The organism is Methyloradius palustris, assembly GCF_019703875.1.
Taxonomy (GTDB): Bacteria; Pseudomonadota; Gammaproteobacteria; order Burkholderiales; family Methylophilaceae; genus Methyloradius; species Methyloradius palustris.
Window position 1 is genome coordinate 1147573 of sequence record NZ_AP024110.1, and the last position, 57671, is coordinate 1205243.

A 57671-nucleotide genomic window follows, 5' to 3' on the forward strand; every position below is an offset into this window, starting at 1 on the left:
ACAAAATGATGCTAATCAAGCTGAAAGCTATCCACCTTGTGAAGATGAAAGTCAGTCAGTTAAAACAGTCTCCAAGGCTGGGCAGCCTAATGGGGATATGATTCAGATGAAAGCAACAGGCATGAGACTAAGGCAAAATACAGGGACGGTGTCTGAACAGAGGGCAAGTTGCAAAGCTTCTACCAAGGTGCAATAAGCGAGGTGCAATAAATGCCAGAAAATATCCTATATTTTCGCTATTCATTTTGAGAAATATTGTTAAAATCAGGCATGGCTACGTAATATTCGGTTATGCTTGTTGGCTGTTGTAAGTAGTGTCTTTGAGTTGGATTTATTAGTTAAATAATCGGGGAATTATATGAATATTTTGAATTTGAAAAAACAATCTGGTCAAGGTATGACCGAGTACATCATTATCGTGGCACTGATTGCTGTAGCGGCGATCGGTGTATACAGCTACTTTGGCGGTACCATTCGTGCGCAAACGGCAGGTATGGCGCAAGAAATGGCTGGATCTAAAGCACAGACCTCACAAACTGCGGCTAAGACTGCTGGTCAAGCTGCTGAAGATACTGGCGTAAAGAAGAAAACCTTGGGTACATACGGTAACGAGCAATAATATTGCTTTCGTTAGTGTTTTTTTACACGGTTTAAGTTTTAAATAATGTATTAATCTATAAATCAGGCTGATAAATTGAGTGTTTTATCAGCCTGATTTTCCTAGTTTTCGTTCTATCTACTGAAGGGGAGTTCGGCAGATGAATCAGCGTTTTTCTACCGCTGAACTGGCAATGGCATATCCGCGCAAACAGCGTGGTCAGTCTATTGTGTTCATTACTGTCACCTCAGTGATTGTTCTGCTTGTAACGCTAGTTACATTCAATAGCGGACAGCTTTCATACCATCGTATCAAATTACAGAATACTGCCGATGCCGCCGCTTACAGCGCTGCAGTCGCCGAAGCTAGAGACCTCAATTTTGCCGCCTATATGAATCGCGGCATGATTGCTAATCAAGTGGCCGTTGCCCAGATTGTCAGCTTAACGGGCTGGTCTCGCAATTTTTATGACACCTACAATGGTGAATATGTATCCATTCAGGAAACTATTTCCAGTTTCTCATCATTAAAAGCCATGTGGTCAACCCCCTTTAATGTAGCCAAGGGTTTTAGTAATGGGATTAAATCTGTGCTTGATCCCGTTGCAGGCCCAGCCGTTAAAGCCATTGATTTTCTAATCGACGGGCTGTATTACGCTTCTAAAGCTTATCACTTAGCAGTTGTGGCTAGCATTCCATTGCAGGTCATCCCAAATGTGGTTGAGGCCAATGAGCCTGAAGCGAAAGTATCGGATTTTGGCAACCTGGCCTTGGCTGCTTATGCTGCTAACTACTACACGTTTACCAAGAGTTTTTCACCGTCTGGCAACACCGATGGCGATGACCGTATGGCTAAAGTGACGCAAGCCTCTACTGATGTCTTTTATAAAGACAGGTCATTACCACCGATTTGGCCACTTCCTATTTTGATTGATCCGACCAGGTTGTTTACCTACGGCGTAGGGCCATTACTGATGATGCAGTTTCACTCTGGCGGTAGTGTGCTAAAGAACAATGCCAACGTCGCAGACCAGAATATGAAAGGCTGGGATAGCCTGGATTCAACTGGTTTATTTGTCATCATGTGCCTGACTATTCCTGTGTTTGGTATTCCCGTGCCTATTCCATTTCCATTACCACCTTTACCAGCTGGCGCTGGCGCTGCTGCGGCTGGTAATTCTGCATGGATATCATCACAAGGGCTTGGCTTAAGTAATAACTTTGGGCATCGCAACCCTGCAAATACAGACGTTGATCCATTGGCTGAGATTCCTTTCGGTGGAGTCCATGTAAATCCGATGACGGCGATTCCAGCCTGGATCAAAGTAGCAGAAGGGCCAGGTACCAATCTCGATTCAAGGGCGGGTATCCGTGATTACTACGACTTGGCTGCCAATATTAAAACTAATGCGAGCCAACAAGCAAACGCGACTAACAAGACCAATTTGAACGATGTTGCGCCTTCCTGGGTGGTAGAAGTTGAAAGACCAAATAGCAGTTTGATTACCTCCAGCACAGGCGATTACACCATTGGTGGTGGTTCGGATGGAAAACTGAATTTACCCATGGGTAACCCAAGTAATAATTTACGGGCACTTTCCAAAGCCCAAGCCTATTTCTCACGTCCCAGCTCAAAATTTGTGCGTGCCCAAGGCAGCCCTGAATGGGGAATATTCAAACGTGACGATGGCAAGACCGAGTGGGGAAGCCTCTATAGCCCATACTGGCAGGCACGGTTAGTCCCTAACAATATTCTGGAACAGGGTCTTTCAATTCTCGGAACAGGTATTTTGTAGTGAGTTTGAATATACACAACTCACGCATGAGCAAGTCTCGCCAAAAGGGTCAGGCAATGACCGAGTTTGTCGTCGGTGCCATGCTATTTTTGATTCCACTCTATCTGATTATCCCTATGCTGGGTAAGTATGCCGATGTTAAGGCCGCTGCCGCACAAACCGCTAGATATACCGCTTGGGAGCGCACTGTCTGGTATGGCGGTAATAGTTCAAGCAACTCATGGCCTGGTAATTCAAAAACGTATCAGGAAATCGAAAATGAGGCGCGACAACGGGTGATCTCTTTTGGACAAAAAATCCAATCGAATGATAAGGCCGCTGGCTCTTTTACCGATTCAGGCGCGAGAAACTTATGGCGTAATCGCGATAGTTCAGTGATGCTGCAAAAATATGACGATGCTGCGGTAGGTAATATAGGGAATGGTAATAGCCCCGATACTGTGACCGGCGATGTGTTGGGGGCGATCACTGCCATTACTTCAATTACAGGTTTTAAGCTTGAGACCAACGGTCTTTACACAGGGAATGCAGCTATTACTGTGACAACATTACCGATAGGGCTAAATTTGAGTGGCTCGGACTCAGGTAAATTTGACCCAGGCGTGCTGGTTTTTAGGGATAAAAATGTCATTCTGGCGAATGGCTGGGGTGCTAATGGCGCTAGCCACGTGAAGACGCAAACAGCGGGTATCGCGCCACTTGGTTTAGTCAATGACTCTTCATTGAAGCCTGTAGTGCAAGCGCTTGGCTGTGCATTGCTGGGTGCATTCACACCAGAATTTTGTTGGTTAGAGATCGGTAAGATTGAACCAGATGTGGTGCCACCAGATAGGCTGACTAATTAAGTATGAGAAGTAAGTTTGTTGTTTGTGTTGCGTTGTTTGGATTTGCTTGTACTGCTAGCGCTGAATTTTCATGCGAAGTACCCAAAGCACCTGATGGCGCGATGATGGAGATGATAGCGCCAGATATGACGATGAATGGGATACCTACGACCATACGTGCGGTCCATTCATCAAAGTCGGTGGCTGATTTGATTACGTATTATCGAAATCTATGGGCGCCACTCGCGAATGACAAGCGCCCAGGCTCCCTAGAGCAGAGCCTGAATGAATGGAGTTTGATTTCGACCATACAGGGTGATTGCTTCACTACTGTACAAGCGCGTATGAGTGGAAAAGGGAGTTATGCAATCGTCTCAGTGATTGAGACGCAAAAGCTGAATAAAGCCAAACCCAAGGTGGAGAGCTTTCCAGCATTGCCTGGTAGTCAGGTGCAAAATGATTTTACTTATGCCGATGGTGTAAGAAATGCAAGAACGCTGGTGATAACTAATAGTTCTGATTTGGCAGCGAATGTTTCTTTTTATAAAAATGAATTTAGCTCCAGAGGATGGACGACGCAGATAGAGCGGCAACCTGAAGGCCAGTCAGTCAAGAGCCATGTGTTCTTGCTGAAAAGAGGGTTTGAAGAAGCAAATGTAGTGATTAGCCAGATTAAAGGCCAAGTGCAAATAGTCGCTAATCTTGTTGATAGGCCTTGAGTTTAGTACTTAGAAGAATGGATATGAATATGCCTGATTACCGAATGATGAGCCGCCAGCTAAGTATGAAGCTGCCCAGCAGCATGTGTGGGCAGTCTATGGTGGAATATTTTGTGGTGACCTCATTCACTGTAATTATTTTAATCACAGGCGCAGATTCATCAGTCATCCAGCAACTGATTGTTGCAATAAAAGATGCGTATGCTGGCTTTACATACGCAATGAGTTTTTCAACAAACCTGAATGTACTTTAATTACTTTCAATATTTAATAAAGGCCTGTGCATGGCGCTAAGACTAGGAAAATTAAGAATTAACCGTCTGTGGATACTGGTGATTTCAGCGCTGGTTCTAGGGCTTTTTGCAACGTGGCTATCAATCACCTACCTCAAGAATCGAGAGAAGGATATCGAGACACAGCTATCGACCAAGGCAAAGGGCGGCCCTAAAGCCTCGGTTGTTGTACCAACTGATGACTTGCCAGCCGGCACAGTGCTTAATGAGGGTTTGGTAGCTGCACGTGATATTGCTGTTGATCTGGTCTATAAAGATACGATTACCACTGATGACTTTGATGCGATCAGTGGCAAGCCATTGTTGCGTGCCGTGCAAAAGGGGCGTCCACTAATGCGTGAAGATATCATCGATGATAGACCCAAAGATTTCTCTCAAAATGTACCTAAGGGCTTACGGGCAATTACTGTAGATATTGATGAGCTCAATTCTATTTCGCAGATGTTAAAGCCAGGTGATTTCATCGATTTACATTTGATCGCTCCAGAGCCAGGTTCATCATCTACGCAGCAAGTATTTTTATTCCTGCAGCATGTGAAAGTGCTGGCCACAGGCAATACAACAAATGCAGATCATTTGAACCCATCACTGATGACAGAAGAAGAACGTCAGCAATCACTACATTACTCAACGATTACTGTTGAAGTCACACCAGAAGAAGCAGCCTATGTAGCGCTCGCACAACAGTCTGGGCGTATCCGCGCAACCTTAAGGCAGCCAGATGACAATGTGGTGGTTGATTACCCTCCCGTGACCAGCACCAGGCTGATTGGCTTTGGTAAGAAGGTGACGCAAGGAGTGGCATCTTCATCTTCAGTACCAGCCAAGGTTGAATATATTGTGGGCGGTAAAGGTGGTAATGGCGCCGCTGCTCCAATGAATATCAATATCCCTGGATTAAATATTCCTGGGGTTACGGCACCGAATGCATCATCTTCGGGTATTCCTGGCACAGTTCCACCAACAGTGAATGCTGCAATCAATCAAGCTAACCCTGCGGCTTACCCGCGATAATCAGATAAGACTGCTGACATAATGAACTCAAAGCTAAAAATTTCTCTATTATTGCAAGGCTTGGTTTTTTCAATCGCCTTATCCAACTTAACGCCCTCACTTGCTATTGCAGCTAGTACAGTCACTGAATCAGGGCCTGTCAAAACAGCAAAACCCATCACCCTGAATGAATTACCCAGTAAGAAATTCATGAGCGCTCATGGGGCTAAACCAGATGATGGTAATCCCAGCTTAGATGTGCAGGCTAATGTAGAGCTTATTTCACTCTATGTCGGTGAAGCCACAACATTGCCAGTAACAAATGTGAGCAGGGTTGCTGTTGGTAATGGCAAGTTGATTACGGCGAATGTGATTGATGGCAGGGAAATATTATTGCTGGGTGAAAGCCCCGGTGATACCAGCCTGTTTATCTGGTCAGGCAGTAAGATTTTGAAATATCGCGTTAAAGTAAACAGCCAGGATATTGGTGATTTAACCAATAATGTGCAGTCAATGATCAAGGATTTGCCTAACGTCAAGATTGACCGGGTGGGTGATCAAATTGCCTTGTCAGGTACAGCAAGTAAACAGGATTTAAAGAAGTTAGACATCATTACCCAAAGCACAAAACAGGTTATCAATCTGGTACGTGAAGAAGATGTCACGCTCAAGAAAATGGTGTACATCAAGGTTCAATTCATGGAATTCAGGCGTACTGCGTTGCAAAACCTAGGCATAGACTGGGCTACATCCATCAATGGTCCCAGTGCAGCGCTGACAGCGGATGTCATTAGTAATAATCAATTCAGATATCAAGGTAGCAGTGTAGATCCTAGCTTTACTGCGGGGCAGGGCGCCAACGCGCCGCTCAGCATATCTTCACAGCCATGGCGTTTATATCTGGGCTTGGCGACCACTTTGACCTCACGTATCAACCTTGCCATTAGTAATGGTGATGCTGGAGTACTTGCATCACCTGAGTTGGCGACACGCTCTGGTGGAGAGGCCAAGTTCTTGGCAGGTGGACAGGTACCATTGCCAGTGACTTCGCCTACCGGCCAGGTGAGTGTGAGTTTTAAAGATTATGGTATCAAGCTTAATATCTCACCAGTAGTGGATGATAACAATCTCATCCAAGCGAAACTGGATACAGAAGTATCAGCGATTGATAACTCTGTGGTGGTGCAGGGTATTCCAGGGTTTACTACACGCTCAACATCTTCTGATATCAATCTGAAAAGTGGCCAAACCATTGTGATGTCGGGCTTGGTCAACCAAAGTATTTCGAACTCAATTAATAAATTCCCTTGGCTAGGTGATGTGCCAATACTGGGTAATTTATTTAAGTCGAAAAACTTTCAATCTAATAGAAGTGACCTGGTCATGTTTGTCACGCCTGTCGTGATTGATCCTGCATCAACTGCCAACCAGCAACGTCTTGATAAAGGCAAAGAAATGCGCGAGAAGTTTGATGGAATGTTGGGCAAAAAAGGTATTGTTGATTAAGGTAAACAATTATGTTCATGCTAAGTGTTAAAAGCCCTAAGGGCGACGTCAGTGAATTTAATTGCAAAACAGATAGCGCTACCATTGGTAAAGCCGAAGACAATCTGATTCAGATTAAAGGGTGGACCATCGGTAAACGCCAAGCCACAGTCACGCAAAAAAACGGCCAGCTATTTGTTGAAGATCATGGTGGAATGAGCGTGACCGAGGTGAATGGGGTGGAGGTAGAAAATACTTATGGCCCACTGAGCGAAGATGATGTTATTCAAATTGGTAGCTATGAAATCAGTGTGCAGAATGGTACTGCAACACCACAAAAATCATCTGCTAATACCCAGTCTTTTACCAAAGATGAACAGACCCGTAATATTGAGGATTTACTTGCCGCAACCCTGACAAGGCCCATGCCAGCTTTCCAGCCACGTGCATTGTCGCCAACTGCACCATTGCCGATTAAAGACCATGAAGCAAAGCCGGCAGTTGTAGATAAGCCAAAACTTGCAGTAGATAATGTGTCATTACCAGCAAGACCGCCCATCGTTAAAGAACACCAGGCTGTTGAAGAAGTAGCACACGATTTTGATCCAAGTATGACTATGCGTACTCAAGCGAGAGTGACCGCTGATGCCCGGGTCATCAAAATGAGTGAGGCGCGCCAGGTGGTGCATGGCAAACTAATCAAGATGATGGACCTGCGTCGCGTAGATGTGTCACGCATGGTAGAAACCGAGTTGCGCAGCACAACCAGCGCACTGATCAATGAGATTATCGCTGATGCAACGGATATACCAGCTGGTGTTGATAAAACCCAGCTAGCCAAGCAGGTGCTGGATGAGGTGGTAGGGTTGGGCCCACTGGAAGACTTGCTATCTGACGACACTGTGACGGAAATTATGGTCAATCGTTATGATGAAATCTTTATCGAACGTAGTGGTAAATTGACCCAATCGGAAGTCACTTTTACGTCTGATAAAGCTGTGTTACAGGCGATTGAACGCATTGTGGCGCCACTAGGCCGCCGTATCGACGAATCATCGCCCATGGTGGATGCGCGTCTAAAAGATGGCTCACGGGTGAATGCCGTGATTCCGCCATTAGCGCTCAAGGGCTGCAATATCACCATTCGTAAGTTCTCAAAAAACAAACTGCATGACACAGATTTGGTTAAATACAATTCGGTGACTGCAGACATGATGGCCTTCCTCAAAGTAGCTGTAGAGAAGGGTACCAATATCGTCATTTCAGGCGGTACTGGTTCTGGTAAAACCACGCTGCTCAATGTACTCTCAAACTACATTCCAGATGACGAACGTATCGTCACCGTAGAAGATGCGGCAGAACTCAAGCTGTCACAACCTAACTTGGTATCTCTAGAAGCGCGGCCTGCCAACGTTGAGGGCAAAGGTGGTATTCATATTCGTGACCTCGTGAAAAACTGCTTACGTATGAGACCTGACCGTATCGTGGTCGGTGAGTGCCGCGGCGGCGAAGCACTGGACATGTTACAGGCGATGAATACTGGTCATGATGGTTCACTGACAACCGCCCACGCCAATACACCACGCGATTGTATTGCCCGTATTGAAGTCATGGTGTTGATGTCAGGCTTGGATTTACCGATACAGGCGATTCGTGAACAGATATCTTCAGCTGTGCACCTGATTGTTCAACAGAGTCGTTTCCCAGACGGTACACGTAAAGTAACCCACATTACTGAGCTCACTGGTATGGAAGCAGGCATGATCCAGATGCAGGATATTTTCCTGTTTAAGCAGCAAGGCTATGGTGCGGACGGGAAAATTCGTGGCACTTTTGTTGCCACTGGCGCAATCCCTGAGTTATACCAAAGTCTTTCAGAGCGTGGTATTCCAGTGGATCTTTCCATCTTCCAGAAAGACAGGGAGCTGTGAGTTACTCACTCCTCATTGGGGTAATCGCCCTGGCTGCTTTGACCATGATTTGGACCTTGTTCCAGATTGCGGAAAGCGGTTTAAAGAAGCAGAAGCAGACTTTGCAGAAAACGGCTGCAACCAGCTTGCAAGAAATGTTCATCTTCGTTGATGCAACACGGCTGTTCTATTTCAATATTCTTGCCTTTGTGTTCGTGCCAGCTATCGTTTATGTGATTACTGAAAACCCTGTGTTTGCTTTAGGCGCTGGGGTTGCTACCGTGATTGGCCCACGTTTTTATGTGGCACGCTTGAAAAAAATCCGTATCAAGAAATTTGAAGAACAGTTACCAGATGCCTTGCTCATGGTCTCGGGTTCATTACGCGCAGGAGCCAGCTTGAATGTGGCACTTGAGTCCATGGTTTCAGAGACCAAGCCGCCGATCAGTCAAGAGTTTGAGCTCATGCTACGTGAGCAGCGCGTTGGGGTCGATCTGGACACTGCTTTACAGAATATGGAAAAACGCATGCCGATCCAGGATTTCATCATGGTGATCTCTGGCATGCGCATTTCTCGAGAGGTTGGCGGTAATCTGGCTGACACGCTGGAAGGTATTGCCGATACCCTGAGAAAAAAGATTACCATGGAAGGCAAGATCCAAGCGCTGACTGCGCAAGGCCGCATTCAAGGTATCGTCATGACCTGCTTGCCACTATTTCTTATGATGATCCTGAAGCAGATGGAACCAGAAGCCATGGCGCCTCTATTTAATACTTGGTACGGATGGGTCACGCTTGGTGTGGTTGGCGTGATGGAGTGTGTGGGATATATTTTTATCGCAAAAATTGTGAATATCGACGTTTAATATGCCATCAAATCTTATACTTTTTCTAATAGCTATGATCTTCGGATTAGCCGTTATCCTATTAATATTCGCAGTGGGGAAACTGAAGCATGAGGTTCCGTCTGAAGACCGTGAATACCTTGATCCATTGCCACCGATATTGCGCATGATCTGGCCTTTAATCCGCTTCTTTGAATACCATGTCGGCCGCTTGATTCCTGCAGCTGCGCTAGAAAAAAGCTCGCAAAAATTACAATTGACGGGCATTAGCTTTTTGATGGGCGCTGAGCAGTTCTTTGCTTTACGCTTTTTATCAATGCTGATTGCGGTGGGTGCTGCCAGCTTTGCTCTGAATGCCCTGGATAAGCAATCGCCTATGACTTTAATTATTGCTGTTATTTTTGGCTTTTTTTATCCAGTCATTTGGCTCAATGATGTGAGAAAACGCCGGGTTATCGAAGTACAGAAAACTTTGCCGACCTATCTCGATTACATCACCATGGCGGTGGAAGCTGGTTTAAACATGACTGGTGCTATCAATCAAGCCATGGAAAAAGGCCCAGTAGGCCCGCTTAAACATGAGTTCTATTTGGTGGTGCGTGATTTGCGTTCAGGCTTGCCCCGTGCCGATGCTTTACGTCGCATGGAAGCACGCATGCAGATGTCCGAGATCACCAGTTTTGTTGGCACTTCAATCCAGGCAGAGAAAATGGGCGCTAGGTTAGGAACAGCATTAAAGGCACAAGCGGAGCAGCGGCGCACCGAGCGTTTCCAGCGTGCTGAGAAACAAGCCATGGAAGCACCTGTTAAATTGATTTTTCCATTACTTGTGTTCATTTTCCCGCTGACGTTCTTGATTCTTGGTTTCCCTATTGCGATGAAATTTATGTCATCTGGAATTATGTAGCGCGGATGATGCAGATTGGGCAGTTGTACAAAAACAATCAATTGGTCGTGAATAAGGTGTGGCTAGCTAAAAGTATTTTGCAGCGGATGCGAGGTCTGCTGTTTAGAAAGTCGCTGGAACCTGATCAAGCCATGCTGATCAGGCCTTGCTCATCTATTCATACTATTGGCATGACTTACCCGCTCGACATTGTTTTTATTGATGCTCAAGGAATCGTATTGAAAGCCTTAAAAAATGTACGTCCGCTGAGGATGGCTTTTGCAATCAATGCCTATGCAACGATAGAGTTCTACGCAGGTGAAATCGAACGTATAGGCATTCAGCGTGGCGATTACTTGGATTGGAAGGCTGCATGAAATACTGTACTTATTTATTACAACTCTTAGTCGTTTTATCAATGACGGCTTGTGCAAACATGGGCAATAATTCTGGACAGGTGCTTCCTGCTGAGAGTAGGGCAACTCCAGAGCTTGCACTATTGAGTGAAAATGCAAAATTAGCCGATGCTGGCGGTGATGCTGCAAAAGCAGAGTCGCTCTATAAATCGGTTTTAAGACAAACGCCTAATGATCCAGAAATGTGGTTCAGGCTGGGTAATTTGTATGCCAATAATAATCGCCCTGATGAGGCTGCAATTGCATATCAGCGTTGCCTGATTGCAGATAATGCATTCAGCAAGGCATGGCATAACTTAGCAATGATACGTCTTCGCCAAGCTTATGCATCAATGCTGCAAGCACAAGCTACCGTCAATGAATCAGACTCTTTAGCGCCAAGAATAGATGACACTTTGGAGCAGTTGAGTCATATCACAGTGCTTGGCGACCAAATCAAGCCATTATCAAAAAAAGCAAAACCACCTCAAGCAGATAAATCAAAAAACCTATCTCCAGAAAATGCTACTCAAGGAAGCACAGCTACACCTTGAGTGAGGTGTGTAAACGCTCCAATGGCTTACTCATGACAAATATGGCAACCTGCACGCAACAGTCAGAATCGACTAATCGCTTTTTCAAGCAATCGGGCCAGTCTATGGTGGAATATCTCATTATTCTGCCAACTTTGTTGATGCTCACGCTTGGAGCGATTCAGTTTGGTTTGCTCTATCAAATAAAAAGTCAGGTGAATTACGCTGCTTTTGCCGCAGCACGGCAAGGTGCATTAAGTAACGGCAGCGCTACCAGTATTAAAGATGCGTTTGGTGCAGCGATGACTCCACTATTTACTAACCAGCCTAATTTTAGCGGCATTATGCGTGGCAGGGCGATTGGTGCCATTGAGGCATTTAACCCACTGGTGACCAAGATTGAGCGCATTAGCCCCCCTGATACCGTTAAAAATGACTTTGGCATTCAGAACCCGAGTGATGCAAACTCCTGGATAGTCCCCAATGATAATTTGCAATACAGGCCGACTACACTTGGCAGCAGTTCATCGCTGAATATCCAGGATGCCAATATTCTAAAAATACGCGTGACTTATTGTGCAAAGCTGATTGTGCCATTGGCCAACGTAGCCATTTATTCTTTGGTGAATGGTATACAAGGTGCGAAAAATCTGACGGGTGAGTTTTTCTCTACCCCTCAAAATTTTGCAACTACCCCCAATTCTTGTTCAACCCTTCAAGATCAGTATGGGGCTACTCTGGATAAAGTTTCAGATGCAGCTGGCGTGGTTGGCCTTGATTTAGGCCCTATACAGAGTTTATTGAGCACTGTTTCAGGTGCTCTTCAAAACGCCACAGTTCCAGGATTAAATTGGGTAATTGGTGGATATCGGATTCCCGTAACATCTGAGGCGGTTGTGCGTATGCAAACGCCTATGAAGTTTCCTAAGTAGAGTTGTAATTTAATGAAACCAAACAGATGTCTGTTCGTGTTGATGATGATCGTGTTTTCACCGTCCTTATTCGCCGAAAGTGAAAAGCCTAATCTTAAAGAAGGCTCTTGGTTAATCGGCATTCAAATGGTAGTGCCTAACGCAACAGGCCCATCTACTGGGCCAGTGCAGTATCAGCGTTGCTTAAGCCCTGAAAATGCGCAAGAAACCATGCTGACATTGCCGCGAGGTACGCCTTGTGTACTAGATAATAAAAGCATGACGCGAGATAAGCTGAGCTGGCAATTTACCTGTGAACAGCGGGGGATGAAAACCAAGATCAATGGAAATATCTTTTTTCGTAACGAGACTTTAAGTGGTGAAATACTTTCAGCAACGCAAGGCGAAAATAATATCAAAATCACTACAAAACTATCTGCTCGCTATTTAGGTGAATGCGTAAAAGTAGCAAGTCCAGAGAAGCCGGTTAACAAGAAAAATCTGCCAGCATATTCTGAGTAATATGACATGGCAGAATTAGATTCAAGACTAAAGGCACCACTTCGTTGCAGAGTGATCAAGCCGCAACTTTGAGTTTTGAATTATCCAGATACTCCTGATGCACGGCGTTGATTTTTGTCCACATGCTCTCTGCAGATAAAATAATCAAGAGATTATGTTTGCCATTCTCTAAATCAACCTTTGTAATACCTTCAGCTGTAGTATTCGCACTAGAGAAGATGGTCGCGATGGATTCTATTTTCTCTGGCTCTATCGCGGGAATCTCACCCAATGCATTGACTAGTATGCCGAATTTTGAAGAGTCTTCAGTACGCTGAATCACAACGATCAGTTGTCCATCCAAGGTATCGTTACTTGTATCGCCCAGCGTTAATGCCAAGTTGATGATGGGAATGACCGCCCCTTGGTGTTGTATTACACCTGCCAATATAGAAGATGTTTCAGGTAATGATTTGATTTTTGTTGATTGTATGGCCTCAACTACTTGTGTTGCGGGTATGCCTAGCCATTGCGAGCCCACATAGAAGGTTGCATATTCTTCGGCAGTTGCTGAAGAGTTATTGGTCGTAGTTGGTTTGAACTGGTTATGCTGGAATGAGTATTCTGACTGAATAATTGCATCAATTTCTGCTGCATTGCCTAGTGGGATAAATATTAACGCCGTGACGGGGTTTTGGTATTCATCATCTGGGCCTTTAAACTCTCTGTAGCCAGACGATGCGCGTGCGCCAACGGCATAGTATTTACCTTCATAAATCGCAATATCAAACGCTGCCTGATTCGTTTCTAACTTGCATAAATGCGGTTGCAAATTAAATTGGCTGCCTACTTTGAACTTAGGCAGCGTAGATGAAATGACTTTAAGCTCGCCATCTACATATAGTGTAAAACTACCATCAATAGGGTCACCATTGGCATCACGTGGCAGTGAGTCTTCTAGCATTGCAGCAAACTGTGGCGTGCTATCAAAAACAATGCCAATACCGCCGACTATAAATTGGCCGTCTTCAGAGCGAATCGCTGCACCATAAATATAAGTGGGCTCATCTTTATAAAGCGGTGTCGGTTCAAATTTTGATACGACATAATCTTGGGATGTTTTCAGACTGCGTGTTCTGGCAACCCATTCAGCATCAATGATTGTGCCAACACAATCTTTGTAATCTGAATTGGATACGGCAATGATTTTCCCGTAGCGATCAAATACCACCAGATTCGCATACACCGTATACAGGCCATTGATATATCTAAGAACACCAGCAATTCTTTCTTGCTCTTGTGTGGTTAAGTTGGTCTTCGGCAGCAGTTTTTGGAATGTCGCTGTCAGTGCCCACCATCTGCAGTCGTTGGCACGTTCGTAGAGGTTTCTATCCATGATATCAACCGCTAATGAGGCAAAAAAGCTAGAGCTATCAAGCATCACAGACACTACGGTTTGGTAAAGATCTGATACTGTATTTTCAATCACGTTCTGCGTTTTAAAGCCCGTGTTGCTGATTTCCCAAAGCAACATTTTGGAGAAATTGGCTTGGTGGGTGAGGCCGCTGGAGATTCTTTTTTGCCAGATATTGCCGTTCCATACAGACTGATTCAATTTGCTTTGAATCATGCTTGCCTGCTTGGGGATTTCTAATAATGTTTGTGAAAACAAGAGTGGGCTGCGCATCACTTTGGTCAGCAAGTCTTTATCAATATTATCTACGTTGCCTGATACATCATGATCAAAAGCATGATCTAAGGGGATCATCGCATGGCCCATCCAGCCAGGGCCCATGTAGCCTTGGTAGCCTTTTGTTTCTCTCGTCACTGCAATATATTCGCGGCCTGCAAAACGGGTCAATATCCAGTCTTTATCTACAGCAGTCTCAAGCTTTGCGCCGAGTGGTATTTGATAGTGGTCACTACTTGAGATCACGATGCCTTTTTCATCCAGCAAGAATCCAAGCGCCCACTCGTCGCGTGTAATCAAGTCTGAGAAAACGCCTTCCATTTCGTTCTTAAAACGGAAGCACAGGCACAATACACCTAGCGCTTTTTTGCTGTTGTCCGTAGTCACTCTATATGCATAGACCAAGCCTACGTCTTGATTAGGCAGTAAGTCAGTTTTTCTAAAGACTTCAACATAGGCGTCTTCAGTATCAATCGCCTGATTGACTAATGGGTCATGAATGACCGAGATGGGGTTCTCATCGTCAAGCTGCACCAAAACATTGCCATTTAAGTCGAGTAATACGATGTTGAAATAAACAGAATATTTTTTAACATATTCTTCAAATCTTAATTTCAGCGCCAGATAGTCATTATCATCTAGTGTGTTTTCTGCATATTTTATTAAGAACCCACTCACATTATCATCGGTTGATAAGAAGCCAATGTCTGCAGTGCGTTCAAATAAGTTACGGATAACGATATCAACTGCCACTTGAGCTTTGACAGTGATTGCCGTCACGGTTTTGTTCAGCGTCTCCTCAGCTAGGCTATCCAGCACATTGTTGGTGACCTGGCTGAAGTCTTGACGGGTTTCATTCATGTCAGTGCCAGTGCCTGATAACTGGCCTAATAAAGACAAGTTATCCCACACGCTCTGCAACTGCTGCAATGAGTCACGGTATTGCTTGAGCGTGGGCATTTTGCCCACCATGTCATTGTGTTTCGGGGAATTGGTAGCTTGGCTGTTCATGATATTTCCATGAGAATTGGGCGGGTTGTATATAACATAGCAAAGAACGTGCCTTAAACCTTTGAAGTCAATGGACGATAAAAAATGCTAAAATACGTTTCATCGATAAATTATCGAAATAGTTTTTTATTTTTAAATTTTTAGGATAAAGCATGAGTCAAATTACGGTTGAACATAACCCAAGTGAAGAAAAGTTAAAGCAATTAGGCGTATCAAGCTGGTCTATCTGGGAAAAAGAAGTATCAAAATTCCCACTGAATTTCGGCGCTAAAGAAACCGCTTACATTTTAGAGGGTGAGATTGTAGTAACTCCTAAAGGTGGCGAGCCAGTGCGTATTGTTCCAGGTGACTTCGTTGTATTCCCTGAAGGCCTGAAGACCGATTGGGAAGTAGTTAAGCCATTGAAGAAGCATTACAAACACGGTTAATTGAATTAGTGGTAGAAATAAAAAAGGCATCCTTGGATGCCTTTTTTATTGTCGATTATTTAGTGCTTATTTGACACGATTCTTGTACTCGCCAGTGCGAGTATCAATTTCAATTTTGTCACCAGTAGCACAGAACAGTGGCACTGGCAGTTCAAAGCCAGTTGAGATTTTCGCAGGCTTCATGACCTTGCCTGAGGTATCGCCCTTAACAGCTGGCTCGGTATAGGTAATTTCACGTACTACTGAGTTTGGTAAATCTACAGAAATCGCTTTGCCGTTGTAGAAACGCACTTCGCATTCCATACCAACATCCAGAAAGTTGAGCGCATCTGTCATATTTTCGGCGTCAACGTCATATTGGTTGTACTCGGCATCCATAAACACATAGCTTGGATCAGCAAAGTAAGAGAAGGTGACATCTCTTTTTTCCAGAACCACGACTTCGAACTTGTCGTCTGCCTTATAAACTGATTCGCTAGGCGCATCGGTCAATAAGTTCTTGAATTTCATTTTAACCACGGCTGAGTTACGGCCTGATTTATTGTATTCGGCTTTTTGCACGACCAATGGATCGTTACCAATCATGATGACGTTGCCAACGCGAAGTTCCTGAGCTGTTTTCATATCAATTCTCTGTAGTTTTTATATTAAAGTCGTCTTGCGACTAAAAATCGCTGGCCTAAATCTAGGTAAGCCCAGCGGCTTGTAAAAAGCCCATGATTATACTGGATAAGTCGGGTTTTTGCAGAAACTTACTAGCCTTGATGCTAAGTCAGTTTGTTGGGCTAATAGATCGCTGAATTTTTTGCTCTGCTTAGCAATCGCAGGCAGGTGATCTGATATTTGTTGCCAATCATTCGTGGCCAGATGGCCGCTGGACCAGGCTTGATGAAATCTTTCTACTACCTGCTTTGATTCACCAGGCAATCCGTGCGTATATAAATCAAGGAAAGCGTTCAGTTTTGGTAAGTGCGCTTGCTCTGTTTGTTGGTAGGGTTGCCATATCATGGGTTTTGCTGCCCAGATGGCGCGTATCCAGCTATCTTCACCACGCACAAAATTCAGGTCGCAAGCCCATAACAGTTGGTCATATTCGGTTTGTGATAAAAATGGTACATGCTGCAAGGTTAGATTGCCCACAGTGATTCGGCTATTTTCCGAAACACTCCAATCAAAATACTGCTCTATGACATTGATTAGTCCATTGCCTGGCAACAAACATAGCGTGGGTCGGGATGCATTTGTAAAACTCTCCAACAAATCAGTAACGGGGGCTTCTGGATAAGCGAATAACGATACTTTTAATAACTTGTCTTTTGGCTCTATTGCATCAGGGATTTGTGGTTTTTGCCAGAATTGAGCTTGTGCTTCAGCCGAATCTTGAAAACTTTGGCGTTCTTTTATGAGTGCATTTTCTTGCAATAAGCCGCCAGTATTTTCACTAAACCCAGGAAAAAAGAAGTGTTTGGTTAATGGCAAAGTCGGGTGTTTGGATATTTGCGCATGAAAGCCATCCACCCAAGATTCTGCTGAAAGGTATTCCAGATTCAGCCAAACAGGCTGTTTTTCAGTCATTGCTTGTAGATAAGAGTCAGGCAACTCGCAGGCAAAGGCTTCAATCACAATATCTGCAGGTATAGCTGAGGGAAATTGAGCTTGCCAATGCACAATTTCAACCTGCATTACAGTCTGTCTTATTTTACTGGTATCGAGGCTAGGGATGAGATGCTTAGCAGTTGTTAGGTCATCTACAAAGAGCCGAATCGTCAGGTCATATTCCTTAGCTAATTGCTTGGCTAGCCGCCAACACACGCCTATATCGCCATAGTTATCAATGATGCGGCAGAAAATATCACAGCTTTTAGGGCTAGCTTTCACGGCTTTCACTCGTTTCATCTGGGTCGGTATAACTGACTTCGATCACTTCATAAAGCTCTTCGCCAGCAGGCGTAATCGCTTTGATTTCATCGCCCATTTGTTTGCCTAACAAGGCTTTGGCAAGTGGCGATATCCAGCTGATATAACCTTTGTTTGCGTCGATCTCGTCTTTACCGATGATGCGATAGTGATGCTCTGTTTCTCTATCAATTGAATATAGCGTGACCCACGCGCCAAAGAAAATGCGCTCAAGGTTTTGCTGGCGTGTGGCGTCCACAATTTCGGCAAGATCCATGCGCTTCATCAAATGTCGGCAACGTGAATCAATCTGGCGCAGCCGCTTTTTACCATAAATATAATCACCATTTTCGCTACGGTCACCATTACTCGCTGCCCATGAAACATCCCTGACGACTTTGGGGCGCTCTACTTTATAAAGCTGCTCAAACTCTGCTTTTAGTAAGGCATAACCTTCTGGCGTTATATAGTTTTTTTCGTCGGCCATTTTTTAAATTATTTCGTTCCTGATGCTGGAGATATAGATGATAATTGGCTAAGCTCTGAACATAAGCTTTGTTCTGTGGCTTGCTTCAATAATCAATAATCAATAATAATAGGGAGTGCATGATGTCAGAGTCAGGTCAAAAAACGCCTATCTTTTTTACAGGCAACGCTACTGAATATTTTGGTATCTGGATCGTCAACCTTTTGCTGAGCATTGTAACACTGGGGATTTATTCAGCCTGGGCAAAAGTCAGGCGCAAGAAGTACTTCTACAACAACACGCTTATAGATGGCGTTGGCTTTGATTACCATGCAAACCCAGTTTCCATCCTAAAGGGCAGGGCGATTGCCTTTGTGTTATTCGTGATTTATTCATTGAGCAAAAATATCTCACCCGCATTGAGTGGCGCTTTGATGTTGATCTTTTTTCTGGCTTTGCCCTGGATTATTGTCAGGGGCAATATATTCAATGCGCGAAATTCCAGCCATCGCGGCCTGCGCTTTAATTTTGTGGGCACCGTGCGTGAGGCGATTCGTGTTGTCATCGGCTTGCCAATGCTCATACCTTTTACGCTGGGCTTAATCTACCCATATGTGGCACATCAGCACACTAAATTCATCGTTGCCAAGCACCGCTTTGGCACTACCGATTTTGATCTTGATGTAAAGGTTGGCGACTTTTATAAAACATATCTAAAAGTGCTGCTTTTTATTCTTCTCATAGCTGGCGCCTTACTGGCATTGGCAGCTGTGAGCGCGCGCCTAAATGGTAACCATGAAAATCTTGATGGTATAAGAGGATTGTTCATGTTTGGCCTGTTTGCGGGGATATTTGGGATTCTCTTCTTTCTGAGTGCATATCTGCATGCCAGGTTGGGGAATTTGATATGGAACAACGCAAGTCTGGACAACCTCAGGTTTGAGAGTAATCAGCGCGCACGTGATTTATTCTGGATATATACCACCAACTTCATTCTGATCATTATTACCTTTGGCTTGATGACGCCATGGGCGCAAATCAGGACGCAGCGTTATCGTGTTGAGCATTTGGCTGTGGTTGGCGAAGCAGATTTTGACAAATTTGTAGGCGACAAAAAAGCCGAGGCTAAAGCACTAGGCGAAGAGATCGCCGATATGTTTGATGTCGATTTGTCTTTTGGATGATAGTGAAAGTATAGATGGAGTTTCTAGCCGATTATTTTGATGGTATCAGTGCCCGCGCCAAGCATGTAAAAGTGCGGGTGCTGGAATCTGACAGGGTAATTGTATTAGAGCCTCTGGATGATGTGGCTTTGTCTGAGGTAGCGATATTACCAAGCTTCAACGCAACCATTCCGTTTAGTGACCTCAACATACAACCCAAGCTCGGTAAAGCACGCCGTATCATTGAGTTGCCCGAAGGCGGTACGCTCGAAGCCGCAGACATTTTTGGCCTTGATGCCTTAATTTCACAAACCAAGGAAACTAGTTTCTGGCGCTATTTGCATTATCTGGAGAACCATCTGCAATGGGTGTTTTTCGCCTTAGTATTGACTGTGTTTGCAGGTTGGGCGCTGCTGAAATATGGTATTCCTCTACTCGCTGAAGAAGTTGCCAGAGCAACCCCTGTAGCGACTGAAAAAGCCTTGGGTGAACAGGTGTTGGCGGGGATGGATCATCAATACGGTTATTTCAAACCCAGCCAGATTCCACAATTGCATCAAGATGCTATTCGCAAGCAATTGGTAACCGTGTGTAGCAAGTTACCATCTGGCTGCCCTGAGTATCAGCTGGAATTCAGGACTAGCGAGGCGATAGGGGCTAACGCATTTACCTTGCCTGGTGGGTTTATTGTGGTCACTGATGCGCTGATTAAGTTATCAAAAAATGACGATGAAGTTATCGCGGTATTAGCCCACGAAATGGGTCATGCCCATTATCGACATCCATTCAGACAAACCTTGCAGGGCGCATTAGCTGGCCTGACATTGGCTGCTGTGACTGGGGATGTGAGTTCGCTTGCGTCTGGGCTGCCAGCAATACTTTTACAGCTAAGCTATTCAAGAAGCATGGAAACAGAGGCCGATCAATATGCTTTGAATGCCTTGCATACTAGTTGCATTCAGCCTCACGTATTTGCTGATATTCTCGCCAGACTTACCAAACAGGCAGGGGTGGATAGCGTCCCTGAGATTGTATCCTCGCACCCTGATACGCAAGCTCGTATTAAGCCATTCAATCAGGCCTGGCAAGATTGTCCCATTTAGCAACTCGAAACTTTGCTCTTAATCCAATAAATAGATGACCACCACACCCATCATCCTCTGCTCGACATCGCGCATGGCGCACAACATCCAGTTGGTGAATACGCGTGAGATGGTTGCGCAAGGCCAGCAGCAGTGGTCGCCATTGCAAACATACACGCTCAAGCAATGGCTGGAGTCACAAATACAAACAGCCATTTTGCTCGGCGAGATTCCCGCTGCGAATGTGCCGTCGCGTACGCTGGATGCGATGGAAGAGCGCTTGCTGTGGGAGCGAGTGATTGAAGAAAGCCTTGCGAATGATGTGATGAAAGACCTGTTTGATAGCAGCGGCTTGGCGAGCGCGGCGGCAGAGGCGAATGCGCTGATGCAGGTTTGGAATATCCCGCCAGCAAGTCTGCTTGTTGCTACACAAACAACAGAAGAAACCAAGCAATTCTTGCAGTGGCGCAGGGCGTTCCAGAAAGCTTGTAGCCAAGCTGGCTGGCTGGAATCTGTGCGTTATTTCGATTGGCAGATTGAGAGGTTAGCGAAGCTTGAGTTAGCCTTGCCATCCACTATTGATCTGGCGGGTTTTGATCGCATAGACCCGCAACAACAGCGCTTACTGGATGTGCTTATGGCGCGTGGAGTACAGGTTAATATCTGGCAAATCAAGCCTGAAATCACGCCTAATCCTGTCCAATGCAAACTAGATAACCGTGATGCTGAATACCGCGCTGCCGTGGCTTGGGCGGTCAATGCACTGCACGATAATCCGCAAGCCCGTTTGGCGATTGTGGTGCCTGAATTGGCAGTATTGCGTGAGCGCTTGGCGAGTCTGCTGGATGACTATTTGCACCCAGTCAGTATTGAAGCCAGCCATGCCGAGATGCCTCGCCTTTATGATTTTTCGCTTGGCCAGCCATTATCCAAGCAGCCCGTTATTGCGGTTGCGCTCAACTTGTTACGGTTGTGTGCTGGGCGGCATGATGTTGCGCAAGAGCAGTTCAGCCCATTACTGTTACAGCGATTTTGGTCGGCTGATATCAGCGAAGCGAATGCGCGCGCGAAATTTGATGCGTTATTGCGGCACAAGCTGCCACAAACCATCAACCTCCGTCGGATTATTCATTTCGCCGAGCAGGCGAAAATAGTGCCAGAGCTAGCGCTATGTTTACGCAGTGCGAGCACTTTTTTAGACCAGCTGCCCCTTAGAAATTTTCCTTCAGTATGGTCTAGCCTATTGTTGCAATTCCTTAAAACATTAGGCTGGCCGGGCGAGCGAGGTCTTTCCAGCCATGAATTTCAGTCGCAGCAAAAATTTCTTGAACTGGTTGAGGGATTATCCAGATTAGATGCTTTACTTGGTAAAGTCACGCTGGCCACCATAGTTCAGTGGTTGGCACAACGCTGTGTTGACGAGATATTCCAACCACGCAGCATGGGTGATCCACCATTACAAATCCTGGGCATGCTTGAGGCTGTAGGTAGTGCGCTGGATGGTCTATGGGTTATGGGGATGAATGACCACATCTGGCCGCCGCAACCACGACCTAATCCCTTATTGCCAGCCGCATTGCAGCGCAGCATCGGCACACCCAATGCTGATAGCCAGGTGCAGAGCGAGTTTGCACAGGCTATTCACCAGCGTTTATTACACAGCGCCTCGCAGATTGTATTTTCCTGGTCCGAAAAAGAGGCAGACCGCATGCTGCGGACTAGTCCTTTGATAGCTGCTTTGCCACTGATCACTGATTTACCTTTAGCCAGCACGTTAGCAGAGCAATACCTGCCTGAACAAGGTTTCGAGCCAGATGCGATTGATGACCATATCGCGCCAGCATTGACGGCTGGTGAGTATGTGCATGGTGGTACAGGCCTGCTTAAAGCGCAGGCGATTTGCCCTGCCTGGGCGTATTACCAATATCGTCTTGGGGCGCGCAAGTTAGAATCGCCCGTGGATGGTCTGGATTCAGCGACTCGCGGCAATCTGGTACACATGGTATTGCAGCAATTTTGGCAAGGCCGAGACTCGGTTGTATTGCAGGAGATGTCTGTTGAGCAAAGGTTGTATGCAGTGGATATGGCAGCAACTGCCGCACTTACGCAATTCAATCAGGAGCGCGACCAAGCGTTATCAGCCGCTTTTATCGCGCTTGAGCAGCAGCGCCTAGTGAAGCTGGTTGATGCGTGGCTCATGCTTGAGCTAACAAGACTGGCACCCTTTAGCGTTGCAGCTTGCGAGAAAAAAGTAGAGCTTGATATTGAGGGCATCGCTATCCGTTTGTTCATTGATCGTATCGATGCACTCGAAGATGGGCGCCTGGTTATTATCGACTACAAAACGGGTGCTAAACCTGATTACAAAAACTGGGCAGAATCACGCATTACCGAGCCGCAACTACCGATCTATGCGGCACTGGCGTTATTGGGTGATGAAGTTGCCGCCGTTTGTTTTTCGCGAGTTAAAAGTGAGGAGCATGCATTTTCTGGCATAGCCGCAGAAGCCGAGATACTGCCTAAGGTTAACGATATTACACATAAAGTAATACGCAACATTTTCGATGAAGCCAGCTTTCCTGATTGGCCTGCAGTGCTCGAACATTGGCGCACCAGCATTCGTGCAATTGCCAGTGAAATCAAGGTAGGCGAAGCAGCGGTGCGTTTCAATGACGAAGAGGATTTGAAGTATTGCGAAGTGCTGCCATTGTTGCGCTTGCCTGAGCGCGAGTTGCAGTTCGAGCGCGCTAACGCTTTATTGACAGATGGCACTACCAACGCATGACCTCAATGTATGAAACCTTGATTGCAGAAGATGAAGCCAACCGCCTGGCTGCGCTAGGCTTGGCCTCGTTTATTGTCGAAGCCCCAGCAGGGGCGGGTAAGACAGAACTTCTCACGCAACGCTATTTGAAACTGTTGCAAACAGTAGAATCCCCCGAGGAAATCATCGCCATTACATTCACCAATAAAGCGGCGGCCGAAATGCGCCTGCGCATATTGGAAAGCCTCAAGCTGGCGCTGGATGATGTTCCACCGCCGCAAGCGCACAAGCAGATTACGTATGCGCTGGCAAAACAGGCTTTGCAGCTATCGGCCGAACATCACTGGCAACTGCTGCAAAACCCTGCACGTTTGCGCATTACTACGATTGACGCATTTTGCGGCCATTTAGCCCGCCAAATGCCACTGTTATCGCGCTTCGGCAGCCAACCGATGATGTCAATCGATGCAAGCGTGCATTACCAAGAGGCGGTACGCAGAACGCTGGAGATGCTGGATTCAGGCGACGAACATGGCAAGGTAGTGGCTGATACCTTGAGTCATCTGGATAACAACACCGAGCGATTGACTGAGCTGTTGGTGAAAATGCTTAGCCAGCGCGACCAATGGCTGGGTCATGCCCAGCAACTGGATAGCAGCAAAGGTGCGGAAGCTGCACTATGCCATTTACTAGCGCAGGATATGGCGCAGGCCGCCGCCGTACTGCCATCAGACTTGCAATCGCAGTTGATGCCGCTGGTCAGGTTCGCCGCTGCTAACCTGCCAGAAGATGCGTCAATCGCCTTGCTGCGTGATTGGGATGAGCCGCTTGAGGCTGATTTAGCGATGTTGCCAGCTTGGCGTGTCATCGCCGATTTTCTGCTCACAGGTACTAACGAGTTCCGTAAAGAAAAAGGCTTAAACGTTAGAAATGGCTTTCCAGCGACCGATGAAGGCAGAGCCAACAAAGCGGTATTCCAGGCAGTCGTTGATGCCATCAGGCAGCACCCAAGTGCTGAACTGCATTTATCACACATTCGCAAACTGCCAAGTTTGGAGGGTGGCGAGGAGAGCTGGCATCTGGTCGCTACCTTTGCGCATTTACTTAACCTTGCTGTGGCGCATTTATGGACTGTGTTTCAAGAGGCAGGCGAGGTTGATTTTATCGGCGTGGCGCAACGCGCGCTGCAAGCGCTGGAAGATGAAACAGGCGCCACTGATCTGGCGATGAAGCTGGATTACCGCATCAGCCATTTGCTGGTCGATGAGTTTCAGGATACCAGCCCAACCCAGGTTGAATTGCTGCGCAGACTGACGCGCGGCTGGCTGCCCGACGATGGTCGCACCCTGTTTTGTGTGGGCGACCCCATGCAGTCCATCTACCGATTCCGCAAGGCGGATGTTGGCCTGTTTCTGCAAGTCGCCGAAAGTGGAATTGATCACATTCGCCTGAATAAGCTCAAGCTCTACCGCAATAACCGTTCTTGTCCGCAAGTCGTGGACTGGATCAACCAGGCTTTTAGGCTAGCGTTCCCGCAGCAAGATAGCGTTGCGCGAGGTGCAATCAGTTACCGGCCATTTGTGGCAGGCAAGCCTGTGGCTGAAGATGGCGGTGTGCAGGTGCACCCGGTATTGGCTGCCCGCAATACTTCAAAATTGGCAGCAGAAATGCTAGAGGCCATACAGGTTGCGAATATTATTGAGGCCGAACAGCACGAGTATCCAGGCCGAACCATTGCCGTACTGGTGCGCGCCAGAGACCATTTAACTGCATTGGTGACTGAGATTCGCCGTGCTCGGCCCAATATCAAATTTCAAGCAGTTGAGATTGAAACCCTGAGTGGCCGCCAAAGCGTACAGGATGTGCTGGCGTTGACCCATGCTTTGCATCATCGCGCAGACCGTGTGAATTGGCTGGCGATTTTGCGAGCGCCGTGGTGCGGCCTGACCTTGGCTGATATGCACGTGCTGGCGGCCGATGACCATGATTCCACCATCTGGTCGCTGATGCAGGACGAAGCTCGTTTGGCCAAAATGAGTATAGATGGCCAGGCCAGGCTCAGGCATACCAAGCAGGTGTTAATGCAAGCGTTGTTACATCAAGGCCGCCAAAGCACGCGGCGCTGGGTGGAGTCAGTGTGGCTGTTGCTCAATGGCCCAGCCTGCCTTTGGGATACTGGAGATGTACGTGACGTGCAGGCATTTTTTGACCTCATTGAATCATTGGATGCAGGCAATGGTTTTTCACTGACTGCGCTTGAAGAAGGCATGCAAAAGCTCTACGCCGCACCAGATGCGCAAGCCACTGAGAGCTTGCAGTTCATGACCATTCATAAATCCAAAGGCCTGGAGTTTGATACGGTCATTCTGCCAGGCCTGGATCGTGGCAATGCCCAGCAAGACCAGCCTTTGCTGCTGTGGGAAGAAGTCAGCATGCCTGACGCGACTTTGGGTAGCGCCACTGAACTGATTGCCGCACCGCTGATGCCTAAAGGCTCGCGCCAGCATGATCTGCCCACGCCGTATGATTACCTGCAAGGCCTGGAAAAAGAACGCGCACAGAATGAAAGCCTGCGCGTGCTCTATGTCGCGGCCACCCGCGCCGAACGTAAGCTGCACCTGCTTGGTATTGCCAAGTTGGATGAAGATGCTGTAGGTCAAGTGAAAGAGCCTACGGCTAATACCCATTTGAGCCATTTGTGGCCGCAAGTAGCCGCATATTTTATGCAGGCTGCCGCCGTTACCCAACCCGATGAATGGATAAACGCTGAAGAAAAGCCAACCCTTGCCAGCTTTACGCCGCAACTCATGCGGCTCAAACAGGTAGGTAAACCAGAGCTGTTTCAGGCGATAGTCACTAAAGAGTTGGCGCGTAACTCAAACCTGCTGGGCGAATCTTTAGCGAAATCGCCGCCAGCAGTTGAAGATTATCATTCGCTAGAAAAGAATATCGGCATACTCGCGCATCGCTATGTGGAATTGATGGCGCAAAGCGGGCTTGAGGCATGGAATATTGAGCGTTTGCAAACGTTCAAACCCGTGATGCAGGGCTGGTTTCAACAAGCAGGCCATGATGCTAAACAAGCCGAGCAGGGCGCAGTTAAAGTGCTACACGCATTGATTGTTACTCTGGATAGTGAGCAAGGGCGCTGGGTCTTGCAGGCACGCGAAACAGCGCGTGCAGAGCTCGCTTTGACCACAATTGAAAATGGTGATGCCAGCACCCGAGTAATCGACAGAACCTTCATCGAAAATGGTGAGCGCTGGATTATTGATTACAAGTCAGCGCCTTTGAATGCTGCCCTTAACCAAGAAGCAATAGCGCAATACGCAGAACAATACCGAGCCCAGCTAGAGGCTTATGCTGCTTTGTTTACTGGTGAAGGCTTGCCGATTAAAAAAGCCATTCTCTTTTTAAGCATCGGCAAGCTCGCAGTGCTTGATTAAGTTTTGCCAGTTTACTTCAGGTGTTTAAAGTGTCTCCGTACATACCACACGGCAAACACCAAGCCTACCACTGCAATCACGTAATGAAACTCATGGAAATACACGCCTAAGGTCTGCCAGTGTTCACCCAGTTTCATGCCAGCAAATGCCAGTAAAAAGCACCAGATGAGCGAACCGCTGAAGGTGTAAATCACAAAGCGCGCCATGTTCATACGGGCAATGCCTGCGGGGAATGCGATAAACGTACGTACTACGGGTAATAAGCGGCCGATAAAGATAATGATTTCGCCATGCTTTTCGAATGCTTTGTCGGCGAAATGTAAATCTTGTTGAGATATCAGCATATAACGCCCATATTTTTCGATCATAGTCCTGCCGCCATACGCACCAAGATAGTAGGCGGGGATAGAGCCAAGAACACAGCCAACAGCACCGGCCAGCGCGACTCCCCATAACGTTAATTGGCCTGTATGCACCAAGTAGCCAGCGAACGGCATAATGACCTCAGAAGGCAGTGGAATGCACGCCGACTCAATGCCCATCAGCAATACAATCCCGCCATAGCCCAAGGTTGAGATCACCATAATGATCCAGCCAGCGAGGATGCCTATCAGTTTTTCCAGCATATTTAATCAACGTTTTCTAATGAAATGGAGCTGTATTTTAATCGTAATCCGAAGCTGGATGTACGAGTAAATGCCAGTTTAGGGAGTTTGGCACGCGCATTGCTGTTACTCATGTAGTTCATTTTGCAAAAATTAGTAAAGGGTTTAAGTAATGCGTAATTTTGGTGTGAGTATCGTTGCAACAGCATTCATGTTGATGGCAAATTCAGTAATGGCAACAACCAGTCTTAATGATGTGACTAGTTATAATGCATTTATTTTCAACAATGCCGATTCACAAGGTACTGTAGGTGGGGCGCTGGCAGCTGGCGGTAATGTCACCCTGCATAACAACGGTATTAATGGCACCAGCAACGATGGGTATGCTTTGGTTGTTGGTGGTAGCTTGACTAAGGAATGGGCCAATATCAGTGGCAAAACCTGGGTAGGCGGTACCAAAAGTGCGCCTCAATGGGATTCTTACACTAACTATGCTGCTTCAGGCACCCCTGCACCGATCAACTTCGCAACAGCAAAGGCTGATCTCACTGCGCTCTCAGGCACTTTTGCTGGTGCTGCTACCACTGCTACGGCGGCCTATGCTTATAGCGGCGTGACGTTCACTGGCAGCAATTCAAGTGTTGAATATATTGACCTGGTTGGCAGCCAGTTTTCTGCAATCAATAATGCAACATTTAATACGTTTGCTGCTGGATCAACCATCATCCTCAATATTTCTGGCCTGACTGGTGGCTTGACCAATATGAGCTTGTCAGCGGGTAGTAATTACAATCTGGTACTGAATTATTATGAAGCAACCAGTTTGTATTTTAATAGCGTTAATATTGCCGCTACCATTCTGGCACCCAACGCAACCATCACTGGCGGCAATGGCACGATTACAGGCACTGTGATTGCCAATAACTGGAATAGCTCGGTGACCCTAGCCGCAGGCCATGCTGACTTTAGTAACCTTGTAACTGCTCCTGTGCCAGAGCCTAGCACTTACGCCATGTTGTTAGTGGGTCTTTTTCTGGTTGGTGCTGCAAGTCGTCGCAAAATATCGCTACGCAAGTCAGAGTTTAATGCGCATTAATTTTTAAAGTAGTTAAGTGTTCAAATACAGCCGCGCGAGGCTGTATTTTTTTGACTATTACTTTAGCTCGCAAGCTCTTTCAATAAGCCTTTGATAAACGATGCGCGGTCATTGATATCCGCTAGCTGTAAGGTGACACGTAACTTATCAGGCCCATTCATGCGGCAACGGCGGTCGCGCTGCAACAATGCAATCAGCTTGGTCGGGTCCAGCTCTGTTTGCTGGCTGAATTGTAATTGGATAGCGCTATCACTGGCGTCAATCTTGGTGATGCCTAGTGGTTTGGCAGATACACGCAACCTGTGACATGCCATGAGCGCTTCACCTTGTTCGGGTAGCAGTCCAAAGCGGTCTATGAGCTCTTCTTGCATATTGTCGAGTTCGTCATCGTTGGTGCAGTTAGCAAGGCGTTTGTAGAGCACCAGGCGTTCATGCACATCGGGGCAGTAGTCGTTGGTCAGTAACGCTGGCGTGTGTAGATTGATTTCTGTGGTGATGCCCAAGGGCGCTGAAATATCAGGCTCTTTACCTGCCTTGAGTTGCTTCACTGCATGGGCAAGCATTTCAGAATAAAGGTGGAACCCAATCTCCTGCATCTCGCCACTTTGTGAGTCACCTAACAATTCACCTGCGCCGCGAATCTCAAGGTCGTGCATTGCGAGGTGGAAGCCAGCCCCCAAGTCTTCTAATAGCTGAATGGCATCCAGGCGTTTTTTGGCTTGCGGTGTAATATTGCGATTCGGGTCAGTCAATAAATAGGCATAGGCTTGGTGATGTGACCGTCCGACACGGCCACGCAATTGGTGTAGCTGAGCGAGGCCGAACATATCGGCGCGGTTCATGATGATAGTGTTGGCTGTGGGCACGTCGATGCCTGTTTCAATAATGGTGGTGCACAGCAGCAGGTTGAAACGCTGCTGGTAGAAATCACGCATCACATGCTCCAGCTCGCGTTCCCTGAGCTGGCCGTGGGCAATGGCGATGCGGGCTTCTGGAACAATGCGCTCAAGCTTTTCACGCATAGAGTGGATGGTATCGACTTCGTTATGCAGGAAATAAACCTGGCCGCCACGCTTGAATTCACGCATCACAGCTTCGTGGATGATGCCTTCAGAATAATCAGTATGGAAAGTTTTGATCGCCAGTCGCTTCTGCGGCGGTGTAGTGATTACCGAAAATTCGCGCAGGCCTTCCATCGCCATTGATAGCGTACGTGGGATTGGTGTGGCGGTAAGCGTCAATACATCCACCTCGGCGCGCATGGCTTTCAGTTGTTCTTTTTGGCGTACACCAAAACGGTGTTCTTCATCGAGTATGACTAGGCCAAGATTCTTGAAATGCACATCCTTCTGGATCAATCTGTGCGTACCGATAATGATATCGATCTTGCCATCGGCCAATCCTTTGAGTGCTTCGGTTTGCTCTTTTGCAGACCTGAAACGCGAGATTTCAGCAATCTTGATCGGCCATTCGGCAAAGCGATCAGAGAAGTTCTGGAAGTGCTGTTCTGCCAGCAGTGTCGTCGGCACCAGTACTGAAACCTGTCTGCCGCCCATCACCGCAACAAAAGCGGCACGTAATGCGACTTCAGTCTTGCCGAAGCCTACATCGCCGCATACCAGTCTATCCATCGGTCTGCCAGACTGCATATCGCTGATGACGGCTTCAATGGCCGATAGCTGGTCTGGCGTTTCTTCAAATGGGAATCCTTCGGCGAAGGTTTCATAATCATGCAGGCTTAGCTTGAACGCATGGCCACGACGTGCTGCACGCTGCGCATAGAGGTTGAGCAATTCTGCTGCGGTGTCACGTATTTGTTTAAGCGCTTTTTTCTTCGCTTTTTCCCAGTTGCCTGAGCCCAGTCTGTGTAATGGCGCTGATTCTGGCGGGCCGCCTGAGTAGCGTGAAATCAGGAATAACTGTGAAACTGGAACATACAACTTATCATCACCAGCATATTCTAGCAGCAGGAACTCGGTTTCGCCTTCGCCAAAATCCAGGTTCACCAAACCGCGATAGCGGCCTACACCATGCTGCTCGTGCACCACGGGGTCATTCTCGCGTAGCTCGGATAAATCCTTGAGCATGCCTTCTGTATTGCGCGCCTTTTCTTTCTCTCGCCGACGTTGTTGGCGCACGGTGGCGGCATACAACTCAGCCTCAGTGATGATGGCAAAGGACTGTTGATTGTGGTCTGGCGAGTGAGGGTGAATGAAGCCCGCATGTAATGGCGAAACGCCCAGTATCAGTTTTTCATCGCTGTTGAAGAATGCATCCCAGGTTTCACATAGTGTTGGCGTGATGCCTTGATCATGCAGCAGTTGCAGCATGGTTTCACGGCGGCCCAGGCTTTCAGCCGCTATAAGTATTCGCCCTGGAAATTGTTTGATAAAGCTCTGCAACTTATGCAATGGCTGCTCAGCGCGGCGCTCTATATCTAACGCTGGCAGGCCATTTTCAGTACTCTCAGTAGTTATGATTAGTCGTGCGTATTGGTGCGTGAGCGTAAAGAAATCATCGGCTTTAATTAGCAAAGTTTCTGGTTTGAGAATCGGGCGTTCTACATCATGCGCCAGCAAGCGATAACGTGATTGTGCCTCGCGCCAGAAACCTTGCGCAGCAAGGTCAAGATTGCCATGCATGCAAAGAGTGGCGTTCTCAGGCAGATAATCCAGCAGGGTTGCTGTTTGCTCAAAGAACAGCGGCAGATACCATTCTATGCCGCCGCTGGCGATACCTTTGCTGACATCTTTATAGATGCGGCTACGCGATGGATCGCCTTCAAACGTCTCGCGGAAATTCTGGCGGAAGCGGGCGATACCTGCCTCATCCAGTGGAAATTCACGTGCAGGTAACAAGCGGATTTCAGCCACTGGATAAAGGCTGCGCTGCGTATCAATATCAAAAGTACGTATCGTCTCGATTTCATCATCGAATAAATCCAAACGGTAAGGCAGTGCACTGCCCATGGGAAACAAGTCAACCAAACCGCCACGCACGCTGAATTCACCTGGGCTCATCACCTGGCTCACATGGTGGTAGCCAGCTTCTGCACACTGTTTACGCAAAGCATCCAGATCCAGCCTTTGCCCTTTTTTCAGCATGAAGGTGTTGGCTGCCAGGTACGCTTGTGATGGCAGCCTCAGCAAGGCTGTGCCAGCTGGCACAATAATGACGTCACAAAGGTTTTGGCTGATCTGGTAAAGCGTGGCGAGGCGCTCGGAGATGAGGTCAGGATGCGGCGAGAAATGGTCGTAAGGTAATGTCTCCCAATCAGGCAGCATGCTAACCACCAAATCAGGCGCAAAGAACGGCAGCTCCTCAACTAAACGCTGCGCATCGAATGCGCTGGCGGTTATGATCACCAGCGGTTTTAGCTTGCTGGACTTATTTGACTTGGTCTCTGCCTGGTGTTTTTTGAGGCTCTGTGCATGTTGTGCAAGTAGCAAGCTATCGTACCCAGCTGGCATAGGAGCGACACGTTCAGATTGACCAGGGGCAGGGTGAGGCAAGGCGTGCTGCATGAGGATTTCGATGATTTGTGAAGCGCATATTATAGCCGTTGCTATTCATACGCGTGTATTTCCTTGTGTCTTTAAGATGAGGATTACGGGAGAATAAACTGGAGAGTCAACATAAAGCGGCTACTTTTAAAGTAGCCGCTTTATGTTTATTCGAATTACGTGGTAATTAGATTATTTTTTGAGTAGCGAGTTGATTTGTGCTTCAGCTTTAATCCAATAATCACTTGGGTTCCCACCGAATCCATCGCGCTCTGCAATATAGTAGGCAGCAACTTCGGTCATTCTGTAGCGTTCTTCTGGCCCGATTTTACTGCTGGGTTTCGCTGGACTTTTGGCTTTCGGTGCAGCGGCCTTTTTAGCGGGTGCTGCTACTTTTTTGGCAGTAGCAGTAGGTTTGGCAGCCGCAGGTTTAACAACTGGCACAGCTTTAACTACAGGTGCAACAGCTGCAGGTTTTTTTGGTGTAGCCATTTCGGTTCCTTTCGTTTTAAACAATTAATGTCATGACTTAATGTCGTATGACTTTAGATGTTGTTAGATGGACTTCCTCTATATAGCCGAGCTTGTGATGTCATGCTGCTTACATCCAAGCTCTGTCGTTATAACTAAGCGATACACAATATTATATTAACCTGAATTAATTAAGCCGTGCCACCCACGGTAAGCCCTTCAATTTTCAGCGTCGGTTGGCCTACGCCTACTGGCACACTTTGTCCTTCTTTGCCGCAAGTACCAACCCCTGAATCTAGTGCCATATCGTTACCGATCATAGACACTCTGGTCAATACATCAGGCCCATTACCAATCAAAGTAGCACCTTTCACCGGATAAGTCAGTTTGCCATCTTCAATCATCCAGGCTTCGGCTGCAGAGAACACAAATTTTCCGCTGGTGATATCTACTTGGCCGCCGCCAAAATTGACTGCATATAGTCCTTTTTTCACTGAGCGGATGATTTCCTCAGGTGGCATATTGCCGTTATACATATAGGTGTTGGTCATGCGTGGCATAGGAATATGCGCGTAGGATTCACGGCGTGCATTGCCCGTAATCGGCATGCCCATCAGCCGTGCATTGAGGCTATCTTGAATGTAGCCACGCAAAATGCCGTCTTCAATCAACACTGTGCGTTGTGTCGGGTTACCCTCGTCATCCACATTGAGCGATCCACGACGGTCAGTAATCGTGCCGTCATCCACCACAGTAACGCCAGGGGAGGCCACGCGCTGGCCAATCTTGCCTGCGAACGCAGAGCTACCTTTGCGGTTGAAATCGCCTTCAAGGCCGTGCCCGATGGCTTCGTGCAACAAAATACCAGGCCAGCCAGCGCCCAATACCACCGTCATGCTGCCTGCAGGGGCAGGGCGAGCGTCAAGATTAGTCAGTGCCTGATGCACTGCTTTTTTGGCATAGTCTTGCAAAACTTCATCTGTGAAGTAGCTGTAATCAAAACGACCACCACCACCTGCTGAGCCTTGCTCGCGGCGGCCATCCTGCTCTGTGATCACTTGAATCGAAAGCCTGACGAGTGGGCGAACATCAGCAGCCATCACACCATCATGTCGCGCGACCATCACTACTTCATATTCTCCTGCGATAGAGGCCATGACTTGCGTGACGCGTGGATCAGCCTTGCGTGCATAGGTTTCAAGGCGCTCAAGCAATTTAACTTTTGCCTCAGCGCTCAACGATGCAATCGGGTCTTGCGGTATGTAAAGCTGTGGCGCGCTGATGTGCTTGAGTATCGAGCCTGTTTGTTCGTTGCCTGAACTGGCAATCGCCCGTGTGGCGGTGGCTGCTTGCTCCAAGGCGTTTAAATGAATGTCATCGGAGTAAGCAAAAGCTGTTTTCTCGCCGCTCACAGCACGTACACCTACGCCTTGGTCTATGCTGAAATTGCCAGATTTAACCTGGCCTTCTTCCAGCCCCCAGCTTTCTGATCGGCTGTATTGAAAGTACAGGTCTGCATAATCTACCTTATGCGTCATGATGCCATCCAATACACCACGCAACGCAGGCACATCCAGGCCGCTTGGGGCAAGCAGAGTTTCAGTGGCCGTGCTGAAATGCGAGCCTGTTTCAGGGCTTGAGCTGGTCGGTAAGGTTTCTGGCTTCATGGCAAACTGCTTTCAAAAGTAATACAACTGTTCAATATAACAATCTCAAGTCTATTAATGCTAAGCAAATTCTTTAATTCCAGCTGGTGCTATTACCTGTTTCAGCTAGATCGTACGATGACTCAATGCTGGCAAGCTGTTACGCAAGCTTTGTTGATAGCCCGCATTCACTGAGGCAATCACAACACCAGAACCGCGCGGCAATCTATCGAGCACTACACCCCAAGGGTCAATAATCATGCTGTTGCCGTGGGTTTCACGGCCAGAGGCATGGTAGCCGCCTTGTGCAGGCCCCATCACATAGCTTAAGTTCTCAATGGCACGTGCGCGCATCAGTAATTCCCAATGCGCTTTGCCTGTGGTTTCTGTGAACGCGGAGGGCACCACGATAATATCGACTTCGCCCATTGCGCGATAAAGCTCAGGGAAGCGTAAATCGTAACAAATAGACAGACCGATTTTTCCGAATGGAGTTTCAACGACTACAATTTTGTCGCCCGGCTCTATGGTTTTTTCTTCACGATAATGCTCATTGCCAAGATTGAGGCCAAACAGGTGAATCTTGTCATAACGCGCGACTTGCTTGCCTTTATCATCAAAAACTAAACAGGCATTGCGAACCTTGCCTTCGATGGCTGATGCCAGCGGGATAGAGCCGCCGATGATCCACACTTCATGTTTCTTGGCTATTTTGGATAAAAAACGCTGAATCGGGCCTGTGCCTTCTTTTTCCGCTACTTTGACTTTATCGGTCTCTTTCAAACCCATGATGGCAAAATACTCAGGCAGGGCAATCAGCTTGGCGCCCTGATTTGCTGCAATCTCAATCAGGCGTTCAGCCTCACTGAGGTTGGCTGATACATAGGGGCCAGAGGCCATTTGAATACAGGCTACTCGCACGGTACCTGGTGCTGGAGCTAGTGCTTTATCAGTTTTGGTATTTTTTGTACGTGATTTAATTGCCATGTTTTATTTCCAGATGGTTCTTGATTTTGTCTATTTGTTCAGAGGTCTAATCGCAGGGATTTTCTCGTCAGATTTTAATTCTGGGGATTTCAGTTCCTGCGGATTATCCCAAGTCCCTACAATTTCATATTCATCTGCAGCGAATTTGTTTATAGGATCTTTTAGCAGTTTTTGTGCCAGCCATACAGCGCCACCAACTGCTGGACCACCCGCAAGCGCGGCAAGCGATAAACTGTCGCTTACATAGGGAGTTACTTTTACATAAAGATGCTGCGTTTCTTTCTGGATGTCGGTTTCGCCCTTGATTTCAACTCTTGCTGTTGGGCCTTCCATCTTGAAATCATCGCTGCGCATCACGCCGTTATTAATTTTGACGCTAGAGGTTATTTTGTCAAAGGTAAAGCCGCTACTGAAAACATCCCTGAAATCAAAGGTTAATCTGCGTGGTAGATTTTGCAAGCTCAGCACGCTAAACAGGCGGCCAACACCAGGCTGGATCTTCAATATCTGCCCATGATCGGCATCTAACTGTAAATTACCGCTGAGCCCGAGTGTATCGAATTCATGCGGGCTGCCAGGCCATTTTAACTGGCCAGTGAGTGTTGCATCACCACCTTTAATAGTGTTCGGGTAGCCAAATCTTTCCAGTGTTTTGCCAAGATCTGTGATATCCCATGTGATGTTGATACGTGTATTCGGACTACGTTTCCAGTTGTGCCATTCGCCTTCTGCGTTAATCGTACTTTCTGGAGTCACCATGCGCAGTTTTTCAATGCTCCAATCATCATTCTGTTCGCTAGCCAGCAACTCGAGCTTGCCGAGTTTCTTTTTACCGATCTCAAAGTTATCGGCTGTAATGTCCAAGGCAGGGTATTGTTCGGACTGTTGTTTGAAGTCACCTTGCGTTTTTAGTATTGCCGTCCCTGGTGTCGTAGCAGGCGAGATGAGGTTTTTAAGTTTCGCTACAATCTTGCCATTGCCTGGTTTATGCCACTGCACATCACCTGTGACTTCCTGGCTTTGTACATTGGCTGACCAGCCATCAGCGATTGGCTTGGCTATAAGCTTTAAGCCATTAATACGTTTATCAAAAATATCTAACGTGTTGATCACTAAATCTACTTTAGCAATACTGAAGTCGGTATTCGCGTTGCTTGTATTGGTATTGTTGGGGGCACTGGTTTTACTGAAGATACTGCGCCATTCATCTGCGTCCAGATTGTCTAGTGTGCCCCGAATGTTAAGCCCTTGCTGAGTTGGTAAAGCAGGGGCGACATTCAGGCCGATTTCACCGCGGTCTATTTTCATCACACCATTCTGATCGGCACGTTGTATTTTTGCTGCGATATTGGTGCCGAGACTAGCTGTGATTAAATCTTGCGTAGCTGAGGTCTGTTTTTTCTCAACTTTAAGATACATCACATCGCCAGCCGCCTTGTTTAAGGGTGGTGGTAAGGTGGAGGCCATACCAACTAGACTTGAACTCACCACTAGTTCGAGCTGTTTTTGGACAACGCCGATGTCAGCAGCCCAGTCTGCACTTCCTGATAGTCCATCTGCAATACCAGCCCCAAATGTTTGTTTGAGACCGCTGTCAGTCAGGCGGCCGCGGGCATTGATTTTTACCGAATGGTCTTTGCTGGTCGCTAGGTTGAATTGCGCTGGCCCACCATATATCCATGTGTTTACATTTTGTGCATGCAATCCAGACTCGGTGAATTCGAGTTTGCCATTGATCTTGCTGAGTTCAGGGATTTCCTGATCTGCCATACTGCCATTGGTAATGGTATACGTGCCTTTCACTTTAGTGGCATCCTCATCCTTGAGCGGCACCATAAGTTCCAGGTGCAAATTGCCATTACCAGATGTGCGCAATGTGTCGGTAAAACCGTCGGTCACCCGATGTACCGGGCTGTTGTTTATGAACTTGATGCCTTCGCTGACAGGCCCTGCGCCGTCAGCGACTACCGTTAATATCGGTGCTTCCGTGTGCAATTGTGGAATCGCCACTTTGGCCTTGATAATCTTGTTGCCAAGAATATTACCTGCCGTGGCATTCAGTTCCATACGTACGCCCTCAAACAGCATGTCTAGCTTAATACCATCAATTTTCGGCCACGAGCTACCATATTCCAGCAGGCCATCGTCAAGCTTGGCCGTTACCCTGAACAACCCGTCTTTATTATTCGGGAAGGGGAAGTCAGCCAGATTGCCTTTGATGGTGACATTGATATCTTCAAGTTTGCCGCCCAATATGGATGTATCTAACCAATGCAAGGTATGTTCACCAATTGTTTTTGGGTAGTAATAATGCGCATATGCGGCATTGCCATGGCCTAGTTTTGCAGTCAGGTTCAAGTACCCACCACGCAAGTGGTTCAGCAGATAACTACCGTTGATAGTGCCTGCCAAGTGTTCATTCACAATAGCGAGGTTATTCACGCTGATTTGGGTTTGGTTTTTCTGGATATTCCATTTCACTTCGCCCGTGAGCTTGTCAGCCGGGATGGGCCAGCGCATCACCTTCTCAAGGTTGAGCTCGGCTTTTTGTGAGTTGATAGACAGGCTACCGTCAGTTTCATCCGCGTCAATACTGCCACTCAGATTACTGAAACCAGGAAAATTTTCGTAAGGCTTCATTCCAAGGTCAGTAAACTTGCTGCGTATACTGTATTCATTAGTTTGATTGACGCTACCTTTCCAACTGGCGTCCAGTTTTTCCAGTTTACCTTCTGGCGCAATATCAGCGATTTGTTTCAGCGTTGCTGCTGGTAAGGGCAGATAAGCGACAAAAGTATTGAGGGTTGCTAGTTCAACTTCATCAAGCTGTATGCTGCCTTCTGTCCACTCTTTGCCATCGGCGCTGCGCTCTCTTAGTGCCAGGTTGCCATTTTGCATATTCAAGCCATCAGATGTTAAGGCTTTGATTCGTTCGGCTTTGACTTCTTGACCATCGTCGTACTTTATCCAGCTCAGGCGACCAGAGAGGTTGTTTAGGGTAGCCTCGGCACTGTTTTTAGATAAACGTGTTTTGACTTGGGTGAAAATCACGTCTGTCGTGATTTTTTGTGGCGCACCTTTACTGAAATCCAGCCAGAACTGAGCTGCGCCAAAGCCTTCGCGCAGATCAAACGGGTAGTCGACCCAGTGACGCCAGGCAGCGATGTCTGTGCCTTCTAGTTTGCCGTAAATCGTACCGCGCCAGTCATTCAACTCACTGACATCTTTGCCGTAGATATTGCCGCGGATATCAATCGGTGAAGATGAACCTGCTGAAGGCGTAGCACGTAGGGCAAAACGGTGCTGTCCTAAAATTCCTTTCCAGGCTGGGCTAACGATAGCTAGTCTCAAATTGTTGAGTGTGAGTGGTGGCGCTTTGCGCAGGTCATCCTGCCAGAGAATCGTGGCATCACTCACATCAATCTGGTCCTGACGCAATATCCAGTTGGCAAGCTCAGGTCTGGCTGGGCCGCCCATGGCAATACCTGCAACATACAATGTACCATCCGCTTCACGGCGCACAGTGAGCTCTGGTTTATATACAGCCAGAGAGGAAAGGCGAGGTTCAAATAAAGGAATACTGAGCCATGAAAGTGTGGCCTCAATATGGCTTAGTGAAAGTGCAGGGCGGTTTTCAGCATCGTAGAGCTGAACATCCAGCATGGAGAAATGAGGGTTTAAGCCATCCCAACTAGCTTTTAAGTCGCCAATGGTAATAGGGTGGCCAACTGCTGCGCTGACTTCTGCGACTATTTTGTCTTTGTAGGTATCAATATGGGGCAATACGATATAGCGCAATGACAATACTGAAGTTGCCAGAACGATAATAATCAACCACAACGTAACGAGTGCAGCGCGATAAACCCAGAGCAGAGACTTTTTGACCATATTTTTCAAATGCTATGCTGCTAATGCAGCAAGGAGGAGAGCGTTTTCGCACAATATACATACAGTGTTGGAGTATTTCATTAGAGCGCGCCTAGGTCAACGATTACAGGCATAAAAATGGCGGGTTTATGTTGTTGCTATGCATTAGAATAGCGCTTTGATCATACAGTCTCGTGCAATTCGATAGATTTTCGGTCTTTGTTTCTACTTAATACCTCGTGACTCTTCTATAAAAACTCAATGATTCAGTTTAAAAATCTCACCCTCGCGCGCGGCGCAAAAATACTCGTGCAAGGCGCTTCGTTTCAGTTGCATCCAGGGCACAAAGTTGGCCTCACTGGGGCGAATGGCGCTGGTAAATCAAGCATCTTTGCCATGCTGCGCGGTGAATTGCATGCGGAATCTGGTGATCTTGATATTCCACCGCACTGGGTAATTGCCCATGTAGCCCAAGAAACACCAGCGCTTAACGATGCCGCGGTTGAGTTCGTGCTGGATGGTGATGTGGAATTGCGCAGCATAGAACAAGCACTAGCTGCGTTGGAAAACGCCCCAGAGGCAGCAGGCTCAGGTGAGCGAATTGCAGAATTGCATATGCGTTTGAGTGAAGTGGAAGGCTATTCAGCTAAGGCTAGGGCGGCGGAGCTGTTAAGTGGCCTGGGTTTTACCAGCGCAGATTTAACGCGGCCAGTCTCTGATTTTTCTGGTGGCTGGCGCGTGCGGCTTAATCTGGCACGTGCCTTGATGTGCCGCTCTGACTTGCTGTTGCTCGATGAACCCACCAATCACCTGGACTTGGACGCTGTGATCTGGCTTGAAAGCTGGCTCAAAGAATATCGTGGCACGCTCATGTTGATCTCACACGATCGAGATTTCCTTGATGTAGTGATTAACCATATTGCACATATTGAGCAGCAAAAACTCACTTTATATCGCGGTGGCTATTCCGATTTTGAACGCCAGCGTGCTGAAAAACTAGCCCAACAACAATCTCTCTATGAGCGCCAGCAACGTGATGTTGCCCACCTTAACAAATATATAGATCGCTTTCGCGCACAAGCCACCAAGGCGCGCCAGGCACAAAGTCGTATCAAGGCGCTAGAACGCATGGAGCTGATCAGCGCCGCCCATGTAGATAGCCCGTTTGGTTTCAGTTTTCGTGCCTCGATTTCGGCGCCAGACCCATTGCTGGTGCTGGATGATGTTGATGCTGGCTACAATCAACTCGCCGTGCTTAAACATATTGCCTTGACCATGCGCCCAGGCGAGCGGCTTGGTTTACTTGGCCGCAATGGCGCAGGTAAATCTACCTTGGTGAAATTACTCGCCGCAGAGCTTCAGCCATTGAACGGTAAGCGTGTGGAAGGCAAAGACCTCAACATCGGTTACTTTGCCCAGCATCAGCTAGAGCAATTACGGCTGGATGAATCGCCGCTGCAACATATGCTGCGCTTAGATCCACAAACGCGTGAGCAGGAGCACCGCAATTATCTTGGCGGTTTTGATTTCCGTGGTGATATGGTCACAAGCCCTTGTGCGCCCTTTTCAGGGGGCGAGAAATCGCGCCTCGCTCTAGCGTTATTGATCTGGACACGTCCGAATCTATTATTGCTTGATGAGCCCACCAACCATCTTGACCTCGAAATGCGGCATGCACTCACGCTGGCACTACAGGAATACGAGGGCGGTGTAGTGCTGGTTTCTCATGACCGCGCTTTGCTGCGTGCCAGTTGCGACAAATTTGTGCTAGTCGCCGATGGCAAAGTGGAAGCCTTTGATGGTGATCTTGAAGATTATCGTGATTGGCTGACGCAACAGCGCCTTAAAGAAAAAAATGTGGATTTAGTAGCAGAAGTTGAATCAGATAAAAGCAGCAATAAACAAGACCGTGCGCAAAACAAGGCCGATCGCCAGGCAAGGCAAGCAGAGCGTCGCCCGTTGCTTAAAGAGTCCGAACAGATTGAAGCCAGCATGGCCAAATGGCAAGCCGAGAAAACTGAGCTAGATAGCCGCATGGCAAAGCCTGAGATTTACAGCGCGGAGAATAAAAACGCGTTGCAAGACATACTAAAACGCCAAGCTGAGTTAACTAAACAGATAGACCAGGCAGAAGAACGCTGGCTGGAAATTCATGAAATTTTGGAAGCTATCCCCGCGATTGCTTAATCTAAGTTTTCTTGGAAAATATTGAGGAGTGAACTGATGGAAGCAACTTACGCAAAAAGACTCAGCCTGCTTTACGCGCTTTGCCTGACGGAAGCGCTGAGTGATGACCGATTAGCGCCCAGCACTGACTTGGATGATTACGACCCACTAGAGGCAGCAGGCTATCTGGCTTGCTACATCACATTCAAGGCTATTCAGCATGCAGAGCGCTCACCTGTGGATGAGCGCATCGAGCAATTTGATATGCTCAGCGTTTACCAGGCCTACGCCATGCTGGTGTATTTCTACCTGACCCTACCATTAGGCGCTGAGGGGATTGCGCCTGAACTGGTGGAATCTGCCGTAGTCATTGCGAAATCGCTATTCTCAGAGCTTTCAACAGAAGAGTTAGCTGAGATTGTGGATTCAGGTAACCACAAATTTGAACTGATAGGTAACGCCGAAGCCGAGCACTGGATGAATTACCGCGAGGACATGGATAAAATCGTGGTCGCTTTCGTGGTGGCGGGCACAGATGAAAACTCACCGTTTGAGAAAGAAGAACTCATCCCCATGTTTGGCGCTTTACTCAGCATGTTATGTGAGGCGTTTGAGAATATCTAGGGCTTAATTTTCAGGAAAACTGCCATCTAGGTAAAACCAGTGGTTATTTAGTCGAATAAAGCGGCTAATTTCATGCAGGCGTTCAGCTTTGCCGTTTACCTTGTAGCGTGCAATAAATTCTACGATCGCGTGGTCTGCGTCAATATTGCTGGTATGTTTGATCTGAAGTCCTAGCCATTTGGTAGCCTCGTCTTTGCTTAAGTCTAACCTAGCGGGCCTTGTATCTGGATGCCAGGTAGCGAGTACATAATCTTCTAGATTCAAGACGTAAGCTGAATAACGCGAGCGCATCAATGCTTCAGAAGTCTGAGCGGATTGACCTTGATGCAATGGCTCGCAGCACGATGCATAAGATTTTCCGCTCTCGCAAGCACAGGTGGATGTTGGTTTATTTTTCATTGAGTTTGCATCTGAGAGCTGGGATTCACCGTACATTGTATTGAATATTGAAGCTTAACTAAAATGACCATGGTTTAAATGACGATGACCTCAGCCAATAAATTACTCATTACTTTGTTATCTAGTGTTGCTGTTGCTTTTACCACGGCGTGCTCCCCAGTTAAGACCCTGAACGCGATTATCCCCAGCGATGGTTATACGCTAGCAAAGGGGATTGCCTATGGCGCCTTGCCAAGGCAAAAGCTGGATGTCTATATTCCAAGAAGCAAAGATTCAGTCGCTAAACCTATCGTGGTCTTTTTTTATGGTGGTAGTTGGGATTCAGGTGACCGCGCTGATTATAAATTCGTTGCCGAAGCGCTGACTTCAAAGGGTTTTGTGGTGGTGATTCCTGATTATCGCGTGTATCCAGAAGTGGTCTTCCCAGAGTTTGTGTTTGATGCTGCTAAAGCCGTCAAGTGGGCGAAAGATAACGCAGAAAAATACAATGGGGATCACAACAAAGTATTTCTTGCGGGCCATTCCGCAGGGGCACATATCGCCGCCATGCTGACTTTAGATTCACAATATCTGGCATCCGTTGATTTGAAGCCGAAGGATTTCTTAGGAATGATAGGCCTAGCAGGGCCTTATGATTTTCTGCCAGTTAAAACGGATCGCCTCAGAACCATTCTTGGCCCCGAAGACCAGCGCTGGAAATCGCAGCCTATCAATTTCGTCAAAGGCGATAATCCACCTATGCTGCTGATGGTAGGCTTAAAAGATGATACCGTTTGGCCACGAAATACATTCAATCTTGCGGCTAAAATCAAAGAGGCCGGCGGCCCCGTAGAAGTGTTGCAATACCCAGATTACAGCCATATAGAAATGGTCGCCAAGCTTGCCAAGCCATTCCGTAAAAAAGATGATCTGCTTGATGCAATCACCAATTTTATTGAAAGCCATACTGTAGCAAGCGCCTCAAATTAACTTTGAGTTTTCATACTCGCTTGCACTTGTTCCATCAGAGTACCCGCAACAACACGCCCAAGTTTAGATTCCCGCATCGCCATATGCCATTGCGATACACAGGCTTTAATTTGTAGGTAGCCCGTAGCCGTGATGATGGTCGATTTCATGCCACGGCCCATGATGCCCAGATACTCATCGGTACTGCTGAGAAGAATCTGTTTCACCGTATTCACTTGGTCTTCATTCATTTGGATTTCAGTATCAAGCGTGTAAGCCGTGGGCGTGGTGATGACTTCGCTGATAGCGGGAATATCTGCTGTTTCAACAATGACCGGTTTTTTGGCAGTATCAATAACAAAGCCGAGTGTTTCTAGCTCAAGCAATATTTCCAGTACATTAGTGTTCTTGAGGCCTGCTTGCAGATCATCACTGTTGCGCTTGCCATCAATCAGAATCAAAATCTGCCGTTGTCGCACATTCAGTGCGCGATTTTCCGCATTGATTTCAGCTAATCCAGCAGGAGTTTTCTCAAAGATGGCCAAGGGTTTGCGATTCGTAATGTAATCGGGCAAGCCTAATGCCGAATTATTGCGGTCAGATTGCAAAAGTAGAATGCGCGCGCGACTGACTATTTTTGGCAGTTGCCTTTAATGACATTCATCAGGCCTTACGCAATAGAATGCCAATTTTCTTGCTGGGGCTTTATAATGCTGGGCTTTACCAAAGCGCTAGCGTGCAATAGTCACCTAAAATGAGTCCTATAGAAAAACTTGCCACCGATGATGTCCGCATACTGGAAATCAAGGAACTCAGGCCGCCTTCAGAGCTGCTCGAAGAGCTGCAGCCCAGCCTCGCCACAACAAATAACATTGTTGCTACGCGTCAGGCTATCCACCGTATTTTGCACAGTGCTGATGATCGCCTGCTGGTCATTATCGGCCCTTGTTCTATCCACGATTATGCTGCGGGCATTGAATACACCAAGCGCTTACTGGAACAGAAGAACAAACTCGCAAACGAGTTGTTGATTGTGATGCGTGTTTACTTTGAAAAACCACGCACCACGGTAGGCTGGAAAGGTCTGATCAACGACCCGCATCTGGATGGCAGCTTTCAAATCAATGAAGGCTTGCAACTGGCGCGTCGTTTCTTGCTCGAGGTCAACGAGCTAGGCATGCCCGCGGGAACAGAATTCTTGGATACCATCACGCCACAATACACTGCTGACTTGGTTAGCTGGGGCGCAATTGGCGCGCGCACTACCGAGTCGCAAGTGCATAGGGAGCTGGCTTCGGGCTTATCTTGCCCTGTTGGTTTCAAGAATGGTACAGATGGCAACATTCGTATCGCCGTTGATGCGATCAAGGCAGCGGCCAGCCCGCACCACTTCTTGTCAGTCACGAAGGAGGGGCATTCGGCGATTATCTCTACTGCAGGCAATGAAGATTGCCATGTGATTCTGCGCGGCGGAAAAGCGCCTAATTATGATGCTGCCAGTGTGAATGCCGCAGGCAAAGAGCTCGCTGCTTCAGGCTTAGCAGCCAAGGTGATGATTGATTGCAGCCATGCCAACAGCAGCAAGCAATACAAATTACAGATCAATGTAGCGCAAGACGTAGCGCAGCAATTGAGTACTGGTGACGACCGTGTGATTGGCGTTATGGTAGAGTCACACCTGAAAGAAGGGCGTCAGGATCATACTCCAGGTTGCCCTCTGAAATATGGCATATCTATCACTGATGCCTGTATCGGTTGGGAAGATACCATTACTTTGCTAGAAGGTTTGGCGGCTGGTGTTCGTGACCGTCGCCATGCGCATAATGAAGAAATCGGGCAGTAAGTAAAGCACGAGTTTTATCTTTATATCGTTTGAGTAATTGTCAGTAAAAATCCCCTGTTTATCAGGGGATTTTTACTTTGGTGTAGCCATCTTTGTTATCCCCAGCAATCTTCTTGCTATTTGTAAATAAAATGTTACATTTGGCTGAGAGTACACACAACAGGTTTTATCAGCTTCGGGGAGAAGTGTGATGGATTTAATATCGCAATGGCTTATTCCAAGTCAGTTCATGCCGCATGGGCATTGTTATCTCTGGACGCCTTCACTACTCTGGCTTTACGTCATCTCTGACAGCCTGATTTTTCTTTCCTACTATACTATCCCTGTCGCTATTGTGTATTTTGTGCGCAAGCGGCGTGACATGCAGTTCACTTGGATATTTTGGCTATTTTCCTTATTCATATTCGCTTGTGGTACCACACACCTAATTTCTATTTTAACGATATGGGAGCCAGCTTATTGGCTAGACGCGACAGCAAAAGCATTTACTGCAGCCTTCTCAGCCGTAACTGCTGTGATGCTTTGGCGATTGATTCCAACTGCGCTCAAAATACCAAGTACCAAGCAATTAGCCGATACAGTTGCGCAGCTAGAACAGCAAATTCAAAAACGGATTAAAGCCGAACTCGCGATTGAAGACTTAAATCGCAATCTGGAGCGTTTGGTCGCCTTGCGTACTGAAGAGCTGACCTCTACAAACACTAAACTAGTTGATGAGATCGAGCGCCGTAAACAAACTGAAGAAGAGCTTTTCAGCCAGAAACAGTTAGCACTTGTCACGCTTGAGTCTATCGGTGATGCTGTCATCACCACCAATATGCAATCCGAAGTGGCTTACCTAAACCCTGTCGCAGAGAAGATGACGGGCTGGAATAAACAGGATGCCTTTGGCAAACCTATCCTTGAGGTATTTCGCATACTCAATGAAAGCACGCGTAAGCTTGCGCCAAACCCTGTGGATGTTGTGCTGGCGCATGGAGAGGTTTGTGGCCTAGCTAACCATACTTTGCTGGTCAGCAAGAGTGGTAAAGAGTTTGATATTGAAGACTCCGCCGCGCCTATTCGCGATCAGAATGGCATTATGCATGGCGTTGTGCTGGTGTTTCATGATGTCAGTGAAACCAAGAAAATGGCGCACAAAATGACCTATCTGGCCGAGCACGATTTCTTGACTGATCTGCCAAATCGCCTGTTGCTGACTGACCGTATTACACAGGCATTGAATTCTGCGCAACGCCGTCATGTAAAAGCGGCTTTGATGTTTCTTGATATTGACCATTTCAAGAAAATCAACGATACCCTGGGGCATGAAATCGGGGATATATTGCTCAAGCAGTTGAGTCGCCGATTACAAAACTGTTTGCGCACCAGCGATACCATTAGTCGCCAAGGCGGTGATGAGTTCATCATCTTGCTACCAGAGATTGCCGATGATTACGCGCCAGCCGAAATAGCTGAAAAATTATTAGCTGCAACCCTAAAAAGCTTTGCGATTGATAGCCATGAATTAAATATATCGCTCAGTATCGGGATTGCCATATACCCAGATGACGGCAGTAATGCAGAGATGCTGACCAAGAATGCAGATACCGCCATGTACCACGCCAAGGGTGCAGGCCGTAATAACTATCAGTTTTTTGCCAATGAAATGACACAGCGGGTGGCCGAGCAGTTATCACTGGAAAATAGCCTGCAAAAAGCCATATCCCACCAAGAATTCAAGTTGGTGTATCAGCCTAAGGTATCGCTCACGACAGGTAAAATGATTGGGGTAGAAGCCTTATTGCGCTGGCAACACCCAGACTGGGGCTTGATAGCGCCTGACCGGTTTATCCCCGTGGCGGAAGATAGTGGGTTGATTAAACGGATAGGTAATTGGGTGCTGCATGAAGCTTGCAGTCAAAATGTGGCTTGGCAAAAAATGGGCTTGCCACCTCTACCTGTCGCGGTGAATCTTTCCGTGGTTGAGCTGCGGCAGCCTAACTTTTTGCAGCAAGTGACACGTACATTGTTGCAGACAGGGATGGAACCCCATTTGCTGGAGCTGGAAGTGACCGAAAGTATCGCCATTCAAGGCATGGCCGACGCTATTGAATGGTTGAATAAGCTCAGGAATATGGGTGTGAAGCTCTCGATTGATGACTTTGGTACAGGCTATTCCAGCCTTTCATACTTAAAACGGCTACCTGTTGATACCATCAAGATCGATAAGAGTTTTGTGCGCGATATTACGACTGACCCATATGATGCCGCGATTATTAAGGCGATTATCAGCATGTCGCACAGTCTTAAATTGAATGTAATCGCCGAAGGCGTAGAAACTACCGAGCAGCTTTCATTCTTGCAAGAGCATGAATGCGACCAGATGCAGGGTTACCTGTTCAGTCGTCCAATCCCTGCGGATGAGATCGTCAATTTACTTACCCTTGAAATGGCTGGAAAGCTGCCGTCATAAGAGCACAGCAAGACTAGAATATTTCGCGTGTTTCTAGGAACTGTATATCTGGGTAACGCTCTTGCGCCATAGCCAAGTTGACGCGGTTAGGTGCCAGATACACGTACTCTTCTGCACCATCTAGCGCCACGTTAAAGCCATATTTATCTGAAATGGCTTTCAGGTCAGCATCTGAGCCACGCAGCCAGCGGGCGGTTGAGCAGTCAAAGCTTTCAAACACAATATCCACGCCGTATTCATGCTCCAGCCTGTGTGCTACCACATCAAACTGCAAAGTACCCACGGCGCCCAGAATCAGGTCATTGCTTAGTAGAGGTTTGAATAACTGTGATGCGCCTTCTTCAGCCAGTTGTTGCAAGCCTTTTTGCAGTTGCTTCATCTTCAATGGATTTTTCAGGCGTGCACGGCGGAAATGCTCCGGCGCGAATGATGGGATACCAGTAAATTTCAGGTCTTCGCCCTCGCTAAATGTGTCGCCCAGCTTCACTGTGCCATGGTTAGGGATGCCGATAATATCGCCAGCGTAAGCTTCATCCGTAGTATTGCGGTCTTGCGCCATGAAGGTGATGGCGTTATTCACGGCCATCAGTTTATTGGTAGAAACCTGCTTGATCTTCATGCCGCGTTCAAAACGGCCACCACACACACGCACAAACGCAATGCGGTCACGGTGTTTCGGATCCATATTGGCTTGTATCTTGAACACAAAGCCTGAGAATTTCGCCTCGTCTGGTTCTACTTCACGGCTAACGGCAGCGCGTGGTAAAGGCGCAGGCGATAACTCTACTACAGCGTCCAGCAATGATTGCACACCAAAGTTATTCACGGCCGAGCCAAAAAACACAGGTGTTTGTTTGCCTGATAAATAGGCCGCAGAATCAAAGGTGTTTGATGCGCCACGCACTAGCTCAATATCGATGCGTAAGTCTTCAGCCTGTTTGCCGATCACTTCATCAAGGCGCGGGTTATCTAGGCCTTTAATGGTTTCAGAAGTGCCTTTTTCGGCCTTTGGGTCAAAGAAAGAAATCTCGTCGTTATATAGGTGATACACGCCACGGAAACTCTTACCCATGCCGATAGGCCAGGTAATTGGCGCGCACTGCATACCAAGCGTAGATTCAATTTCATCCAGCAACTCAATCGGCGCGCGGCTTTCGCGGTCCAGCTTGTTGATAAAGGTGATGATGGGTGTATCGCGCATGCGGCAAACATTCAGCAGCTTGATGGTTTGCGCTTCAACACCGTTTACCGAGTCAATCACCATCACTGCCGAATCCACGGCAGTTAGCGTGCGATAAGTATCTTCCGAGAAGTCATCATGGCCTGGGGTGTCCAGCAGGTTGATGATGTGTTCACGGTAGGGGAACTGCATCACGGATGATGTAACAGAAATACCACGTTGCTTTTCCAGCTCCATCCAGTCCGATGTCGCGTGTTTGGTGGATTTGCGGGCGCGTACCGAGCCTGCCATCTGAATTGCACCCCCAAACCACAACAGTTTTTCGGTGAGGGTAGTTTTACCCGCGTCAGGGTGGGAAATAATGGCAAAGGTACGGCGGCGCTGGATTTCTTCTTGAAGGGTGCTCATGCGGCGAATAGCTTAAAGGTGTGCAAAAGCGGTATTTTACAGCACAGAGCCTGCTTTTGCTTCATCTGAATGGGCAGATGCTATCGCGGAATGAAATGCCTGTTTACTACCTCGCCTTTTGATTCCAGGCACTTATTGATTACTTGCTCATACAGCAGATTGTCACTCGCTACATCTCGTGAGCTTCTCCCCACCAGCGATGCGCACATATTGGCGCATGCCAGAGGTGCCATCATTTTCGCCGCATACGCTTTAAGGTAAAGGTCTGTTCCACTGGTGATGTCTATCATCATGTCTGGGCTGAGCATACCCACGTTAGTTAATAACGGAATAGGGATGGCATTGCCAAGATTAGATAGCAAGGTAGTGCCCAAGTCTAGCCTGGTTAGTTTTGGCTTCAGAGAAGCTATGCGAAGACAGGCGTCAATCAAGAAATCCAGTTGCTGGTTATGTTTGGCAAATGACGTGATCGAGTTATTGATGTGATGAGTGATGGCCAGTTTGCCTTGTTGATCAGACTTCACCCAAGTCTCATGGCAGAATAAATATCCAGTTTGCGGCGAGACAACCAGATGCTCAGGCGCAAAAACCACCATATCGGCATCAATCCAGATGGTTTGCTCATAGCCTTGTGATAGATACTTTTTGGCAACTATCAGGCGGGCTAAATCTGTCTGGGGGCAAATCTCCCCCACGGATTTTTCACGAACCCAATTGGGTATGTAATCAAACAGGCCGTCATCAATGAATTGATATTCAAAACCGTTCAAAGCAGCCCAGGAACGCACGGTTTGCATGCAAGTTTCTATCCAGGCTGGAACATTGGTCGTGCGGTAAGATTGGTAAACGATGGTTTTCATCAGGCTTGCAGTCTGAAATAAGCGATTAGTTTATTAATAACTAGGCTATCCAGAGAATCATGCCGTCGCCGCGCTCGGCAGCAGCCGAATAAAACTCTACTAAACGCTCGTAGTTTTCCAGCACATATTCAAGTGCATTTTCACTATCTTTTACCCAGATAACGCCGGGGTAAATCTCTGCCAGTTCCATTTCTTCAGGTGCATATCTGCTGGCAAGCTCATCTACATCAACTGTCCTGAGCGTTGCAGCAACATCTTCAACCTGTTCAGGTGTCAGGAAGCGGGCAGGGCCATAGCCCAAGTCTTCTCCAAGATCCTCGCCGCCAAGCACCGCCAGTGAGTAGGGTTCATCACCACCAAGCGATTGCCCCGTCAGCATGTAATGAATGGCATGCCAACATTTGTCCACATCCATGGAGTTAGGCGGCTCGTCATCGCCATCATTTGGGTAAAGATATTCCTCAATCAGGCTAGAGTCGCTCTTGAGGTCGCTTAAGGTGTCTTCATCGACCGCAGCAAAATATCCGATCATGCTCATGAATTACTTTCTGATAATTAAGATTTTAATTTTATGTTTTAAAATTATAAATTGATGGGTCTTGGGAGTTACATTTGAAGCATTAGTTGGAGTCGCACCAAATCCAAGGTTATTCGTGAGGTTTTTCAAGTACTTCAATACACTTCTCGAAATGAGAAATCAGTTCTCTACAGCAAATATCCGCAACATGTACGACAGATGAATATCGCTCCATTTCTTCAACTTCATTCACATTAAGTGCTGACCCTTCGTCAGAAATAAAGTGAGCTATTGAGTTTCTGAAGCGGTTGGTGAGAAACTCATCAAAGAATCGAGTAATTGATTTACCTTCGTACTGTTTCTGGTCAGTTGGGATATCTTTGTAGTGGGGAACTTTGGCTTTCAGGGGTGGTAGGGAAATATTTTTTATCTTCGCCTCTGTATGTAGTCTTCCAGGTAGTGTCTTCAGTAAGCCTTCCAATATTTTATAGAAGCAAAAAAACTTATAGAAAGGGCTCGTAGCGTTCACAGCCTCTCGATACATTGCGTAAACTGGCACCAATAGACCATATACTTTCCCTAGTCCTTGATTCAGTGATGCTAGTGGATAAGGGCATAGTATGTCTGTCGAGGAAATTTGGTGTAATTCATCGACAACGGAAATCTGAACTACATGCAGTGGAGTATTTGCAACGTATGCCAAGTGATCTAGTGCTGGCCCCACAATTCTGTGAAATAGTCTTCTAGCCTCTTCTGCAGATTGAGCAGTACATTCGAACTTTACTGTCGAGAGGCGCCTTTCGCTGTTTGGATAAAATAAAAACTTTCCATCAAATGTTTCGACCTTTAGATAAGCAACATTTTCTGGGATGGAAAATAGCGAGTCCCCAGAGCCTTCCTCAAAGTTGAAATTGATGCTTGGCTGAGATTCATTACTTTTGGCGAGACGAGCAGTAACTCGAAAGTTTCTAGAGGTTTTATCTCTAAAGCGTTTTTCGTCATTTTTCCTATCGTCTTGAAAAACTGGAACTACATGTAGGTGAGTAACAATTCCAGGTGGCCCCATTTTTTCGATGGGAATCGATATGGAATTGGTGGTGCTCGTTGAAATTGGGCTAGTCATCTAAGCTATGCAGGATGTAAAACACGCATCCAATTTCACTTTTGTAATGTTTCAAATTCATGCATCCTCAATTGTTTTGTTGATTGCAGTTTAATTTTTTAACTAACGGGTTGTTTTAATTGTTCCAAAATCGCAGGGTTATCAAGAGTAGAAATATCGGAAGTAATTTCCTCGCCCTTGGCCAAGCTTCTTAACAACCTGCGCATGATCTTGCCAGAGCGGGTTTTAGGCAGGTTGTCGCCAAACCTGATTTCATCTGGTTTGGCAATGGGGCCAATTTCTTTGGCGACCCAATCGCGTAGATCAGCTACGATTTTCTTGGCGGCTTCACCTTCTGGGCGTTCACCTTTGAGCACTACATACGCCACGATGCTTTCGCCTTTGATGTCATGCGGCTTTCCTACAATGGCGGCTTCAGCAACCAATGGATTGGCGACGAGGGCTGATTCAATTTCCATGGTGCCGAGGCGATGGCCTGATACGTTGAGCACATCATCTATACGGCCCATGATCCAGAAGTAGCCATCGGCATCGCGGTGGGCTGAATCGCCTGCTAGATAATAGCCGGGCAGGGTGTTGGGGAAGTAGGTGCGTTGGAAACGGTCTGGGTCATTCCAGATGGTGCGCAGCAATGATGGGAATGGTTTTTTAATGACGAGCAATCCACCTTCAGTACCACTGACAGCGCTGCCATCTTCATTCACCACATCGGCCATAATCCCAGGCAGTGGCAATGTGCATGAGCCAGGTTTGGCGGCAATTGCGCCAGGCAGTGGGGCGATCATGTGTGAGCCAGTTTCGGTTTGCCACCAGGTATCAGCAATCGGGCAACGTTCTTTGCCAACCACGGTGTGATACCACATCCAGGCTTCAGGGTTGATAGGCTCGCCCACTGTGCCAAGCAGGCGCAGGCTGCTGAGATCATAGTTATTCGGAAGATTGCCACCCAGCTTGATGAGTGAACGAATGGCAGTAGGCGCGGTGTAAAACACACTGACTTTGTGTTTCTCGATCATTTGCCAGAAGCGGCCAGCATCAGGGTAAGTGGGGATACCTTCAAACACGACTTGTGTGCCGCCCAGCGCCAATGGGCCGTAAGCTACATAGCTGTGGCCTGTGATCCAGCCTACATCAGCTGTGCACCAGAAAATGTCCGTGGCTTTGTGGTCGAATACCCATTTAAGGCTGAGGATGGCGCCTAGCAAATAGCCTGCTGTGGAATGCTGTACGCCTTTTGGTTTGCCAGTGGAGCCTGAGGTGTAAAGAATGAATAAGGGATGCTCTGCGTTGACCCAGGTTGGTTCGCAGTAATCTGATTCAACGGCCTCCAGCTCATGCCACCAGAGGTCTTTTGATTCATTCCATGCGGTTTTTCCGCCTGTGCGGCGATAGACGATGACTTTTTCAACAGCGTCACAGCCGCCCATAGTAAGCGATTCATCCACCGCAGATTTTAAGGCCACGGCTTTGCCACCACGCATGCCTTCATCGGCGGTAATCACCAGTTTTGCGCCTACATCAGTAATACGCTCATGCAGGCTCTTGGCTGAAAATCCACCGAATACGACTGAGTGAATAGCGCCGATACGGGCGCACGCTTGCATGGCAACAACGGCTTCAACGCTCATTGGCAGATAGATCACCACGCGATCACCAAGGCCAACGCCTTGTTTTTTTAGCGCATTGGCAAAGCGACATACGCGTTGGTGCAGCGCTTTGTAGCTGATATGAGTAGAGGTGCCATCATCCGCTTCAAAAATGATCGCGGTTTTGTCGCCGCGAGAGGCTAAGTGGCGGTCAAGACAGTTGTATGAGGCGTTTAATTCGCCATCATAAAACCAGCGGTAAAAGGGTGGTGTGGACTCGTCTAAAATTTCAGTGAAGGGTTTGTGCCAATCAATCTCTGCGTTGGCTAAATCAGCCCAGAAGCCCGTGTAATCTTGCTCGGCGAGGTTACATAAGTTTTCATAAGCCTCAATGCCAGAAACAGTTGCCGCCTGTTTAAATGCCTCGTGCGGGGCAAAGATGCGGGTTTCGGTCATTACAGATTCAATTGACGACATTACTCTTCTCCAACAACTTATAATTTTGATTTAGTTAGTGCTTGAGTCACTTATTGACGCACTTAAGTAGCTATCAAGCGGTTATAGTTAAGCCTCGATAATACCATTACTCCGAAAATTTTAAGATGCATACACTCAGCGAAATATTGGAAAACGACGGCCAGCCAGGCAGCGATGAAGCCTTGCTGAAACATGCTGTTGACTGCAGCCCTTTTATCAAGCGATTGATGGCTGGCGATGCGGCATTGGTAAAAGATATTCTGGCTAATATGCACCAGCCACTGACTGAGTCTGATATGCGGTCGCGGCTGGATGCATTTGAAATTTCCGATGAAGCCGTGCTCAAAAAAGCATTGCGCAAACTACGCCAGCAAACCTTGTTGCGCCTGATTGTGCGTGATCTAAATGGCTTGGCAGATTTGCATGAAGTGATGCAGACCATGACTACGCTGGCTGAAGTAACGGTTAATGTCGCGCTACAACACCATTCAACTTGGCTCGAAGCAATCTATGGTGAACCGCTTGGTTTAAGCGGCAAGAAGCAAACGCTGATTGTGGTGGGTATGGGTAAATTGGGCGGCGGCGAGCTTAATGTGTCGTCCGATATTGACCTGATTTATGCCTATGAAGAAGACGGCGAAACGCGAAAGCTGACAGAGGATGGTAAAAAAGACGAAGGCAAGACGCTAAGCAATAACGATTATTTCACGCGCTTATCCAAAAAGCTGATTGCGGCGCTGGATGAGATTACCGAGGATGGTTTTGTCTTTAGAGTAGATATGCGGCTGCGGCCTTATGGCTCTGAAGGGCCATTGGCATCGAGCTTTGCCATGCTTGAAGATTACTACCAAAAGCTAGGTCGGGAGTGGGAGCGGTATGCCTGGATCAAGGGCAGGGTGATCGCAGGGCCGGCGGAAAGCCTGGCTAAACTGCTACGCCCATTCGTCTATCGCAAATACCTCGATTACAGCGCATTTGCCTCTATGCGCGATTTGAAAATACAGATTCAGCGCGATGTTGACCGACGTGACCTGAATGACAATATCAAGCTTGGTCGTGGTGGTATCCGCGAGATCGAATTTATCGCCCAGGTGTTCCAGCTGATTCGCGGTGGGCAGGATTACACCTTGCAGATTCGGCCTACCATGCAGGTGTTGGGTGTGCTCGCCAATAAATCATTGATCGACCAAGCCGTTGCCGTAGAGTTACAGCAGGCTTATATATTCTTGCGCAACCTGGAACACAGGCTGCAATACGTGAATGATGCGCAAACCCACGATTTGCCGACTACCGCCGTGAATCAAGGTGTTATTGCTATTGCGATGAATGAACCTGACTGGCCTAGCCTTTACACAAAGCTTGAAGCTATTCGCGCTTTTGTTTCTGGGCAGTTCTCTGAAGTATTTGCGGTGCAGCAAAGCGTCGACATCGTCACTGATGGGGATATTGAGCAATTAGCCAAACTATGGAAAGGCCAACTTGATGAAGCCCAGATGATTTTGAAGCTGGGCGATTTGGCCTACTCAGCGCCTGATGAAGCTTCAGCGATTATTACTTCGTTCCGCACCAGTAACAAAATTCAGCATTTGCCAGATATTAGTAGCAAGCGCTTGGATGAATTGATGCCTGCGGTGATTGAGCTATGTGGCCAGCGCCCGAACTCCAATGAAACGCTCAATCGCATGATTCTGCTACTCGAAACTGTGTGCAGGCGTGCCAGTTACCTCGCTTTCTTTACTGAATACCCACATGTGTTAAAGCGTGTTGTCACATTGGTAAGCGCTAGCCCGTGGCTGGCTGGTTACCTTACCCAGCACCCGATATTGCTCGATAGTTTGCTCGGCTCCAATCCTTATGTGGATCAGAGCATAGCTGAGCAAGAGGCGGCTTTGATGGCCAAAATGCAGTCGCTTGATGGCGATACAGAACAGCAGATGAACGCGCTGCGTGAGTTTCAGCAAGCCTGTTTATTTTCACTGGCCTGTGAAGATGTGATCAATCATATTCCTCTACAAAAGTTATCCGGCTTATTGAGTGATTTGGCCGATATGGTGCTGCGTGTGGTCATGAAAGTGATCTGGCCGAACATCAAGGGTAAGCATTGCGAAGTGCCTAATTTCGCCGTTATTGCCTACGGTAAACATGGTGGTCGCGAACTTGGTTATTCGTCTGACCTCGATCTGGTGTTTTTATACGAAGATGACCACCCAGAAGCGCGCGAGATTTACGTTAAATTTGGCATGCGCATTATCTCCTGGCTGAATACCATCACTTCTTCAGGCTTGTTATATGAAGTCGATATGCAGTTGAGGCCAGATGGTAGTAGCGGTTTATTGGTTTCTTCAATTGAGAGTTTTGCCAATTACCAGCGCGAACGCGCCTGGGTATGGGAACACCAAGCTATTACGCGAGCAAGATTTGCGGCGGGTAGCAGCACGGTTGGCGATGCGTTTGAGAGTATAAGGCTAGAGATTCTTACTCGCCCACGGGCACTACAACCTTTGCGTGACGAAATTACCCAGATGCGGCAGAAAATGAAAAAAGCGCATCACTATGTGGCAGGCCGCTTTGATGTAAAGCATGGCCTGGGCGGCATGATTGATATTGAATTCATCGTGCAATACCTGATTCTTGCCTACGCACACAACAACCCCAAACTGTGCGAGAACCGCGCCAATATCCATATTCTGCGGCTTAGTTCTGTGCTTGGCTTGATTCCGCCTGAGCTTGGTATGCAGGCTGCTGATGCCTACCATGAATTAAGGCGTCAGCAGCATGCCATGCGTTTGCAAGGCTATGCTGACGCCTGGGCGCCAGAAGAGTCACTCGCCGAGCAATCTACGACGATTAGAAAACTCTGGCGCAAAGTATTTTATGAGCCGCTAGATAGCGTAAATACCTAAACGCTGGGGTATTACTTGGCTGCAGCAGTTAAGCGCCAGATGGTGTTGCCTACATCATCCGCCACCAATAATCCGCCACGTTTATCTACCAATACGCCAACTGGGCGGCCCTGTGCTTCGCCATTGGCATTGATGAAGCCAGTTAACACATCTGAGGCCTGGCCTGCGGGCTTGCCATCTTTGAACGGCACAAATATGACCTTGTAGCCGCTGCGTGGCATGCGGTTCCATGAGCCATGCTGGCCGATGAACATGCCATCAGCAAATGCAGCAGGTAAGGTGTTGCCTTTTGCCGTTGCTAGGCCGAGCGATGCGGTGTGTGGGCCGAGCGCGTAATCTGGGGCAATCGCTTTTTGTACCAGGTCAGGCTGTTGCGGCTTAACGCGCTTATCAACATGTTGACCATAATAGCTGTATGGCCAGCCGTAAAAGCCGCCTTCCTGTACTGAGGTCATATAGTCTGGCACCAGGTCGCCGCCTAATTCATCACGTTCATTCACTACCGTCCACAGCTTGCCTGTATGCGGTTCCCACACCATGCCGTTGGGGTTGCGCAAGCCAGAGGCAAATATCTTGTGCTCACCAGTCTTGAGGTCTAACTGCCAGATCGCGGCACGGCCAAACTCAATATCCATGCCGTTTTCGCCGACATTGCTGTTGGAACCTATGCTGATATAGAGCTTGCTGCCATCTTGGCTAGCCAGCAGGTTTTTAGTCCAGTGGTGGTTAAGTGGGTAGCCTGGCAAATCCAGTATTTTGGTGGGGTTTGTCGTGATGGTTGTTTCGCCAGTTTTATAGGGGAATTTCACTACAGCGTCGGCATTGGTCACATAAAAGTCATTGCCGATAAGTGCCATGCCGAAAGGGGAGTTGAGGTTGGAAAGAAACACGCTTTGCTGGTCTGCGACTCCGTCTCCATCGGTGTCGCGGAGCAGGGTGATGCGATTTGGGCTATCCATGCTGGCACCAGCTTTGGCCATGACTTTGCCTCTGATCCATTTCATCAGGCTGAAGCTTTCGCTGGCTTCTTTGGGTGGATGATTGGTCTCTGCAACCAGCACGTCACCATTGGGCAACTGATAAAGCCAGCGTGGGTGTTCAAGGCCAGTGGCAAATGCCGCCACTGATAATCCTGCTGCTGGCGTAGGCTTTAGCCCTGATTTCCAGCCAACGGCATTAGCGATGTTCACAGTGGGTAAAAGGCTGTGAGTGGGTTCAGGTAATGCAGGTTTTGGCCCCATGCCTGCGGGTACGGACAGCTTGGCCATTTCGCCACAGCCTGAGAGTGAGAATGCCAAAAAAGTGGCAATCAATAGGGTATTTTTCTGCATCATGGGCTTGCTCCAGTTTGATCATGAACCGCATAGATTCAT

General features: G+C 47.4%; 45 protein-coding genes (1 of these 45 running past the window's edge). 27 read left to right on the forward strand and 18 right to left on the reverse strand.

Annotation, left to right across the window (positions count from 1 at the left end; translation table 11 throughout):
• The 15 genes from ZMTM_RS05565 to ZMTM_RS05635 all read left to right on the forward strand — a co-directional run.
• Positions 1-196, forward strand: partial view of a hypothetical protein gene (locus tag ZMTM_RS05565; RefSeq protein ID WP_221765311.1) — the 3' end only. Its footprint begins 6335 nt before the window's first position; the window shows 196 of its 6531 coding nt (coding positions 6336-6531); its start codon lies beyond the left edge, outside the window; it ends in the stop codon at positions 194-196.
• A 162-nt stretch (positions 197-358) separates the two neighbouring features.
• Positions 359-619 (forward strand): Flp family type IVb pilin, encoded by a 261-nt coding sequence (locus ZMTM_RS05570; RefSeq protein ID WP_221765312.1) that lies wholly within the window; start codon positions 359-361, stop codon positions 617-619.
• A gap of 139 nt (positions 620-758) precedes the next feature.
• On the forward strand, positions 759-2393 hold the full coding sequence (locus tag ZMTM_RS05575) for a pilus assembly protein TadG-related protein (RefSeq protein WP_221765313.1): 1635 nt from the start codon (positions 759-761) through the stop codon (positions 2391-2393).
• Between the two features lie 56 nt (positions 2394-2449).
• Positions 2450-3238, forward strand: a complete 789-nt coding sequence (locus ZMTM_RS05580) for a hypothetical protein (RefSeq protein ID WP_221765314.1) — start codon at positions 2450-2452, stop codon at positions 3236-3238.
• Between the two features lie 2 nt (positions 3239-3240).
• Positions 3241-3936, forward strand: coding sequence for a hypothetical protein (locus ZMTM_RS05585; protein ID WP_221765315.1), 696 nt, complete (start codon positions 3241-3243; stop codon positions 3934-3936).
• A gap of 29 nt (positions 3937-3965) precedes the next feature.
• Positions 3966-4190 (forward strand): hypothetical protein, encoded by a 225-nt coding sequence (locus tag ZMTM_RS05590; protein ID WP_221765316.1) that lies wholly within the window; start codon positions 3966-3968, stop codon positions 4188-4190.
• A 30-nt stretch (positions 4191-4220) separates the two neighbouring features.
• Positions 4221-5243, forward strand: coding sequence for a Flp pilus assembly protein CpaB (gene cpaB, locus ZMTM_RS05595; RefSeq protein WP_221765317.1), 1023 nt, complete (start codon positions 4221-4223; stop codon positions 5241-5243).
• A 21-nt stretch (positions 5244-5264) separates the two neighbouring features.
• On the forward strand, positions 5265-6728 hold the full coding sequence (locus tag ZMTM_RS05600; RefSeq protein WP_221765318.1) for a type II and III secretion system protein family protein: 1464 nt from the start codon (positions 5265-5267) through the stop codon (positions 6726-6728).
• A gap of 11 nt (positions 6729-6739) precedes the next feature.
• On the forward strand, positions 6740-8638 hold the full coding sequence (locus tag ZMTM_RS05605; protein ID WP_221765319.1) for an ATPase, T2SS/T4P/T4SS family: 1899 nt from the start codon (positions 6740-6742) through the stop codon (positions 8636-8638).
• Complete coding sequence (locus ZMTM_RS05610; protein ID WP_221765320.1) at positions 8635-9483, forward strand: type II secretion system F family protein; 849 nt, start codon at positions 8635-8637, stop codon at positions 9481-9483. Before ZMTM_RS05605 ends, ZMTM_RS05610 begins: the two co-directional genes overlap by 4 nt.
• A 34-nt stretch (positions 9484-9517) precedes the next feature.
• Positions 9518-10369: a type II secretion system F family protein gene (locus ZMTM_RS05615; protein ID WP_221765321.1), complete on the forward strand. Its 852-nt coding sequence runs from the start codon at positions 9518-9520 to the stop codon at positions 10367-10369.
• A gap of 5 nt (positions 10370-10374) precedes the next feature.
• Positions 10375-10725 carry a DUF192 domain-containing protein gene (locus ZMTM_RS05620; protein WP_221765322.1) on the forward strand — a complete coding sequence of 117 codons (351 nt, stop codon included), beginning with the start codon at positions 10375-10377 and terminating at the stop codon, positions 10723-10725.
• On the forward strand, positions 10722-11297 hold the full coding sequence (locus tag ZMTM_RS05625) for a tetratricopeptide repeat protein (protein WP_221765323.1): 576 nt from the start codon (positions 10722-10724) through the stop codon (positions 11295-11297). The genes ZMTM_RS05620 and ZMTM_RS05625 overlap by 4 nt, the downstream gene beginning before the upstream one ends.
• A 32-nt stretch (positions 11298-11329) precedes the next feature.
• Complete coding sequence (locus ZMTM_RS05630; protein WP_221765324.1) at positions 11330-12208, forward strand: TadE/TadG family type IV pilus assembly protein; 879 nt, start codon at positions 11330-11332, stop codon at positions 12206-12208.
• Between the two features lie 12 nt (positions 12209-12220).
• Entirely contained in the window at positions 12221-12709 is a 489-nt protein-coding gene (locus tag ZMTM_RS05635; protein ID WP_221765325.1) for a DUF3617 domain-containing protein, read from the forward strand.
• A gap of 55 nt (positions 12710-12764) precedes the next feature.
• On the opposite strand, the gene ZMTM_RS05640 is transcribed toward ZMTM_RS05635, so the two are convergent.
• The gene (locus ZMTM_RS05640) at positions 12765-15389 is read right to left on the reverse strand and encodes a chemotaxis protein CheW (RefSeq protein WP_225907108.1); all 2625 of its coding nucleotides are present in this window, start codon (positions 15387-15389) and stop codon (positions 12765-12767) included.
• Positions 15390-15541: 152 nt separating this feature from the next.
• Here ZMTM_RS05640 and ZMTM_RS05645 point away from each other — a divergent pair, with 152 nt between their 5' ends.
• Positions 15542-15817, forward strand: coding sequence for a cupin domain-containing protein (locus tag ZMTM_RS05645; RefSeq protein ID WP_221765326.1), 276 nt, complete (start codon positions 15542-15544; stop codon positions 15815-15817).
• Positions 15818-15883: 66 nt separating this feature from the next.
• On the opposite strand, the gene efp is transcribed toward ZMTM_RS05645, so the two are convergent.
• The 3 genes from efp to greB all read right to left on the reverse strand — a co-directional run bounded on the left by efp (position 15884) and on the right by greB (position 18200).
• The gene (gene efp, locus ZMTM_RS05650) at positions 15884-16441 is read right to left on the reverse strand and encodes an elongation factor P (RefSeq protein ID WP_221765327.1); all 558 of its coding nucleotides are present in this window, start codon (positions 16439-16441) and stop codon (positions 15884-15886) included.
• A 96-nt stretch (positions 16442-16537) separates the two neighbouring features.
• A complete protein-coding gene (gene earP, locus ZMTM_RS05655; protein ID WP_221765328.1) occupies positions 16538-17713 on the reverse strand; it encodes an elongation factor P maturation arginine rhamnosyltransferase EarP in 1176 nt (391 codons plus the stop codon).
• The gene (greB, locus tag ZMTM_RS05660; RefSeq protein WP_221765329.1) at positions 17685-18200 is read right to left on the reverse strand and encodes a transcription elongation factor GreB; all 516 of its coding nucleotides are present in this window, start codon (positions 18198-18200) and stop codon (positions 17685-17687) included. The genes earP and greB overlap by 29 nt, the downstream gene beginning before the upstream one ends.
• A gap of 119 nt (positions 18201-18319) precedes the next feature.
• On the opposite strand from greB, the gene ZMTM_RS05665 reads away from it, so the two are divergent.
• Genes ZMTM_RS05665 through ZMTM_RS05680 form a run of 4 tightly spaced genes read left to right on the forward strand, consistent with a single transcriptional unit; the run spans position 18320 to position 26634 of the window.
• Positions 18320-19363: a YjgN family protein gene (locus ZMTM_RS05665; RefSeq protein WP_225907109.1), complete on the forward strand. Its 1044-nt coding sequence runs from the start codon at positions 18320-18322 to the stop codon at positions 19361-19363.
• A 14-nt stretch (positions 19364-19377) separates the two neighbouring features.
• Positions 19378-20445, forward strand: coding sequence for a M48 family metallopeptidase (locus ZMTM_RS05670; protein WP_221765330.1), 1068 nt, complete (start codon positions 19378-19380; stop codon positions 20443-20445).
• Positions 20446-20479: 34 nt separating this feature from the next.
• Positions 20480-23209, forward strand: a complete 2730-nt coding sequence (locus ZMTM_RS05675) for a PD-(D/E)XK nuclease family protein (RefSeq protein WP_221765331.1) — start codon at positions 20480-20482, stop codon at positions 23207-23209.
• Positions 23206-26634, forward strand: a complete 3429-nt coding sequence (locus ZMTM_RS05680; RefSeq protein WP_221765332.1) for a UvrD-helicase domain-containing protein — start codon at positions 23206-23208, stop codon at positions 26632-26634. Before ZMTM_RS05675 ends, ZMTM_RS05680 begins: the two co-directional genes overlap by 4 nt.
• An 11-nt stretch (positions 26635-26645) precedes the next feature.
• On the opposite strand, the gene ZMTM_RS05685 is transcribed toward ZMTM_RS05680, so the two are convergent.
• Positions 26646-27260 (reverse strand): DedA family protein, encoded by a 615-nt coding sequence (locus tag ZMTM_RS05685; protein ID WP_221765333.1) that lies wholly within the window; start codon positions 27258-27260, stop codon positions 26646-26648.
• 151 nt (positions 27261-27411) lie between these two features.
• Here ZMTM_RS05685 and ZMTM_RS13420 point away from each other — a divergent pair, with 151 nt between their 5' ends.
• The gene (locus ZMTM_RS13420) at positions 27412-28335 is read left to right on the forward strand and encodes a choice-of-anchor A family protein (RefSeq protein ID WP_225907110.1); all 924 of its coding nucleotides are present in this window, start codon (positions 27412-27414) and stop codon (positions 28333-28335) included.
• Between the two features lie 62 nt (positions 28336-28397).
• On the opposite strand, the gene mfd is transcribed toward ZMTM_RS13420, so the two are convergent.
• The 5 genes from mfd to ZMTM_RS05715 form a co-directional block, all read right to left on the reverse strand.
• Positions 28398-31859: a transcription-repair coupling factor gene (gene mfd / locus ZMTM_RS05695; RefSeq protein ID WP_221765334.1), complete on the reverse strand. Its 3462-nt coding sequence runs from the start codon at positions 31857-31859 to the stop codon at positions 28398-28400.
• A gap of 171 nt (positions 31860-32030) precedes the next feature.
• On the reverse strand, positions 32031-32330 hold the full coding sequence (locus ZMTM_RS05700; protein ID WP_221765335.1) for a DUF2934 domain-containing protein: 300 nt from the start codon (positions 32328-32330) through the stop codon (positions 32031-32033).
• Between the two features lie 170 nt (positions 32331-32500).
• On the reverse strand, positions 32501-33976 hold the full coding sequence (tldD, locus tag ZMTM_RS05705) for a metalloprotease TldD (RefSeq protein WP_221765336.1): 1476 nt from the start codon (positions 33974-33976) through the stop codon (positions 32501-32503).
• A gap of 105 nt (positions 33977-34081) precedes the next feature.
• The gene (locus tag ZMTM_RS05710; RefSeq protein WP_221765337.1) at positions 34082-34942 is read right to left on the reverse strand and encodes a carbon-nitrogen hydrolase family protein; all 861 of its coding nucleotides are present in this window, start codon (positions 34940-34942) and stop codon (positions 34082-34084) included.
• Between the two features lie 30 nt (positions 34943-34972).
• Positions 34973-38830: a YhdP family protein gene (locus ZMTM_RS05715; protein ID WP_221765338.1), complete on the reverse strand. Its 3858-nt coding sequence runs from the start codon at positions 38828-38830 to the stop codon at positions 34973-34975.
• A gap of 240 nt (positions 38831-39070) precedes the next feature.
• On the opposite strand from ZMTM_RS05715, the gene ZMTM_RS05720 reads away from it, so the two are divergent.
• The gene (locus tag ZMTM_RS05720; protein WP_221765339.1) at positions 39071-40996 is read left to right on the forward strand and encodes an ATP-binding cassette domain-containing protein; all 1926 of its coding nucleotides are present in this window, start codon (positions 39071-39073) and stop codon (positions 40994-40996) included.
• Between the two features lie 36 nt (positions 40997-41032).
• A complete protein-coding gene (locus ZMTM_RS05725) occupies positions 41033-41599 on the forward strand; it encodes a hypothetical protein (RefSeq protein ID WP_221765340.1) in 567 nt (188 codons plus the stop codon).
• A gap of 3 nt (positions 41600-41602) precedes the next feature.
• Here ZMTM_RS05725 and ZMTM_RS05730 read toward each other — a convergent pair whose 3' ends face one another.
• Positions 41603-41998 carry a YchJ family protein gene (locus ZMTM_RS05730; RefSeq protein ID WP_221765341.1) on the reverse strand — a complete coding sequence of 132 codons (396 nt, stop codon included), beginning with the start codon at positions 41996-41998 and terminating at the stop codon, positions 41603-41605.
• Positions 41999-42076: 78 nt separating this feature from the next.
• Between ZMTM_RS05730 and ZMTM_RS05735 the strand changes: the two genes are divergently transcribed.
• The gene (locus ZMTM_RS05735) at positions 42077-42967 is read left to right on the forward strand and encodes an alpha/beta hydrolase (RefSeq protein WP_225907111.1); all 891 of its coding nucleotides are present in this window, start codon (positions 42077-42079) and stop codon (positions 42965-42967) included.
• Here ZMTM_RS05735 and ZMTM_RS05740 read toward each other — a convergent pair.
• Entirely contained in the window at positions 42964-43554 is a 591-nt protein-coding gene (locus ZMTM_RS05740) for a hypothetical protein (RefSeq protein WP_221765342.1), read from the reverse strand. The genes ZMTM_RS05735 and ZMTM_RS05740 overlap by 4 nt on opposite strands.
• A 146-nt stretch (positions 43555-43700) precedes the next feature.
• On the opposite strand from ZMTM_RS05740, the gene aroG reads away from it, so the two are divergent.
• Both aroG and ZMTM_RS05750 read left to right on the forward strand, forming a co-directional pair.
• A complete protein-coding gene (aroG, locus tag ZMTM_RS05745; protein WP_221765343.1) occupies positions 43701-44789 on the forward strand; it encodes a 3-deoxy-7-phosphoheptulonate synthase AroG in 1089 nt (362 codons plus the stop codon).
• Between the two features lie 190 nt (positions 44790-44979).
• Positions 44980-47244 carry a putative bifunctional diguanylate cyclase/phosphodiesterase gene (locus ZMTM_RS05750; RefSeq protein WP_221765344.1) on the forward strand — a complete coding sequence of 755 codons (2265 nt, stop codon included), beginning with the start codon at positions 44980-44982 and terminating at the stop codon, positions 47242-47244.
• Positions 47245-47257: 13 nt separating this feature from the next.
• Here the strand turns inward: ZMTM_RS05750 and ZMTM_RS05755 are convergent, their stop codons facing one another.
• From ZMTM_RS05755 to acs, 5 genes are all read right to left on the reverse strand, one after another.
• Positions 47258-48832: a peptide chain release factor 3 gene (locus ZMTM_RS05755; protein WP_221765345.1), complete on the reverse strand. Its 1575-nt coding sequence runs from the start codon at positions 48830-48832 to the stop codon at positions 47258-47260.
• A gap of 80 nt (positions 48833-48912) precedes the next feature.
• The gene (locus ZMTM_RS05760) at positions 48913-49692 is read right to left on the reverse strand and encodes a hypothetical protein (protein ID WP_221765346.1); all 780 of its coding nucleotides are present in this window, start codon (positions 49690-49692) and stop codon (positions 48913-48915) included.
• A gap of 40 nt (positions 49693-49732) precedes the next feature.
• Complete coding sequence (locus tag ZMTM_RS05765; RefSeq protein WP_221765347.1) at positions 49733-50230, reverse strand: YfbM family protein; 498 nt, start codon at positions 50228-50230, stop codon at positions 49733-49735.
• Positions 50231-50339: 109 nt separating this feature from the next.
• Positions 50340-51332, reverse strand: coding sequence for a methylamine utilization protein MauJ (mauJ, locus tag ZMTM_RS05770; RefSeq protein ID WP_221765348.1), 993 nt, complete (start codon positions 51330-51332; stop codon positions 50340-50342).
• 98 nt (positions 51333-51430) lie between these two features.
• Entirely contained in the window at positions 51431-53395 is a 1965-nt protein-coding gene (gene acs / locus ZMTM_RS05775) for an acetate--CoA ligase (RefSeq protein ID WP_221765349.1), read from the reverse strand.
• Positions 53396-53520: 125 nt separating this feature from the next.
• Between acs and glnE the strand changes: the two genes are divergently transcribed.
• On the forward strand, positions 53521-56298 hold the full coding sequence (gene glnE, locus ZMTM_RS05780; protein ID WP_221765350.1) for a bifunctional [glutamate--ammonia ligase]-adenylyl-L-tyrosine phosphorylase/[glutamate--ammonia-ligase] adenylyltransferase: 2778 nt from the start codon (positions 53521-53523) through the stop codon (positions 56296-56298).
• 11 nt (positions 56299-56309) lie between these two features.
• Here the strand turns inward: glnE and ZMTM_RS05785 are convergent, their stop codons facing one another.
• Positions 56310-57629 (reverse strand): PQQ-dependent sugar dehydrogenase, encoded by a 1320-nt coding sequence (locus ZMTM_RS05785; RefSeq protein ID WP_221765600.1) that lies wholly within the window; start codon positions 57627-57629, stop codon positions 56310-56312.
• Between the last annotated feature and the right edge of the window lie 42 nt (positions 57630-57671).

Excerpts from the sequence above, each read along its gene's own strand:
- ZMTM_RS05570 (WP_221765312.1), top strand. The coding sequence starts at position 359 with ATGAATATTTTGAATTTGAAAAAACAATCTGGTCAAGGTATGACCGAG.
- ZMTM_RS05575 (WP_221765313.1), top strand. The coding sequence starts at position 759 with ATGAATCAGCGTTTTTCTACCGCTGAACTGGCAATGGCATATCCGCGC.
- ZMTM_RS05580 (WP_221765314.1), top strand. The coding sequence starts at position 2,450 with ATGACCGAGTTTGTCGTCGGTGCCATGCTATTTTTGATTCCACTCTAT.
- ZMTM_RS05585 (WP_221765315.1), top strand. The coding sequence starts at position 3,241 with ATGAGAAGTAAGTTTGTTGTTTGTGTTGCGTTGTTTGGATTTGCTTGT.
- ZMTM_RS05590 (WP_221765316.1), top strand. The coding sequence starts at position 3,966 with ATGCCTGATTACCGAATGATGAGCCGCCAGCTAAGTATGAAGCTGCCC.
- cpaB (WP_221765317.1), top strand. The coding sequence starts at position 4,221 with ATGGCGCTAAGACTAGGAAAATTAAGAATTAACCGTCTGTGGATACTG.
- ZMTM_RS05600 (WP_221765318.1), top strand. The coding sequence starts at position 5,265 with ATGAACTCAAAGCTAAAAATTTCTCTATTATTGCAAGGCTTGGTTTTT.
- ZMTM_RS05605 (WP_221765319.1), top strand. The coding sequence starts at position 6,740 with ATGTTCATGCTAAGTGTTAAAAGCCCTAAGGGCGACGTCAGTGAATTT.
- ZMTM_RS05615 (WP_221765321.1), top strand. The coding sequence starts at position 9,518 with ATGATCTTCGGATTAGCCGTTATCCTATTAATATTCGCAGTGGGGAAA.
- ZMTM_RS05620 (WP_221765322.1), top strand. The coding sequence starts at position 10,375 with ATGATGCAGATTGGGCAGTTGTACAAAAACAATCAATTGGTCGTGAAT.
- ZMTM_RS05625 (WP_221765323.1), top strand. The coding sequence starts at position 10,722 with ATGAAATACTGTACTTATTTATTACAACTCTTAGTCGTTTTATCAATG.
- ZMTM_RS05630 (WP_221765324.1), top strand. The coding sequence starts at position 11,330 with ATGACAAATATGGCAACCTGCACGCAACAGTCAGAATCGACTAATCGC.
- ZMTM_RS05635 (WP_221765325.1), top strand. The coding sequence starts at position 12,221 with ATGAAACCAAACAGATGTCTGTTCGTGTTGATGATGATCGTGTTTTCA.
- ZMTM_RS05640 (WP_225907108.1), bottom strand. The coding sequence starts at position 15,389 with ATGAACAGCCAAGCTACCAATTCCCCGAAACACAATGACATGGTGGGC.
- ZMTM_RS05645 (WP_221765326.1), top strand. The coding sequence starts at position 15,542 with ATGAGTCAAATTACGGTTGAACATAACCCAAGTGAAGAAAAGTTAAAG.
- efp (WP_221765327.1), bottom strand. The coding sequence starts at position 16,441 with ATGAAAACAGCTCAGGAACTTCGCGTTGGCAACGTCATCATGATTGGT.
- earP (WP_221765328.1), bottom strand. The coding sequence starts at position 17,713 with ATGAAACGAGTGAAAGCCGTGAAAGCTAGCCCTAAAAGCTGTGATATT.
- greB (WP_221765329.1), bottom strand. The coding sequence starts at position 18,200 with ATGGCCGACGAAAAAAACTATATAACGCCAGAAGGTTATGCCTTACTA.
- ZMTM_RS05665 (WP_225907109.1), top strand. The coding sequence starts at position 18,320 with ATGATGTCAGAGTCAGGTCAAAAAACGCCTATCTTTTTTACAGGCAAC.
- ZMTM_RS05670 (WP_221765330.1), top strand. The coding sequence starts at position 19,378 with ATGGAGTTTCTAGCCGATTATTTTGATGGTATCAGTGCCCGCGCCAAG.
- ZMTM_RS05675 (WP_221765331.1), top strand. The coding sequence starts at position 20,480 with ATGACCACCACACCCATCATCCTCTGCTCGACATCGCGCATGGCGCAC.
- ZMTM_RS05680 (WP_221765332.1), top strand. The coding sequence starts at position 23,206 with ATGACCTCAATGTATGAAACCTTGATTGCAGAAGATGAAGCCAACCGC.
- ZMTM_RS05685 (WP_221765333.1), bottom strand. The coding sequence starts at position 27,260 with ATGCTGGAAAAACTGATAGGCATCCTCGCTGGCTGGATCATTATGGTG.
- ZMTM_RS13420 (WP_225907110.1), top strand. The coding sequence starts at position 27,412 with ATGCGTAATTTTGGTGTGAGTATCGTTGCAACAGCATTCATGTTGATG.
- mfd (WP_221765334.1), bottom strand. The coding sequence starts at position 31,859 with ATGCAGCACGCCTTGCCTCACCCTGCCCCTGGTCAATCTGAACGTGTC.
- ZMTM_RS05700 (WP_221765335.1), bottom strand. The coding sequence starts at position 32,330 with ATGGCTACACCAAAAAAACCTGCAGCTGTTGCACCTGTAGTTAAAGCT.
- tldD (WP_221765336.1), bottom strand. The coding sequence starts at position 33,976 with ATGAAGCCAGAAACCTTACCGACCAGCTCAAGCCCTGAAACAGGCTCG.
- ZMTM_RS05710 (WP_221765337.1), bottom strand. The coding sequence starts at position 34,942 with ATGGCAATTAAATCACGTACAAAAAATACCAAAACTGATAAAGCACTA.
- ZMTM_RS05715 (WP_221765338.1), bottom strand. The coding sequence starts at position 38,830 with ATGGTCAAAAAGTCTCTGCTCTGGGTTTATCGCGCTGCACTCGTTACG.
- ZMTM_RS05720 (WP_221765339.1), top strand. The coding sequence starts at position 39,071 with ATGATTCAGTTTAAAAATCTCACCCTCGCGCGCGGCGCAAAAATACTC.
- ZMTM_RS05725 (WP_221765340.1), top strand. The coding sequence starts at position 41,033 with ATGGAAGCAACTTACGCAAAAAGACTCAGCCTGCTTTACGCGCTTTGC.
- ZMTM_RS05730 (WP_221765341.1), bottom strand. The coding sequence starts at position 41,998 with ATGAAAAATAAACCAACATCCACCTGTGCTTGCGAGAGCGGAAAATCT.
- ZMTM_RS05735 (WP_225907111.1), top strand. The coding sequence starts at position 42,077 with ATGACGATGACCTCAGCCAATAAATTACTCATTACTTTGTTATCTAGT.
- aroG (WP_221765343.1), top strand. The coding sequence starts at position 43,701 with ATGAGTCCTATAGAAAAACTTGCCACCGATGATGTCCGCATACTGGAA.
- ZMTM_RS05750 (WP_221765344.1), top strand. The coding sequence starts at position 44,980 with ATGGATTTAATATCGCAATGGCTTATTCCAAGTCAGTTCATGCCGCAT.
- ZMTM_RS05755 (WP_221765345.1), bottom strand. The coding sequence starts at position 48,832 with ATGAGCACCCTTCAAGAAGAAATCCAGCGCCGCCGTACCTTTGCCATT.
- ZMTM_RS05760 (WP_221765346.1), bottom strand. The coding sequence starts at position 49,692 with ATGAAAACCATCGTTTACCAATCTTACCGCACGACCAATGTTCCAGCC.
- ZMTM_RS05765 (WP_221765347.1), bottom strand. The coding sequence starts at position 50,230 with ATGAGCATGATCGGATATTTTGCTGCGGTCGATGAAGACACCTTAAGC.
- mauJ (WP_221765348.1), bottom strand. The coding sequence starts at position 51,332 with ATGACTAGCCCAATTTCAACGAGCACCACCAATTCCATATCGATTCCC.
- acs (WP_221765349.1), bottom strand. The coding sequence starts at position 53,395 with ATGTCGTCAATTGAATCTGTAATGACCGAAACCCGCATCTTTGCCCCG.
- glnE (WP_221765350.1), top strand. The coding sequence starts at position 53,521 with ATGCATACACTCAGCGAAATATTGGAAAACGACGGCCAGCCAGGCAGC.
- ZMTM_RS05785 (WP_221765600.1), bottom strand. The coding sequence starts at position 57,629 with ATGCAGAAAAATACCCTATTGATTGCCACTTTTTTGGCATTCTCACTC.